At 68.1% G+C, this 56,712-nt stretch carries 50 protein-coding genes (2 of these 50 only partly in view); 30 read left to right on the top strand and 20 right to left on the bottom strand.

Going from position 1 to position 56,712, the window contains the following annotated elements; genetic code table 11:
* A protein-coding gene (gene prpE / locus ACGHX3_RS14150; protein WP_394695371.1) for a propionate--CoA ligase crosses the window boundary here: on the top strand, positions 1-1,032 show its 3' portion. The gene continues 870 nt to the left of window position 1, outside the view; only the last 1,032 of its 1,902 coding nucleotides appear in the window; its start codon lies off the left edge, out of view; its stop codon occupies positions 1,030-1,032.
* Between the two features lie 3 nt (positions 1,033-1,035).
* On the opposite strand, the gene ACGHX3_RS14145 is transcribed toward prpE, so the two are convergent.
* The gene (locus tag ACGHX3_RS14145) at positions 1,036-2,442 is read right to left on the bottom strand and encodes a M14 family zinc carboxypeptidase (protein ID WP_394695370.1); all 1,407 of its coding nucleotides are present in this window, start codon (positions 2,440-2,442) and stop codon (positions 1,036-1,038) included.
* Between the two features lie 86 nt (positions 2,443-2,528).
* The gene (locus ACGHX3_RS14140) at positions 2,529-3,755 is read right to left on the bottom strand and encodes a citrate synthase family protein (protein WP_162338009.1); all 1,227 of its coding nucleotides are present in this window, start codon (positions 3,753-3,755) and stop codon (positions 2,529-2,531) included.
* A gap of 135 nt (positions 3,756-3,890) precedes the next feature.
* Here ACGHX3_RS14140 and prpB point away from each other — a divergent pair, with 135 nt between their 5' ends.
* The 3 genes from prpB (at position 3,891) to ACGHX3_RS14125 (ending at position 6,769) form a co-directional block, all read left to right on the top strand.
* Positions 3,891-4,775 carry a methylisocitrate lyase gene (gene prpB, locus ACGHX3_RS14135; RefSeq protein WP_394695369.1) on the top strand — a complete coding sequence of 295 codons (885 nt, stop codon included), beginning with the start codon at positions 3,891-3,893 and terminating at the stop codon, positions 4,773-4,775.
* A 179-nt stretch (positions 4,776-4,954) separates the two neighbouring features.
* Entirely contained in the window at positions 4,955-6,100 is a 1,146-nt protein-coding gene (prpC, locus tag ACGHX3_RS14130; RefSeq protein ID WP_394695368.1) for a 2-methylcitrate synthase, read from the top strand.
* 171 nt (positions 6,101-6,271) lie between these two features.
* Positions 6,272-6,769: a hypothetical protein gene (locus ACGHX3_RS14125; RefSeq protein ID WP_213600547.1), complete on the top strand. Its 498-nt coding sequence runs from the start codon at positions 6,272-6,274 to the stop codon at positions 6,767-6,769.
* A gap of 18 nt (positions 6,770-6,787) precedes the next feature.
* On the opposite strand, the gene ACGHX3_RS14120 is transcribed toward ACGHX3_RS14125, so the two are convergent.
* The 9 genes from ACGHX3_RS14120 to ACGHX3_RS14080 form a co-directional block, all read right to left on the bottom strand.
* Entirely contained in the window at positions 6,788-7,399 is a 612-nt protein-coding gene (locus tag ACGHX3_RS14120) for a glutathione S-transferase family protein (RefSeq protein ID WP_394695367.1), read from the bottom strand.
* Between the two features lie 279 nt (positions 7,400-7,678).
* Positions 7,679-8,134 carry a cell wall hydrolase gene (locus ACGHX3_RS14115; protein ID WP_062352321.1) on the bottom strand — a complete coding sequence of 152 codons (456 nt, stop codon included), beginning with the start codon at positions 8,132-8,134 and terminating at the stop codon, positions 7,679-7,681.
* Between the two features lie 471 nt (positions 8,135-8,605).
* The gene (locus ACGHX3_RS14110) at positions 8,606-10,645 is read right to left on the bottom strand and encodes an FAD-dependent oxidoreductase (RefSeq protein WP_394695366.1); all 2,040 of its coding nucleotides are present in this window, start codon (positions 10,643-10,645) and stop codon (positions 8,606-8,608) included.
* An 88-nt stretch (positions 10,646-10,733) separates the two neighbouring features.
* Positions 10,734-11,954 carry a Wadjet anti-phage system protein JetD domain-containing protein gene (locus tag ACGHX3_RS14105; protein ID WP_394695365.1) on the bottom strand — a complete coding sequence of 407 codons (1,221 nt, stop codon included), beginning with the start codon at positions 11,952-11,954 and terminating at the stop codon, positions 10,734-10,736.
* Positions 11,951-15,379 (bottom strand): SbcC/MukB-like Walker B domain-containing protein, encoded by a 3,429-nt coding sequence (locus ACGHX3_RS14100; RefSeq protein WP_394695364.1) that lies wholly within the window; start codon positions 15,377-15,379, stop codon positions 11,951-11,953. Before ACGHX3_RS14100 ends, ACGHX3_RS14105 begins: the two co-directional genes overlap by 4 nt.
* Positions 15,366-16,007: a DUF4194 domain-containing protein gene (locus ACGHX3_RS14095; protein ID WP_394695363.1), complete on the bottom strand. Its 642-nt coding sequence runs from the start codon at positions 16,005-16,007 to the stop codon at positions 15,366-15,368. The genes ACGHX3_RS14100 and ACGHX3_RS14095 overlap by 14 nt, the downstream gene beginning before the upstream one ends.
* Positions 16,004-17,449 (bottom strand): Wadjet anti-phage system protein JetA family protein, encoded by a 1,446-nt coding sequence (locus ACGHX3_RS14090; protein ID WP_162338000.1) that lies wholly within the window; start codon positions 17,447-17,449, stop codon positions 16,004-16,006. Before ACGHX3_RS14090 ends, ACGHX3_RS14095 begins: the two co-directional genes overlap by 4 nt.
* A 203-nt stretch (positions 17,450-17,652) precedes the next feature.
* Positions 17,653-18,669, bottom strand: a complete 1,017-nt coding sequence (locus ACGHX3_RS14085) for a zinc-binding alcohol dehydrogenase family protein (RefSeq protein WP_394695362.1) — start codon at positions 18,667-18,669, stop codon at positions 17,653-17,655.
* Between the two features lie 82 nt (positions 18,670-18,751).
* A complete protein-coding gene (locus tag ACGHX3_RS14080) occupies positions 18,752-19,963 on the bottom strand; it encodes an MFS transporter (RefSeq protein ID WP_394695361.1) in 1,212 nt (403 codons plus the stop codon).
* 96 nt (positions 19,964-20,059) lie between these two features.
* Between ACGHX3_RS14080 and ACGHX3_RS14075 the strand changes: the two genes are divergently transcribed.
* Positions 20,060-20,980: a LysR family transcriptional regulator gene (locus ACGHX3_RS14075; RefSeq protein ID WP_394695360.1), complete on the top strand. Its 921-nt coding sequence runs from the start codon at positions 20,060-20,062 to the stop codon at positions 20,978-20,980.
* On the opposite strand, the gene ACGHX3_RS14070 is transcribed toward ACGHX3_RS14075, so the two are convergent.
* The gene (locus ACGHX3_RS14070; protein WP_394695359.1) at positions 20,981-21,724 is read right to left on the bottom strand and encodes a dioxygenase; all 744 of its coding nucleotides are present in this window, start codon (positions 21,722-21,724) and stop codon (positions 20,981-20,983) included. It lies immediately after the preceding gene.
* Positions 21,725-22,107: 383 nt separating this feature from the next.
* On the opposite strand from ACGHX3_RS14070, the gene ACGHX3_RS14065 reads away from it, so the two are divergent.
* From ACGHX3_RS14065 to ACGHX3_RS14050, 4 genes are all read left to right on the top strand, one after another.
* On the top strand, positions 22,108-23,181 hold the full coding sequence (locus ACGHX3_RS14065) for an OmpA family protein (RefSeq protein WP_394695358.1): 1,074 nt from the start codon (positions 22,108-22,110) through the stop codon (positions 23,179-23,181).
* Between the two features lie 212 nt (positions 23,182-23,393).
* Complete coding sequence (locus ACGHX3_RS14060; protein ID WP_394695357.1) at positions 23,394-23,897, top strand: hypothetical protein; 504 nt, start codon at positions 23,394-23,396, stop codon at positions 23,895-23,897.
* A gap of 44 nt (positions 23,898-23,941) precedes the next feature.
* Complete coding sequence (locus ACGHX3_RS14055; RefSeq protein WP_394695356.1) at positions 23,942-24,736, top strand: pseudouridine synthase; 795 nt, start codon at positions 23,942-23,944, stop codon at positions 24,734-24,736.
* A gap of 73 nt (positions 24,737-24,809) precedes the next feature.
* A complete protein-coding gene (locus ACGHX3_RS14050) occupies positions 24,810-25,100 on the top strand; it encodes a hypothetical protein (RefSeq protein WP_394695355.1) in 291 nt (96 codons plus the stop codon).
* A gap of 24 nt (positions 25,101-25,124) precedes the next feature.
* Here the strand turns inward: ACGHX3_RS14050 and kbl are convergent, their stop codons facing one another.
* Positions 25,125-26,324 carry a glycine C-acetyltransferase gene (gene kbl, locus ACGHX3_RS14045; RefSeq protein ID WP_394695354.1) on the bottom strand — a complete coding sequence of 400 codons (1,200 nt, stop codon included), beginning with the start codon at positions 26,322-26,324 and terminating at the stop codon, positions 25,125-25,127.
* Between the two features lie 170 nt (positions 26,325-26,494).
* Between kbl and ACGHX3_RS14040 the strand changes: the two genes are divergently transcribed.
* The 6 genes from ACGHX3_RS14040 (at position 26,495) to ACGHX3_RS14015 (ending at position 32,812) form a co-directional block, all read left to right on the top strand.
* A complete protein-coding gene (locus ACGHX3_RS14040; protein WP_394695353.1) occupies positions 26,495-27,949 on the top strand; it encodes an OprO/OprP family phosphate-selective porin in 1,455 nt (484 codons plus the stop codon).
* A 16-nt stretch (positions 27,950-27,965) separates the two neighbouring features.
* Positions 27,966-28,982 carry a sulfate ABC transporter substrate-binding protein gene (locus ACGHX3_RS14035; protein WP_394695352.1) on the top strand — a complete coding sequence of 339 codons (1,017 nt, stop codon included), beginning with the start codon at positions 27,966-27,968 and terminating at the stop codon, positions 28,980-28,982.
* Position 28,983: 1 nt separating this feature from the next.
* Positions 28,984-29,844, top strand: a complete 861-nt coding sequence (cysT, locus tag ACGHX3_RS14030; protein WP_394695351.1) for a sulfate ABC transporter permease subunit CysT — start codon at positions 28,984-28,986, stop codon at positions 29,842-29,844.
* Between the two features lie 31 nt (positions 29,845-29,875).
* Positions 29,876-30,805, top strand: coding sequence for a sulfate ABC transporter permease subunit CysW (cysW, locus tag ACGHX3_RS14025; protein ID WP_394697301.1), 930 nt, complete (start codon positions 29,876-29,878; stop codon positions 30,803-30,805).
* Between the two features lie 13 nt (positions 30,806-30,818).
* Positions 30,819-31,880: a sulfate/molybdate ABC transporter ATP-binding protein gene (locus tag ACGHX3_RS14020; protein WP_394695350.1), complete on the top strand. Its 1,062-nt coding sequence runs from the start codon at positions 30,819-30,821 to the stop codon at positions 31,878-31,880.
* 185 nt (positions 31,881-32,065) lie between these two features.
* Complete coding sequence (locus ACGHX3_RS14015; RefSeq protein WP_162337988.1) at positions 32,066-32,812, top strand: TorF family putative porin; 747 nt, start codon at positions 32,066-32,068, stop codon at positions 32,810-32,812.
* Between the two features lie 70 nt (positions 32,813-32,882).
* Here ACGHX3_RS14015 and tdh read toward each other — a convergent pair whose 3' ends face one another.
* Positions 32,883-33,917 (bottom strand): L-threonine 3-dehydrogenase, encoded by a 1,035-nt coding sequence (tdh, locus tag ACGHX3_RS14010; protein WP_394695349.1) that lies wholly within the window; start codon positions 33,915-33,917, stop codon positions 32,883-32,885.
* Between the two features lie 184 nt (positions 33,918-34,101).
* Here tdh and ACGHX3_RS14005 point away from each other — a divergent pair, with 184 nt between their 5' ends.
* The 8 genes from ACGHX3_RS14005 to ACGHX3_RS13970 all read left to right on the top strand — a co-directional run bounded on the left by ACGHX3_RS14005 (position 34,102) and on the right by ACGHX3_RS13970 (position 43,334).
* Positions 34,102-36,270: a S46 family peptidase gene (locus tag ACGHX3_RS14005; RefSeq protein ID WP_394695348.1), complete on the top strand. Its 2,169-nt coding sequence runs from the start codon at positions 34,102-34,104 to the stop codon at positions 36,268-36,270.
* Positions 36,271-36,379: 109 nt separating this feature from the next.
* Positions 36,380-37,024, top strand: a complete 645-nt coding sequence (locus ACGHX3_RS14000) for a histidine phosphatase family protein (protein ID WP_394695347.1) — start codon at positions 36,380-36,382, stop codon at positions 37,022-37,024.
* 115 nt (positions 37,025-37,139) lie between these two features.
* Positions 37,140-37,919 carry an energy transducer TonB gene (locus ACGHX3_RS13995; RefSeq protein WP_394695346.1) on the top strand — a complete coding sequence of 260 codons (780 nt, stop codon included), beginning with the start codon at positions 37,140-37,142 and terminating at the stop codon, positions 37,917-37,919.
* Positions 37,920-37,984: 65 nt separating this feature from the next.
* The gene (locus ACGHX3_RS13990) at positions 37,985-39,304 is read left to right on the top strand and encodes a bifunctional folylpolyglutamate synthase/dihydrofolate synthase (protein ID WP_394697300.1); all 1,320 of its coding nucleotides are present in this window, start codon (positions 37,985-37,987) and stop codon (positions 39,302-39,304) included.
* 67 nt (positions 39,305-39,371) lie between these two features.
* Positions 39,372-40,388, top strand: a complete 1,017-nt coding sequence (locus ACGHX3_RS13985; RefSeq protein WP_394695345.1) for an SPOR domain-containing protein — start codon at positions 39,372-39,374, stop codon at positions 40,386-40,388.
* A gap of 43 nt (positions 40,389-40,431) precedes the next feature.
* A complete protein-coding gene (locus ACGHX3_RS13980) occupies positions 40,432-41,043 on the top strand; it encodes a CvpA family protein (protein WP_394695344.1) in 612 nt (203 codons plus the stop codon).
* Between the two features lie 7 nt (positions 41,044-41,050).
* Positions 41,051-42,520, top strand: a complete 1,470-nt coding sequence (gene purF / locus ACGHX3_RS13975) for an amidophosphoribosyltransferase (RefSeq protein ID WP_394695343.1) — start codon at positions 41,051-41,053, stop codon at positions 42,518-42,520.
* Between the two features lie 16 nt (positions 42,521-42,536).
* On the top strand, positions 42,537-43,334 hold the full coding sequence (locus ACGHX3_RS13970; RefSeq protein WP_394695342.1) for a ferritin-like domain-containing protein: 798 nt from the start codon (positions 42,537-42,539) through the stop codon (positions 43,332-43,334).
* A 126-nt stretch (positions 43,335-43,460) separates the two neighbouring features.
* On the opposite strand, the gene lpxH is transcribed toward ACGHX3_RS13970, so the two are convergent.
* Complete coding sequence (lpxH, locus tag ACGHX3_RS13965) at positions 43,461-44,207, bottom strand: UDP-2,3-diacylglucosamine diphosphatase (protein ID WP_394695341.1); 747 nt, start codon at positions 44,205-44,207, stop codon at positions 43,461-43,463.
* Between the two features lie 248 nt (positions 44,208-44,455).
* Here lpxH and gltX point away from each other — a divergent pair, with 248 nt between their 5' ends.
* Positions 44,456-45,862: a glutamate--tRNA ligase gene (gene gltX / locus ACGHX3_RS13960; RefSeq protein WP_394695340.1), complete on the top strand. Its 1,407-nt coding sequence runs from the start codon at positions 44,456-44,458 to the stop codon at positions 45,860-45,862.
* A 13-nt stretch (positions 45,863-45,875) separates the two neighbouring features.
* Positions 45,876-46,364 carry a transcriptional repressor gene (locus tag ACGHX3_RS13955; RefSeq protein WP_394695339.1) on the top strand — a complete coding sequence of 163 codons (489 nt, stop codon included), beginning with the start codon at positions 45,876-45,878 and terminating at the stop codon, positions 46,362-46,364.
* Between the two features lie 88 nt (positions 46,365-46,452).
* On the opposite strand, the gene ACGHX3_RS13950 is transcribed toward ACGHX3_RS13955, so the two are convergent.
* The 3 genes from ACGHX3_RS13950 to ACGHX3_RS13940 form a co-directional block, all read right to left on the bottom strand.
* On the bottom strand, positions 46,453-47,655 hold the full coding sequence (locus ACGHX3_RS13950; RefSeq protein ID WP_394697299.1) for an MFS transporter: 1,203 nt from the start codon (positions 47,653-47,655) through the stop codon (positions 46,453-46,455).
* Positions 47,656-47,684: 29 nt separating this feature from the next.
* Positions 47,685-48,140, bottom strand: coding sequence for a MarR family winged helix-turn-helix transcriptional regulator (locus tag ACGHX3_RS13945; RefSeq protein ID WP_394695338.1), 456 nt, complete (start codon positions 48,138-48,140; stop codon positions 47,685-47,687).
* Between the two features lie 111 nt (positions 48,141-48,251).
* On the bottom strand, positions 48,252-50,417 hold the full coding sequence (locus tag ACGHX3_RS13940) for a TonB-dependent receptor (protein ID WP_394695337.1): 2,166 nt from the start codon (positions 50,415-50,417) through the stop codon (positions 48,252-48,254).
* Between the two features lie 89 nt (positions 50,418-50,506).
* Here ACGHX3_RS13940 and ACGHX3_RS13935 point away from each other — a divergent pair, with 89 nt between their 5' ends.
* Both ACGHX3_RS13935 and ACGHX3_RS13930 read left to right on the top strand, forming a co-directional pair.
* Entirely contained in the window at positions 50,507-50,914 is a 408-nt protein-coding gene (locus tag ACGHX3_RS13935; RefSeq protein WP_394695336.1) for a MerC domain-containing protein, read from the top strand.
* A 141-nt stretch (positions 50,915-51,055) separates the two neighbouring features.
* A complete protein-coding gene (locus ACGHX3_RS13930; protein WP_162339004.1) occupies positions 51,056-51,232 on the top strand; it encodes a 30S ribosomal protein THX in 177 nt (58 codons plus the stop codon).
* A gap of 63 nt (positions 51,233-51,295) precedes the next feature.
* On the opposite strand, the gene hutI is transcribed toward ACGHX3_RS13930, so the two are convergent.
* Entirely contained in the window at positions 51,296-52,504 is a 1,209-nt protein-coding gene (gene hutI / locus ACGHX3_RS13925) for an imidazolonepropionase (protein ID WP_394697298.1), read from the bottom strand.
* A gap of 25 nt (positions 52,505-52,529) precedes the next feature.
* A complete protein-coding gene (locus ACGHX3_RS13920; RefSeq protein WP_162339001.1) occupies positions 52,530-52,751 on the bottom strand; it encodes a hypothetical protein in 222 nt (73 codons plus the stop codon).
* A gap of 66 nt (positions 52,752-52,817) precedes the next feature.
* On the opposite strand from ACGHX3_RS13920, the gene ACGHX3_RS13915 reads away from it, so the two are divergent.
* The 3 genes from ACGHX3_RS13915 to ACGHX3_RS13905 form a co-directional block, all read left to right on the top strand.
* Entirely contained in the window at positions 52,818-54,071 is a 1,254-nt protein-coding gene (locus tag ACGHX3_RS13915) for a formimidoylglutamate deiminase (RefSeq protein ID WP_394695335.1), read from the top strand.
* 144 nt (positions 54,072-54,215) lie between these two features.
* Positions 54,216-55,847, top strand: coding sequence for a serine hydrolase (locus ACGHX3_RS13910; protein ID WP_394695334.1), 1,632 nt, complete (start codon positions 54,216-54,218; stop codon positions 55,845-55,847).
* Positions 55,844-56,712, top strand: partial view of a sensor histidine kinase gene (locus tag ACGHX3_RS13905; protein ID WP_394695333.1) — the 5' portion only. It continues 355 nt past the right edge of the window; 869 of the gene's 1,224 nt are visible here — the first part of the coding sequence; its start codon is at positions 55,844-55,846; its stop codon lies off the right edge, out of view. Before ACGHX3_RS13910 ends, ACGHX3_RS13905 begins: the two co-directional genes overlap by 4 nt.

The following is a 56,712-nucleotide window of genomic DNA, read 5'->3' as shown; positions in this document are numbered from 1 at the left end:
TCGTACAACGTCTACGGCCCGCTGATCGTCGGGGCGACGTCGGTGCTGTACGAAGGCCTGCCGATCAATCCGGATGCCGGCATCTGGTGGGCGCTGTGCGAGCAGTACGGCGTGCGCACGATGTTCTCCTCGCCGACCGCGGTGCGCGTGCTGAAGAAGCACGACATCGACTTCATCAAGCGGCACGACCTGTCGGAACTGAAATACCTGTTCCTCGCCGGCGAACCGCTGGACGAGCCGACGGCGCACTGGATCACCGATGCGATCGGCAAGCCGGTGATCGACAACTACTGGCAGACCGAAACCGGCTGGCCGGCGCTGACGCTGCTGCCCGGACTGGACATGAAGCCGGTGCGCTTCGGTTCGCCCGGCTTCCCGAACCTCGGCTACAGGATGAAGGTGATCGACGAGAACACCGGCGAGGAGGTCGGGCCGGGGCAGAAAGGCGTGCTGGTGATGCAGCCGCCGCTGCCGCCCGGCTGCATGACGACCATCTGGAACGACGATGCGCGTTTCCTGTCCAGCTACTTCAGCCACTTCAAGGAGCTGCTGTACAGCTCGCTGGACTGGGCGATCCGCGACGAGGACGGCTACACCTTCATCCTCGGGCGCACCGACGACGTCATCAACGTCGCCGGCCATCGCCTGGGCACGCGCGAGATCGAGGAGTCGGTGTCGGGCTTCGCCGCCGTCGCGGAAGCGGCCGTGATCGGCGTCGCCGATGAACTGAAGGGGCAGGTGCCGGTGGTGTTCGCCACGTTGCGCCAGGCGACGGAGGAGCCGCACGAGCGTGTGCAGGCGGCGGATGGCATGCGTCGCACGGTGGAGCAGAGCCTGGGTGCGGTCGCGCGTCCCGCGCGCGTCTACATCGTCAATGCGCTGCCGAAGACGCGCTCGGGCAAGCTGCTGCGACGTTCGTTGCAGGCGCTGGCGCAGGGCGCGGATCCCGGCGACCTTTCCACGCTGGACGATCCGAACGCGCTGGAAGAAGTGAAGCGCGCGCTGCAGCGCGGCCCCGACGTCGGCAGCTGAACCTCAGCGTTTCGTCGGCGAACGGGCCGCCGGATCCACGCTGCCGTCCAGCGTCCACACCACGTCGCGACCCTGCGGGTCACGACTCAGTACGAAGCGTGCGCTCGCACCTGGCGTGAGCGGCGAGGGCGCCCGTGCGCCTTCATCGGTGTCGTCATTGGCTTCGATAATCGTGCGTTCGCCTGCATGCCCCGCGATCGGCACGATGAACAGCCCCCGTGCGTCGATGCTGCGCCGCGCCTTCTTCGTGCCGAGGTCGCCGACGTCGGCGATGGCGCCATCGGTCTCCGTCAACGGATTGCGGAAGTTGACCAGCAGGTCGGCGCGCAGTGGCGGACGCCCGGGTGCCGACAGCGTGGCGCCACGCACCAGCAGGTCCGGCCACACGTCGCCGTTCTCCGGCAGGTCGCGGTACAGGGCGGGCGACACGCCGGCATGACTGCCGGTGGCGATGCTGTCCAGTGCCGCTACCAGGCCGAGGAAATAGAGTTTGCGCAGGCGCTGCTTCTGCACGTCGCCCTCGATGCCGCCGGCCTCGATCAGTACCGTGCTGGCGCCCCACTGCGTGGTCAGGTCGCCGAACGCGCGCGGATCGAACTCCTCGTCCCAGCGCGCGATATGGCCGGCGAGATACGGCTCCAGTGCAGTGCGGATCACGCCGGCCACTTCGATGGCACGCGTGCGCACCTCGTTGACGTCGGCGGCATGGTTGTACGGCGGCGACAGCAGCGCGATGGCGGTGCCGCGGTCGGAATCACCGGCGCGATAACCCACGCGCTGGTCGTGCAGGTTGAAGCCGTACTTTGGCTTCACTTGGTCGAACAGCGCTTTCAGCGTACGTGCTTCCGGCGTGGCCAGCATGCGCGCATCGCGATTGAGGTCGATGCCCTGCGCGTTGCGGCGCTGGAAGCGCGCAGCACCGTCGGGATTGACGATGGGGAAGACGTGCAGCGTGGTGTTCGCCCGCAGCTGCTTCACCAGCGGGTGGTCAGGATGTTCGCCGAGGAAGCGGAACAGGTCGGCCAGCGCCATCGACGCCGTGCTCTCGTCACCGTGCATCTGCGACCACAGCAGGACGGGCGTCTTGCCGGTGCCCCAGCGCACGTGGCGCAGCGGACGGTCTTCCACGCTGCGGCCGATCTCTTCGACGCGGAATCCGTGGCGCGTCTCCAGCAGCGGCGTTGCAATCGACCACCAATGCTCGGCGTTGAAGCTGCGGTCTTCCAGGCCCTCTACGCGCAACCGAGCGTCGTACAGCGCATCGAGGTCCGCCAACCAGGCCGGGGGCGGGGGCATGGGCGTGGTGGCGCGTTCCGCGGTCGCCGGCGGATGCGGGTTGTCGGCGTTACGGGCGACGGTGGCGGGGGTCATCATCGTCAGCAGCAGGCACAGAGTCAGGGAAGGGCGCATTGCAGCAGCGGCAGGAAGCGGGCCATGGCAGGGTCACCGCATGCGCCAGTGATGTCAAACGCACGCCGGCGCGTGCGGCAAGGGCATCACGGCGATGTGGCGGGCGGAGTGACGCCGGTATAGCTCGCGCGCGGTCGGATCAAACGGCCCTGTGCCTGCTGTTCCAGCGCATGCGCCAGCCAGCCGGCGAGGCGGCCGGCGGCGAACATCACCAGTGCCGGCGTCGCCGGCAGACGGTTGAGATGGCAGATCGCGGCGAGCATGAAATCGATGTTCGGACGCAGGCCGCTGATCTCCTCGGTGGCGGCGATCAATGTTTCGAGCGCAGCCATCTCGCGCGTGCCGGCATGGCGCAGGCGGGCGCGCGCCAGCAGTTCCGCGCCGCGCGGATCGCCGTTCGGATACAGCGCATGGCCGAAGCCGGGCAGGTCGTCGCCGCGCTGCCAGCGTTGTGCGATGAAGGCGCGTGGCGAACGGGCTTCGCTGGCATCGCCGATCAGCGCGTAGGCGCGCGCGGTGGCACCGCCATGGCGTGGCCCCGACAGTGCCGCCAGCCCACTGCACACGGTCGCATGCAGATGCGCGCCGGTGGAGGCGACCACGCGCGCGGCGAATGCGGACACGTTGAGCTCATGGTCGGCACAGACCACCAGCGCGGCGCGGACCAGTTCGGCGAAACCGTCGTCGCCGGGATGCCAGGCCTGCGCGAGCACGCGATGCACGGGGGCGTCGGAAGGCGGTCGCGCCACCAGCAGCGCCGCGTTGTGGCGCAGCAGGCCGGCGGCGATCTCATGACGCACACGCGGCGCGGAACTGAAGGAGTGGCGCACGTCCAGCGCCAGCAGCGGGATTGCCGCCATAGCGCGTTCCAGCGGCGGCAGCGAAGCGTCGGAGGCGAGCGGCGCGACGACCGCGGGCCATTGCACCAGTGAAGGAACGGCGAACGGATCGTCCGCACCGCCATCCCACAGCTGCCGGGCCACGTCTTCCAGCGTGGCACCTTCGTGGACCATCGCGATCGCGGATCGGCCACGGTAGTAGGGGCCATCGGGACGGATCAGCGAGATCCGTGTTTCCAGTACCGGCAGGCCGCGGTCCAGGCTCTGCGCGGCGCCACGCGCAGCGCCGCGACCCACCTGCTTGCGCTGCGCCAGCCGTTCCACGTCCTGCAGCAGATACAGGCGGCTGCGGTGGTCCTTGCCGGGGCGCGACTCCAGCAGTCCGCGGCTGACATAGGCGTACAGCGTGGCCTGGCTGATGCCGAGCAGGCGGCAGGTCTCGCGGGCGGTCAGCAGATCGGTGGCGGAGGCCATACGGAAATATTGATTGATTCGATCAAGATTGATCAACCCTGCGGATGGTGCCAGATTTGCGACCCGAAGAGGGGCGTACCCTTCACGCACCTCCGGCGGCCGGCACGTCCGGGCGCCAGATCGACAGGAGTTCCCATGAGTTCCCTTTCCGCAGGCGCGACATTCCGTGCCGCCCTCGCCGCCGAATCGCCGCTGCAGGTGATCGGCGCCATCAACGCCAACCACGCTTTGCTCGCCAAGCGCGCCGGCTACAAGGCCATCTATCTGTCCGGTGGCGGCGTCGCCGCGGGCTCGCTCGGCTTGCCGGACCTGGGCATCAACACGCTGGAAGACGTGCTGATCGACGTGCGCCGCATCACCGACGTCTGCGACCTGCCGCTGATGGTCGACATCGACACCGGCTTCGGGCCCAGCGCCTTCAATATCGAGCGCACGGTGAAGTCGCTGATCAAGGCCGGCGCCGCGGCCTGCCACATCGAGGACCAGGTCGGCGCCAAGCGCTGCGGCCATCGTCCCGGCAAGGAGATCGTGTCGGCCGGCGAGATGGTCGATCGCGTCAAGGCTGCCGCCGATGCCAAGACCGATCCGGATTTCTTCCTGATCGCGCGTACCGACGCCATCCAGGTCGAAGGCGTCGATGCCGCCATCGAGCGCGCCATCGCCTGCGTCGAGGCCGGCGCCGACGGCATCTTCGCCGAGGCCGCCTACGACCTGCCCACCTACCGGCGTTTCGTCGACGCGGTGAAGGTGCCGGTGCTGGCCAACATCACCGAGTTCGGCAAGACGCCGCTGTTCACCCGCGACGAACTGGCCTCGGTCGGCGTGGCGATCCAGCTGTATCCGCTGTCGGCGTTCCGCGCCATGAACAAGGCGGCGGAGAACGTCTATGAAGCCATCCGCCGCGACGGCCACCAGCAGAACGTGGTCGACACCATGCAGACGCGCGAAGAGCTGTACGACCGCATCGGTTACCACGCCTTCGAGCAGAAGCTCGACACCCTGTTTTCCGCAAAGAAATAGCTAATACCTCTTCTCCCTCCAGGAGAAGAGCCTGCCCCGTACTCGATACGGGGTGCCCGAAGGGCGGATGAGGCTACGGCGAAGCCAGCGATGTTCGAGCTGCACGGATTTCGCCGAACCCTCACCCCAACCCCTCTCCCGGTGGGAGAGGGGCTCCAAGTCACGATGAGGAGTTGAACATGTCAGAGAGCGTCCCCTTCAAGCCGAAGAAATCCGTCGCCCTGTCGGGCACCGCCGCCGGCAACACCGCGCTGTGCACCGTCGGCCGCACCGGCAACGACCTGCACTACCGTGGTTACGACATCCTCGACCTGGCCACCACCAGCGAATTCGAGGAAGTCGCCTACCTGCTGGTGCACGGCAAGCTGCCCAACCGCGCCGAACTGGCCGGCTACAAGGCCAAGCTGAAGTCGCTGCGCGGCATCCCGGCCGCGGTGAAGGCCGCGCTGGAGGAATTGCCGCCGTCGGCGCACCCGATGGACGTGATGCGCACCGGCGTGTCGATCCTCGGGTGCGTGTCGCCCGAGAAGGACGACCACAATCATCCCGGCGCGCGCGACATTGCCGACAAGCTGATGGCCTCGCTCGGCTCGATGCTGCTGTACTGGTACCACTGGAGCCACAACGGCCGCGCCATCGACGTGGAAACCGACGACGACTCCATCGGCGGCCATTTCCTGCACCTGCTGCATGGCGAGCCGCCGAAGGAGAGCTGGGTGCGCGCGATGCATACCTCGCTGATCCTGTACGCCGAGCACGAGTTCAACGCGTCCACCTTCACCTGCCGTGTCATCGCCGGCACCGGCAGCGACATGCATTCGGCCATCGCCGGCGGCATCGGCGCGCTGCGCGGCCCGAAGCATGGCGGTGCGAACGAAGTCGCGTTCGAAGTGCAGAAGCGCTACGAAACGCCGGACGAGGCGGAAGCCGACATCAAGGCGCGCGTCGAGCGCAAGGAAGTGGTGATCGGCTTCGGCCATCCGGTCTATACCACCGGCGATCCGCGCAACGATGTCATCAAGAACGTGGCGAAGGAGCTCTCCGCCGAGCAGTCGAGCATGAAGATGTACGACATCGCCGAGCGCCTGGAGTCGGTGATGTGGGACATCAAGAAGATGTTCCCGAACCTCGACTGGTTCAGTGCGGTCAGCTACCACATGATGGGCGTGCCGACGGCGATGTTCACACCGCTGTTCGTGATCGCCCGCACCAGCGGCTGGAGCGCGCACGTCATCGAGCAGCGCATCGACGGCAAGATCATCCGTCCCAGCGCCAACTACACGGGGCCTGAGGATCTGGAATTCGTTCCGCTGGACCAGCGCTGACCCGCGCCGACAGGTGTCCACGGGGCCGTTTCGACCAAGGTCGGGCGGTCCCGTGTCGTTTGTGTGACCCGCGTGGCAGCCCGCAACGGGCCTGTCGCGGTACTACTGGCGGTCGCTAGCGGTGCGTCGCAGCCGTCGGGAGGGGCCCGTCGCGCGGCGCCGGGGGACGCCATGCAGACCATGTGGTGCAAGACCGAGGCCGGACGCAACGAGATCCAGCAGCGCACGCGCAAGTTGCCGGCGGTGCTGCGTTCGATCCTGTTGCTGGTGGATGGCCAGCGCAACGATGACGAACTGCGCACGATGATGAGCGGGCTGCACGCGCCCGACGATGCCCTGCAGCAGCTTGAAGCCGAAGGCCTGATCGAGCGGCGCTCGGGCGCGGCCTGGGTGCTCGCTGCCGTCTCCGCCCCGAAAGCGGGCGAGGCGCTGCAGGCATCCACCAAGACCCCTGCCGACCGCTACAACCTGCTGTATGCGCGCATCACCGACGACATCCGCTCGCACATCGGTCTGAAGGGCTACTTCCTGCAGCTCAAGGTCGAGCGTTGCGCCGACGCAGACGAACTGGTGGCGCTGCTGCCCGACGTGGCGACCGCGTTGACGAAGGCGCGCGACCACACCTTCGCCACGCGCTGGCTGGAAGACGTGCGCGCGTCGGTGGTCTGACGCGCGCCATCGCAGCGATCAGGCCAGGCCTTCGGCCTTCAGTGCCGCTTGCACGCCGCTATCCGCTTCCATGCGCTGCTTGAAGGCGGCGATGTTCGGCAGGCCCGACAGGTCGACGCCCATGCGGTCGGCCCAGCGCAGCGTGATGTAGAAGTAGGGATCGGCGAAGCTGCGGAAGCCGGCCAGCCAGTCGCGGCCTTCGAGCTGCTTCTCCGCACTTTCGAACAGTCCGCGCAGGCGCTTGCGGGCGGCGTCCTTGATGGCGTCTGCCTTGGTTTCGTCGGCGAGGAAACGCGAAGGTCCGAACAACGGGTGGAAGGCGGGATGCACGTCGGAATTGACGAAGGCCAGCCACTTCGCCGCCTGCGCGCGCTGCTGCGGCGAACCGTCGCCGGCCAGATGCGCCTGCGGATAGGTGTCGGCGATGTAGCCCATGATCGCGGCGTTCTGCGTCAGCACGAAATCTCCGTCGACGATCGCCGGCACGGCGCCGGTGGGATTGATCGCCAGATAGGCGGGCTCCTTCATTTCCGCTGCCGTCATCACCTGCACGTCGAACGGTTGGCCGGTCCACTGCAGCGCGATGTGGTCGGCGGTCGAGCAGGCGCCGGGCTTGGTGTAGAGCTTCATGCGGTGTCCCCGAGAAATGGAAAAGGCCCGCGATTATCGCGGGCCTTGAATGCTTTCTGCGTGATGCGTGGCGCAACGGATCGTGCTGTGCACACGCGGTATGTATCGCGGTGGTTCGCTTCTCATCCGCGCGCTCTGCTTGGGTAGAGAGGGCGATCGCGGCGGCTTGCCCTCACCCCTTCCCCTCTCCCGGGGGGAGAAGGGAGTAGGTGCCATGCGGGTCCGGCTTCGGTGGGAGGAGCGCCGCGTGCGGCGTCATGCCTTCGGAAGCTTCTGTTTTCAGGAGCGGGGCTTGAGTTTCTGCACGCGCAGGAACGTGTGATCGCCGATCGTCGCCACGTGGTACGCGTTGCGCCAACTCGGGCTGGCGATCTGGTGCGCCATGAAGTGGCTGGCGCCCGGCACGATCTCCTTGCGCTGGCCGGGCGGCAGGGCCCAGTTGCGTTCGGCGTTCAAGGCGACGGTCACCGACTTGGCCCAGGCATCCGGGTTCTTCAGGCGGGTGTTCGGCCCGACGATGGTCGGTGCGAACTGCTTGCGGGCGGTGACCACGGAGCAGACGGAGTCGCCCCACAGGCCGCTGTCACGACGACGCAGGGCCACTTCGGCGACGGCCTGCTGGCCGCGGAGGGTCTGGTCGCGGGCTTCCAGGTACACGGTGGTGCTGAGGCAAAGCGAATCGGCGGCCGGCTGCGGCAACATCTGCGACAGCCATAGGATCCAGGCCAGTTTCATGGGAACTCCTTGCTCCGTCTTTCCCGCACCCCTGCCTCCCCCGTCACGATGGGAGCGGCAAACCTGGGACATGCGGCAGGGCGTCATGGGGAGGCAGCCTTCACACGGGCTGCCCGGGGACCGGCAAGGCCGGATCAGAGGGATCCGGGCACCGGGCTCAGCCCGCCTGAACTGGGCGGCGGGCCGGAAAGTCGGCGCAAGGTAGGGGGGGCAGTCCCAACTCGGCCTGAACGGGCCGGCTTGACGCCGGGGTGCCGGTCTGGCTGGAAACTGTGAGCAATGTCGCAGTGGTGACGCCCCGCCGGCGCGGTCGTACCTCCTTTACCAGCGGCACACGCGCGATGTTGCATATCTGTAGAGCGCCCCATGGGCGCGATGCTTTTCGCATCAGGCGCAAGAGCATCGCGCCCATGGGGCGCTCCTACAGAGCGGGGTTGCGCGGGTGTACGGGCTGCGCGGGAGGCCGAGGGCCTACAGGCCGGCTGCCAACCGGCTGCCCTGGTCGATGGCGCGCTTGGCGTCCAGCTCCGCGGCCACGTCGGCGCCGCCGATCAGGTGCGGCGTCCGGCCGGCGGCGATCAGGTCCGCCTGCAGGTCGCGACGCGGTTCCTGGCCGGCGCAGACCACCACATGATCGACCGGCAGCAGCTGTTCCGTGCCGTCCACCTTGATGCGCAGGCCGGCGTCGTCCACGCCCAGGTACTCCACGCCGCCCAGCATCTTGACCTGCTTGGCCTTCAGCGTGGCCCGGTGCACCCAGCCGCTGGTCTTGCCCAGGCGGGCGCCAGGCTTGCCGGGGCTGCGCTGCAGCAGCCAGACCTCGCGCGCCGGTGGTTCCGGCTGCGGCTTCACCAGGCTGCCGCGGGCCTCGAAGGTCGGGTCCACGCCCCATTCGGCCATCCAGCGGGCCGGGTCCAGCGAGGGCGAGTGGCCTTCGTGGGTCAGATATTCGGCCACGTCGAAGCCGATGCCGCCCGCGCCGATCAGCGCCGCGCGGGCGCCGACGGTGACGCGACCGGACAGCACGTCCACGTAGCTGACCACCTTGGCGTGGTCGGCGCCGGGAAAGGCGACCTTGCGCGGGCTGATGCCGGTCGCCAGCACGACCTCGTCGAAGCCGGCCAGGTCGGCGGCGGTCACCGGCGAGGACAGCTTCACGTCGACCCGCGTCTCCTCCAGCCGGTGGCGGAAGTAGCGCAGCGTTTCGTGGAACTCTTCCTTGCCCGGGATCCGCTTGGCGTAGTTGAACTGGCCGCCGATCTCGTCGGCGGCATCGAACAGCGTTACCCGATGGCCGCGCTCGGCGGCGACCGTCGCGCAGGCCAGCCCGGCCGGACCGGCGCCGACCACGGCGATGGTCTTCGGCGTGAACGTCTTCTTGTAGAGCAGGTCGGTCTCGTGGCAGGCGCGCGGATTGACCAGGCAACTCGCCAGCTTGTTCTCGAACACGTGGTCCAGGCAGGCCTGGTTGCAGGCGATGCAGGTGTTGATCGCCTGCGGCGTGCCGGCACGCGCCTTGGCCGCCCACTGCGGGTCGGCCAGCAGCGGGCGGGCCAGCGACACCATGTCGGCCTTGCCGGCGGCGAGGATGCCTTCGGCCACGTCCGGCATGTTGATGCGGTTGGTCGCCACCAGCGGCACGCGCACGTGTGGCTTGAGCTTCGCGGTGACGTCGACGAAGGCCGCCCGCGGCACCGAGGTGACGATGGTCGGCACGCGCGCCTCGTGCCAGCCGATGCCGGAATTGATGATCGTGGCGCCGGCGGCTTCCACGGCCTTGGCCTGCGCGACGATCTCCTCCCACTGGTTGCCGTCGTCGACCAGGTCGATCAGCGACAGCCGGTAGATGAGGATGAAATCCGGACCGACCGCCTCGCGCACGCGGCGGACGATCTCCACCGCGAAGCGCATGCGCTTCTCCGGCGTGCCGCCCCAGGCGTCATTGCGCTTGTTGGTGCGCGGGGCGGTGAATTCGTTGATGAAATAGCCTTCCGAACCCATGATCTCGACGCCGTCGTAGCCGGCGTCGCGCGCCAGCCTCGCCGCGTTGGCGTAGGCGTTGATCTGGCGTTCGATGCCACGGGCCGACAGCGCGCGCGGGGTGAAGGGGTTGATCGGCGCCTTGATCTTCGACGGCGCCACCGTCAGCGGGTGGTAGCCGTAGCGGCCGGCGTGCAGCAGCTGGGCGCAGATCTTCGCGCCGTGCTCGTGCACGGCCTGGGTCACGAACTTGTGCGGGCGCGCTTCCCACGGCCACGACAGCTTGCCGCCGAAGGGCTTCAGCCAGCCCACCAGATTCGGCGAGAAGCCACCGGTGACGATCAGGCCGACGCCACCCGCCGCGCGCTCGGCGAAGTACGCCGCCAGTCGCGGGAAATCCCTGGCCCGGTCTTCCAGACCCGTGTGCATGGAGCCCATCAGCACGCGGTTGCGCAGCGTGGTGAAGCCCAGGTCCAGCGGGGCGAACAGGTGCGGATAGGACGGGGGTTCGGTGGCGGCGGTCGACGTCATGCGGGCAGTGGATACGCGTGCGTATGGGTGGGCGCACGATGCCGCGAATCCCGGGGGCACGCAAGCGTCCGCATGCGCGCACGGCAGGTCATCGCGAGGCCTCGACGGCGTGCGGCAGTTCGGCGGGCAGGGCTTCCTGTTCCAGCGACAGCGGACGGGCGCGGAGGTCGTCGGCAACGTCGTGCCAGCCGGCGCGCTCGGCCCAGCGGCACATGGCCGCCAGGACGGTGGCAGGCGGTACGTGCTCCTCGCTACCGTCCCTCTGCACGGTGGCCGGCGACATGCGCCAAGGCTGCAGACGGCGTCCGCGCGCCGATGCGGTTTCCGCGAGCACGGCGGCGATGCGGAAACCGCCCTCGTCGATGTCGCCCCAATGCCACACCGGCAGCCCGGCGGGCAGCGCGTCCAGCACGCGGGCGTAGGCGCGCCGCCAGGCCGGCGACGGCATGCCGCCGGTGTAGAGCAGCAGCGCGCGGTCGGCGCCCGGAGCGCGCGCCGCATCATGGAAGCTGGCCAGGTTTTCCACGCTGAGCAGGCAGGCGGCGGTCGTGCGGACACCTTGCAGGGCATCGAGGGGCACGCCGAGGAAGGCCGTGGCGAGCGGCAGCTCGACCCCGTCGTCCAACAGCAGCGTGCCGCTGCCGGCGATCAGCAGCGGTTGCGGTTCGCGCCGCAGGCCCAACGACGCCCACACATGTTCCTTTTCGGTCACGCCGTCCGTCGCCAACGCGCCACGGGTCAGCAGGTCCAGCCAGGGCGTGAGCTGCTCTAGCCGCTTGCTGGCCACGCGACCGGCGAACAGCCTCGCGCTCTCGCGGCGCAGGATGCGCTCGTGGGCGTCGTCGGCCAGGCGGGCCTGTACCGCGTGTGCAGCGTCGGCCAGGTCGGGTGCCGCTTCCGGGCCGTGGCCGCGCACCTTGCGATCGTTCCGCCAGGCGTCCAGCACCTCGCCGAGGACGGGGAAGTGCCGCCGCCACGGCGCCAGAAGGTCGGCGGCTTCGCCGACACGGGCATCGAGCAGCGCGATGCCCAGATGGTCCGCGAGGGCGTCCAGGTCGATCACCGTCAAGCGCAGCAGGCGTTCGCCGTCGCCGCGGTGCGAGTCGCGCTGCACGGCAATCGCGCCCGCGCGTTCGGCCAGGGTCACCTGCGCATGGAAGGTGTCGCGTTCGGCCAGCGTGCGCAGTGACAGATACTCGCGCGCGCTGGCTTCGGTCATCGGCAGCGAGGCGGGCGCGGTGTCGCCGCGCCGCCGGGCGCGCTCGCCCTTGCGCAGCAGCCGCTCCAGCACGCGCCGCGCATCGCTCACCCCGGCGCCTGCTGCCGTTCGATGCGTGCGGTTTCCTCGGCCAGCAACTCCGGGTGCAGATCGAACTGGTCCGACAGCAGCAGGGCGCGCGCGGCGGCCTGCACTTCGATGCGTTCTGCCTGCAGCAGGTCGCCGTCGCGGAACAGTTCGATGTAGCTGTCGAGCACGCCGCTGAGCGTGCCCTGCGCGGTGTCGGGCGCGGCCAGTACCAGTTGCAGGCCGAGCGAGCGCAGGTAGTTGGTGGTGGCGCGCGCGTTCTGCGCGTCGATCTTGTCGCCGAACTCGTCCAGCAGGATCAGTCCCATGCCGCCCGGATGCGCTTCGCTCTTGCCGTAGGCGGCCGCCAGCGCCGCGCCAGCAATCACGTACAGCGGCGCGCGGTGTTCGCCACCGGAACCCGAGCGCATGCGTTCGCTGAGCGTGCCGATCACGGTGTCGTCCTGCCGGATCTGCACTTCGAAGCGGAAGAAGCGGCGGTAGTCGTCGAGCGGGGAGGTGGCGGTGCGGGCGGCCGCGCCGTCCTCGATCAGTTCGCGGAACGCCGCCGGGACTTCGCCGGCACTGCCGAACAGGGTGTCCTCGCCGCCGACATCCACCGCGCGCCGGATGAAGCGCTCCAGGTCGCGGAACTCCGGCACCACGTCGTAATGGAACTGGTAGCGCTCGTTGTTGGAGAACGGCGGACTGCTGCGCAGGGTGCGGTTGAGCGTGGCGATCTGCTGGCGCAGGCGGATGAAGTTGTCGTTGAGCGCGGCGGCCACGCTGGCGCGGAAGGTCTCCACCGCGGTGTCGTACGCCTGGCGGGCTTCGCCTTCGTAGCGCACCAGGTCGGTATCGCGCAGCTGGGTCAGTTCGCGGCGCAGCAGCGCCAGGGCCGGCCGCCAGGCGCTGGCGTCGAAGTCCACGCCCAGGCCGTGGTCGCGTGCGTACTGGGCCAACGCGCTCCACGCCTCGGGCAGCAGCTTGGCGAGCTGGCGGTCGCTCTCGTCGGCGCGACGCTCGCAGGTCCTGCCACGTTCCTCCAGCGAGTCGACCTTGTCGTCGAGTTCGTCGCGATGCCGCTCGATCAGGTTGGGGTCGACGTCGGGATCCTTGAAGGCTTCCACCGCGCGACGGGCGACCAGTTCCTCCTGCTGGCGCAGGCCATCGAGCAGGCGGCGGCTGCGCTCCAGGTCGGTGACCGCGACCGCTTCCTGTCCGACCAGCGCATCGGTACGCGCCTCGCACTCGAAGAGGTGTGCGCCCAGTTCACGCACGGCCTCCGACAGGCGGAGCAGGTCCGGGTCCAGCGCGGCGAGGCGGCTTTCCTGCGCGGTGCGGTAGCGCCCGGCCAGCTGGCGGTGCTCGAGTGCGCGTTCGTGCAGCGCCTGCGCTACCGCGTCGGCATCGGCCAGCCGCGCGAGTCCGCGCTGGCTGTCGTCGGCGCGGCGCAGGTGCGGCTCGATCTCGCGCACATCGCGCTCGGCTTTTTCGATTTCCTCGTGCAGCACGCGCAGGCGGGCGCGATTGTCCGATGCGCCGATGCGCAGGTCGCTCGCCGCGGGCAGGCGAAGGCGCTCGATGCTGCCGCCGCGGGCGAGCAGGCCGTCGCGCGTCAGGCCCTGACGGCTGCGCACCAGGTCGGCTTCGGTCTCCACACAACGCAATTCGCCGAGTTGCCGGCGCAGGAACGCCAGGGCGTCGGCGTTTACGCCGTCCAACAGTGCGGCGACGCTGCCGGCCGCCGCGTCCTTGCCGCGCGCATCGCGCGCTTGGCTGGACAGTGCCAGTTTCACGCCGTAGACCGAGCGCCCGCCGGACAGGCTGCGGTACAGCTTGACCGCGCGCTCCTCGTCCTCGGCGGGAATCAGCAGCGCTTCGACGTTGCTGCGCAGGTAGGCTTCGATGGCTGGCTGCCACGCGACGTCGGTCACGCGCACCAGGTCGCAGACCGGGCGCGCATCGATGCCGGCCTCGCGCAGGTAGCTCATCAGTCGCACGGTATCGGCGTGCAGTTCCGCCTGGCCGGCGGCCAGGCGTTTCTGGTTCTGGCGCGCGGTGGCCAGCGCGTCGCGGGCCTTGTCGTGGGCGGCGTGCACCTGCCGTGCGTGCTGGTCGACCTGCTCGCGCAACGGCGCGGCCGCGCGAAGGGCCTGGCGGGCGCGGGCGAACAGGTCTTCCGGCGTCCATGGCAGGGCATCCCCGTCTTCCAGCGCCGACAGCGCCGCATGCCATTCGTCCCAGTCGGCGCGCGCGGACTGCACGGCGCCGGCATCCACGCCCGCCAGCGCGAGCGCATCGAGCTGGTGGAACTGGTCGCGCACGAAGCCGATCTCGCGCAGCAGTTCCCTGTTCAACTGGCCCAGGCGTGCGCGGTCGCGGCTGGCCAGTTCGTCCAGTTGCGCCTGCTCGCCGTAGCCGGCGCTGCCTTGCAGGCGGGCCTGGGCGCGAGCCTGCTCGTCGCGCAGGGTGTCGCGCTCGGCGCGCGCATCGACGAGACGGCGGCGCGTGTCGGCCAGGGCATCCTCCGCCGTGGTCACCGCGCCTTCGGCCTGTTCCAACTGCTCGCCGTACAGGTCGCGCGCATACTCCGCCGCCAGTGCGCGGTAGGACGCCGCGCGCACGGCCTGCGCGGCGATGCGGTCGTACTGGCGTTCGACGCCTTCGGCGGCGTCGATGCGCTGGCGCACCTGTTCGATGCGGTCGCGGATCTGGCGGAAGCTTTCCAGCAGCGCGCGGAAGCGGGCGATGTCGGTGGGCCGGTCCTCGGCGACCAGCGTGCGCACGAACAGGTCCACGTCTTCCACGCGCTGCAGGTTGAGCGCGTTGAGGAAGGCCTTGCGGTAGGCGTTGATGTCGGGATTGGCGGTCGGCGAGGCGCGCAGCCGCAGCAGCAGGTCCTTGACGAAGCGTTCTGCCACCGTGTGCAGCTCGGGTGCGCCACCGGCCGCCTTGCAGCGGCGCAAGGCCATCTCGCGGAACGTCGGCCAGGCCAGCGGCAGTTCCTTGCCCTTGAGCTGCTCCACGTGGTCGGCCAGTTCCAGCGCCACGCCCGGCAGCAGGTACAGCCCGTGCAGGCGGTGGTCGGGTTCGTCCACCGAGGCGCCCAGCGCGATGCCGGCCGTCAGCGCTTCACCGGTGTCGGTGTCGCGGAACACCAGCGAAATGTAGGTGGTGGCGGTGCGCCGCTTGCGCCCGTCGTCGCCGCTGCGGAACACGCCCAGGCAGTAGTCGCGGATGGTGCGCGCGCGATGGCTGCCGCCGGCCTGCGCATTGAAGCGGATGCGGCTGCGGTCGCCGCCCAGCAGCACGATCTGCAGCGCATCCAGCAGCGCGCTCTTGCCCGCGCCGTTGGGCGCGATGATGGCGGTGGTGGCATCCAGTTCCAGCGTCTGCGCCTCGAACAGGAAGAACTGCACCAGGTGTACGCGCTCAAGCTGCTGCATCGCCGTCCTCCATGACGTCATCGCCGTCCGCGGCATCGCCTTCGTCGTCGCGGTTGTGCTGGTCCAACCGTTGCAGCCATTGCTCGCCGACGATGTCGACGATGGCCGGCCGCACCTGCAGGTGGAACGGTTGTGCGTCGTCCGGCTCGGATTCCACCAGCCGGCACGTGCCCCAGCGCTTCAGCGTGCGCGCCAGGTCGCGCAGCGTGCCGACGTCGGGCATGGGCCGCCCGGCGAGCGCCTGGTACGCCTCCTGCAGGTCCGGCAGCTCGACGGTGACGACGCCTTCGTCTTCCACCAGGCCCTGCCGCATCGCCTCGTCGTAGCGCTGCCGCAGCACGAGCAGCAACAGGGTTTCGGCCAGCGTCACCGGCACGCCCTCGGCATGGGCGGGCAGCGCCACCACGTAACGGTAGTGCGCGTTGCGCTCCAGGCGGATGCCCAGCGGCGCCAGCGCGGCGACGAAGTCGTCGTAGTGGTCCTCCACCAGGTGGTAGGCCAGCCGCGTGCTGCGGTCGCTGGCGTACAGCACCTGTTCCACCACCAGGCGATAGGCGGTGCGTTCGAAATCCTGTACGGCGTAGACGCCGTTGGAGAGTTGGCTGAGCGTGGTCCAGCTGCGTTTCATGCGGTTTTCCGTGAGGGCGGGCCGACGCGGCGCACGACGAAGCGTGGCGCGCGCAGGTAGCCGTTGTCGTCGCGTCCGCCCGCGTCCAGCAACTCGACGCGGTAGCCGCGCAGCAGCCGGCCCAGCGGATCTTCGCGCCGCAGGCCGCCGATGCGGTGGCTGCGCAGGGCGAGCGTGAGCAGGGTCTGGTAGGCGCGCAGGTCTTCGATGCTGGCGATGGAGAACGCTTCGGAAGCGACCTGGTCGTGGGTGTCCAGGTGCGTGCCGACGTAGCGCGCCATGTCGTCGGCATTGACCAGCCGGGCGCGCTTCATCCGCCGCAGCAGGCTGAGCCGCGCCAGTTGCTCGGGCGTCGGCGGCTGGGTGGCGTTGGCGCTGCGCGGAATCGGTTGCGGTTTCTGCCGCGGAGCACGCAGGCGGCTCGCTTCCATCAGCATGCCGGGCGCCACCGGCAGCCGCAGCGCGTCTTCCGGCGCATGCTGGACGCCCCGGCAGGCGCGGCGCAACAGGATGTCCAGTTTGTCGGGCGCGCGCAGGCGGTAGTCGAGGAAGGCGAGCGCACGCCGGTTGGCCTGGCGGATGTCGTCGTCCAGCCGGCCCAGGTATTCGTCGATGCGCTCCAGTTCGCGCAGACGGCGCAGGCTGCGTGCGAACCGCTGGTCGCCGCGCGTTTCATCGCCACCGCCGACATGTTCGCGATACCACGCCCGCAGCGCGCTGCGCCGCTCGCCGCTCTCGATCTGCTGCGCCACCGACAGGATCGCGCTGCGCCGCGCCAGCGGGTGGTCGCCCGTGTGCAGCTCGGCGTAGTCGCCGATGAAGAACTCGCTGACGTAGCGTTCGAACCACTGCCGCGCGAACTGCGCGGTGGACTCGGCCTTGCTCAGCTCCGGCATCAGGTCGCGGACCTGCAGGCTCATCGATGACAGCGACACCAGCAGTCGCCGCGCCTGGTCGGCGGCCTCGTCCAGCGCATCGCCCGAGGCCTTGCCGTCGGCCACCTGCTGCAACTGGTGTTCGATCGACCGCATCTTCGCCGACACGAAGGTCGGGCCATGCTCGGCGAACTCCACCAGCAGCGAGAGGAACTGGTGCACGACCGGCGGCATGGTGACCATCTCGCGCGCGCCGATGCGCTCCTGCCGCAGCCATCCGGTGCTGCGGAAGCGCTCGTAGAGCGTGTTCACCCGCACGGGCAGCGGCGTGTCCGGGGTCTCGCCGTCCTCGTCTTCCCACGGGTCATCGGCCAGCAGGTAGCGCTCCAGCGCCGCGGTGATCTCGCGGCGCTGGAAGCCCATGCTCGGCGGTACCGGCGCGTCGGGCCCGAAGAACTCGTCGAACAGCCGGCACAGCAGCAGCCAGTAGTGTTCGCGGTTGGGCGACGCCAGTGGACCGAACAGGCCACTGGGCAGCAACGGGAACAGGGCCGGCACCTGCGTCATGGCCGCAAAGACCGCGGCGGTCGGCCGGCATTGTGATGTGGCGGGCGCGGCAGCGCCGGGAAAAAGGGCATGGCGTGATCGGACGGACGGGCGGATCGCGCCGGAGCGCGCTGCGGCCAGCCACGATATCGCAAGTCGCGCGGGCGCCGGTAGCTGTTCCCGCAAGCCAGCCGGCGCCCTGATCCGTCAGGCGTGGACGGGTCCTACCAGCCGGCGAGCACCAGCTTGCCGATGGTCGTGCCCGATTCCAGGCGGCGATGGGCTTCGCGCAGGTTGGCCGCATTGATCGGCGACAGCGTGCCGGTCAGCGTGCCGCGCAGCTGGCCGGCGTCGATCAGGTCGGCGACGCGATCCAGCAATGCGCCCTGTTCGCCCATGTCGGCGGTGCGGAAGCGCGGGCGGGCGAACATCATTTCCCAGTGAATGCCGATGCTCTTCGCCTTGTACGGGTCGCCGATGCGCAGCTCGCCGCGCGGCTCGACGATCAGGCCGACGTGGCCGAGCGGCGACAGCAGTTCGCCCAGGTCGGTCCAGTAGCGGTCCGTGTCGGCCAGGTTGAGCGCCGCGTCGACGGTGTCGAAGCCAAGCGCCTTCAGTTGCGGACCGAGCGGCTCGCGATGGTTGACCACATGGTCGGCGCCCATCGCCTTGCACCAGTCGATGGTGTCCTGCCGCGATGCGGTGGCGATGACGATGAAGCCGGCGCGCTTGGCCAGCTGGATAGCGATGGAACCCACGCCGCCGGCGCCGGCAATCACCAGCAGTGACTTGCCGTTGCCACCGCCGTCGATGGCGTACGGCATACGGTCGAACAGCAGTTCCCATGCGGTGATCGTGGTCAGCGGCAGCGCGGCCGCCTGCGCGAAATCCAGCGACGCGGGCTTGCGGCCGACGATGCGTTCGTCGACCAGCTGGAACTGCGCGTTGCTGCCGGAGCGCGTGATGTCGCCTGCGTAGTAGACGGCATCCCCGGGCTTGAAGCGGGTTACCGCCTCGCCGACGGCTTCGACCACGCCGGCGGCGTCGTAGCCCAGCACCTTCGGCTGCGTCTCGATCTGCGGCTTCGGCGAACGCACCTTGGTGTCGACGGGATTCACCGACACGGCTTCCACACGCACGAGGATGTCGTGGCCGGTGGCGGTGGGCGTGTCGAGTTCGACATCGACCAACGAGTGCGGATCGTCGATGGGGAGATAACGGGTCAGGGCGACGGCTTTCATGGTGGATCCTCGTGGGGGAATCAGGACGCGTACCGCGATGATGCGGCGCGCGAGGGAAAGAGGCGATGCGACGAAGGACGGATCAGATGCAATCCGCTTCCGCGACCAGTGGGAAACGCTGGCGGCGCTCCAGCGCCAGCGCCCACAGTGCGACGGCGAAGGCGGACGCAGGCACCAGCGCGGCGACCCAGGGCAGGGCGGACAGCCCCAGTCCCTGCGAGATCACCACGCCGCCCAGCCACGCGCCCAGCGCGTTGCCGAGGTTGAAGGCGCCGATGTTGAGGCTGGACGCCAGGCTCTGCGCGCCGCTGGCCTTCTGCAGCACCCACAGCTGCAGCGGCGACACGGTGGCGAACGCCGCGGCACCGAGCAGACCGGTGAACGCGATCATCGCCCACGGGCTTTCCAGCACGAAGGTCATCGCGCCCATCACCAGCGCCAGCAGCGCGAGCGTGCCCAGCAGCGCGGGCGCCAGGCGGCGGTCGGCGAAGCGGCCGCCGAGCAGGTTGCCGACGATCATGCCGACGCCGAACACCAGCAGGATCGGCGATACCGCGGCATCGGTGAAGCCGGTCACCTGCGTCAGCAGTGGCTGGATGTAGGTGTACACGGTGAACATGCCGCCGAAGCCGAGCACGGTCATCAGCAGGCCCAACAGCACCTGCGGACGCGCGACCACGCGCAGTTCGTCGCGGAACGGCAGCGGCGACGGCGCGCTGCGGTCGGCGGGCACCAGGGTCGCGATGATGAGCGTCGCCAGCACGCCGATCACGGTCACCGCCCAGAACGTGGCGCGCCAGCCGAGCTGCAGGCCCAGCCACGCGCCGGCCGGCACGCCAAGCAGCGTGGCCACGGTCAGGCCGGTGAACATGATGGAGATGGCGGAGGCCTTGCGGTCTTCGCTGACCATGCCGGTGGCGACCACGGCGCCCACCCCGAAGAACGTGCCGTGCGCCAGCGAAGTGATCACGCGCGCGGCCATCAGCAGTTCGTAGTTCGGCGCCAACGCACAGGCCAGGTTGCCCAGCGTGAACACGATCATCAGCGCCACCAGCACCGCCTTGCGTGGCATCCGGCTGGTGGCGGCCGCCAGCAGCGGGGCGCCGACGAAGACCCCGAGCGCATAGCCGGAGATCAGCAGGCCGGCGGCGGCAATCGAGACGTGCAGGTCAGCGGCGACCTGCATCAGCAGGCCCATGATGACGAATTCGGTGGTGCCGATGCCGAACGCGCCGGCCGTCAGGGCATAGAGGCCCAGCGGCATGCGGGAGGTGGGGGCGGGAATGGGGGACATGGGAGGTAGTTGGTGCGGGAAGGCGTGCAGGGTGCCGCTTCCCTCGTCGGTGAAAAACCGAGAAGATGGCGAATCACTTTCAATGGAAGATTGAAAATGGACCGCGTCGGCGACCTCACCCTGTTCCTGCGCGTGCTCGACCTGGGATCGATCACCGCCGCCGCCCACAGCCTGGACCTGTCGGTGGCGGTGGCCAGCCAGCGCCTGAAGCGGCTGGAAAAGGAGCTGGGCGTGCGCCTGCTGCACCGGACCACCCGCCGCCTGCACCCCACGCCGGAGGGTCTGGCCCTGGCGCAGCAGGGACGGGTGCTGGTCGAGGAACTGGAATCGCTGGGCAGTGGCCTGCGCGAGGCCGCCAGCGAGGTCGCTGGTACGCTGCGAGTGACGATGTCGGCCTCGTTCGGGCGCCAGTACGTCTCGCCGCTGCTGCCTGCCTTCCTCGCGCGCCATCCCAAGGTCCGACTGAGCGTCCATCTCAGCGACAACGTGGTGGATCTGGTCAGCGAGGGCTTCGACCTCGCCATCCGCATCGGGGCGCTGGACGATTCACGCCTGGTGGCCCGGCGCATCGCGCCCAACCGCCGCGTGCTGTGCGCCTCGCCGGACTACCTGCGCCGGCGCGGCGTTCCGCAGACACCGGTGGAGCTGGCCGACCATGACTGCCTGCTGCTGTTCGGCAGCGGCGGTCGCCAGGACGTCTGGCGACTCGGGACGCCGGACGGAAGTGAAGTGGCGATACGCGTGCATGGACGCTTCGAGAGCAACTTCGGCGAAGTGCTGCGCGATGCGTCGATGGCGGGCGAGGGCATCGTCGTGCACTCGCTGTGGCACGTCGCCGACGACCTGCGGGCGGGACGACTGGTCGTGGTGCTGCCCGATTTCCCGCTGGCGACGACCGCGATCAGTGCGGTCATGCCGCAGCGACGGTTGGTGCCGCCCCGTGTGCGTGCCTTCGTGGACTTCCTGTCGGAGCAGTTCGGCGACAATCCGCCATGGGAGCACGGACTGGTGGTGTAGTCAGGCCGTGTCGAACGCGAAGGCGTCCAGCGCAAGCCCACCCATTTCCACGTCGCGATGGAGCAGGCGTCCCCTGGCGCCTTCGCCGCCGGCGCCGAGCGCCACGTAGAGCGGATAGAGGTGCTCGGTGGTGGGATGGTTCTGCGCCGCATGCGGCAGCGAGGTCCAGTCGAGCGCGGTGGCCACGTCGCCTTCCAGCAGCGCAGCACGCAACGGATCGGTGAACGCGGTGACCCACGGGTACGCCGCTGCCTGCGCATGCTGCCAGTCCAGTGCGCGCAGGTTGTGCGAGAAGCCACCGGAACCGACCACCAGCACGCCTTCGTCCCGCAGCGGCGCCAGCGCCCGGCCCAGCCGGTAGTGCCACTCGGCGCTTTGCGCGGGATTGACCGACAGCGCCACCACCGGGATGTCGGATGCCGGATACATCCGCCTCAACGGTACCCAGACGCCGTGATCCAGCCCATGGTGGCCGTCTTCGTGCGCGTCGAACCCGGCGGTCGTCAGGCGCTCCGCGATATCGTGCGCGAGTGCGGGTGCACCGGCCGTCGGATACCGGATCCGGTAAAGCGGTTCCGGGAAGCCACCGAAATCGTGGATCGTCTCCGGCATGGGCGTGGCAGTGAGCGTCGGGCGCGCATGGACGAAATGCGCGGAGGCCACCAGGATGGCGCGGGGCCGGGGCAGAAGGCCGCCCAACCGGTCGAGGAAGCGGCCGGTGGGCGAGTCCTCGATCGCCAGCATGGGAGAGCCATGCGACAGGAAAAGACTGGGAAGACGATGTACGGCAGGCGCGGACAGGTTCATGATGCGAGCATCGGCTCCCGCGGAAGACTTACCAAGGGCCGTACGTGGACCGGTGTGTTGCCGGGGCCGGACTTGCCGCGCCGCGCCGGATTCCCCGGCGGCATGGCGCTCGGTGCAGGCTGGATCTGCGCGAGTTCTCTTACAGAGTGTTAACCTTGGCCAACTTGTTATGGTACCGTTAACACAGTCTTCACATACCCCCGCATAATCTGTTCAGCAAGGCGACGGCAGCCTGTCGCCTCGAATAACAACTAGAAACGCCGCAAGCAAAGCCCTTCGGTTTCTCTACTACTGAACTTTTACAAGGAAAGGAGCTGCAAATGAACAAGAAGATTCTCTGCGCCGCGCTGCTGGGCGGCCTGAGCCTCGCTAACCACGCGACGGCCCAGGAGTTTGATGACCGCTGGTACCTGACCGGTTCCGCCGGTTTCAACCTGCAGGACGACGACCGTACCACCCGCAATGCCCCTTTCCTGGGCCTGGGCCTGGGCAAGTTCATCAGCCCGAACTGGTCGCTGGACGGCGAGCTGAACTATCAGAACCCGAAGTTTGAAGACAACCAGGACACGCTGTGGAGCCAATACGGCATCTCGCTCGACCTGCGTCGACACTTCGTGCAGGAAGGCCGTGGCTGGAACCCGTACATCGTGGCGGGCCTGGGTCTGCAGCGTCACGAGGAAGAGTCGTTGATCAACGCGTCCAACCAGCGTCGTGACAACAACCTCGCCGCCAAGCTGGGCGTCGGCCTGCAGACGACGCTCGACAAGCGCGTCGGCGTGCGCGCCGAACTGGCCTACCGTGCCGACTTCGACGACCAGAGCATGGCCGCCCCGCAGGAAGACTGGTTCGGCGACGTGCTGGCCTCGGTCGGCGTCGTGATCCCGCTGGGCCCGAAGGCCGAAGCCGCTGCTCCGCCGGCCCCCCCGGCTGCGCCGAGCTGCGCGGACCTGGATGACGACGGCGACGGCGTCAACAACTGCGACGACAAGTGCCCCGGTTCGCAGGCTGGCCAGACCATCGGTCCGGACGGCTGCCCGGTGCAGGTCTCGATCGACCTGAAGGGCGTGAACTTCGACTTCGACAAGTCGACCCTGCGTCCCGACGCGATCGCGATCCTTGGCGAAGCCGCCGAGATCCTGAAGCGCTACCCCGACCTGCGCGTCGAAGTGGCCGGTCACACCGACCTGTGCGGTGCGGACCCCTACAACCAGTCGCTGTCGCAGCGTCGTGCGCAGACCGTGTACGACTACCTGACCAACAACGGCGTCAGCGCCTCGCGTCTGGTGGGCCCGATCGGTTACGGCGAGAGCCGTCCGCTGGAGCCGACCGCGCAGACCCTGCCGGGCTGCAAGAGCGAGCGCAACCGTCGTACGGAACTGAACGTCCAGAACTGATCGTCCAGAACTGATCGGACGCTCTTCCTGCAACACCCGAAGCCCGGCCTCGCGCCGGGCTTCGTTTTTCGGCCGCCGTGCGTGGGATTTGCGTGACCGCGCTTCCGTCTTCGCGCATCGATGCAGCGCAGGGCGCTCGATTTCTTGCCATGCCTTGAGACGCTGCCTACACTCCCGGCACGTCCAGAAAGAACCCTCCAGGAGTTGTGCCGATGCGCCGTCATGTTCTTGCCAGCCTGCTGGGCATCGCCGCGATTCCTGCCGCCCACGCCGCACCGGACTGCAGCGGGAGCCTGGTGCCGCCGCCGCTGAAGACGCCCGCCACGGTCATCGCGCCGGTCGCGCCGGAATTCACCGCCGCCGCCACGCAACTGGGCGCACCGTCCGGTGTGCTGGCATCGCATGCCTTCGACGAGTCGCAATCGGTGGAGCGTGTGCTGATGCGCCTGCGCATCGAGGGATGCCGCAACGTCGCCAAGGCGTTGCCGGCCGCGCCGGCCGCTGCGACGGCCTCCGCCAGTCCGGCGGCCTACCAGCCGAAGACCGCGCACGACAATACGCCGTGGCGCTTCGACATGAGCCAGAACGGCAAGCGCATGACCGCCGACGAATTCGACGCGTGGATGAAGTCGCGCGGCGTGCGGGTCGTGAAGGCGCCCGGTGCACCGGCGGCAGCGCCCGCACCGGCACCCGCCGAGCCCGCCAAGAAGAACTGATCCACGAACGGCCGGTTTCCCGGCCGTTTTCCTTTCGGCTCTCCATGACGACGCGCAAACCTCCTTCCCGCGACTCCTCGCGTGTCGCGAGCCCGCGCTCGCCTGCAATGCAGGGCGTGCGCCATGGCCTGGCCCGGGTGCTGTCCAAGCAAGGCGTGTGTTCGCGCAGCGAGGCCGCGCGCTGGATCGCCGCAGGCCGGGTGTCCGTCGATGGCCGCATCGTGCGCGATCCCGAGTTTCCGGTGGTTGCCGGCCGTGCCGTGATCAGGGTGGATGGCCTGGCGAGTGCCGCGCCTGAGCGCACCTACCTCATGCTCAACAAGTCGCGTGGCCTGGTGACCACGGCACGCGACGAACAGGGACGCGATACGGTCTACCGCTGCCTGGACGGCGCGGGCCTGCCGTGGGTCGCACCGGTGGGCAGGCTCGACAAGGCCAGCGAGGGCCTGTTGCTCTTCACCAACGATCCGGAATGGGCGGCCCGCATCACTGATCCCGCGCAGGGGCCGGACAAGACCTACCACGTGCAGATCGACGCGCTGCCTGATGACGTCCTGTTGCAGCGCTTGAAGGCCGGCGTGAGCGTCGACGGCGAGCATCTGTCCGCTCGCGACGTTCGCGTGCTTCGCAGCGGCGAGCGCAATGCGTGGCTGGAGATCGTGCTGGAGGAAGGACGCAACCGGCAGATCCGCCGCCTGCTGGCGGCGTTCGATGTCGGCGTTCTGCGGCTCGTGCGTGTCGCCGTAGGCCCGCTTGCGCTGGGAGACCTGGGCAAGGGCGCATGGCGGATGCTCGAACCGCACGAGCGCGAGGCGCTCGCGCCGACGACCGGCCGCTGATTGCGCGACGGCGGTCCGGGTTCGCTGCGGAACAGCTGCCTACACTCGTCCGCGCTGACCTTGGGGAAATCACATGTACCGTTCGATCCCGCGCCTACCGCTGTGCTGCGCCGTACTGCTCGTCTTCGGCCTGTCGACAGGCTGTGCTTCGACATCGCCATCGGCTGCAACGAAGAAGACCGCTCCCGAAGAGATCGTTACCGTGAAAGTCGGGCCGCACGGACACCGTTTCTACATGCAGCAGAACGGCCGCAGCATGACGGCCGAGGAATTCGATGCCTGGATGAAGGCCCGCGGTATCCGCGTGGCCAAGGGCGCGCCGGTCGCGCCCAAGACGGCGAGTACTGCCAAGCGCGCCCGCTGACGGGCGCGCCCGCCACGGCCTCGCTCAGGCCTTCAGCACGCCCAGTTCGCGACCGATGCGGATGAAGGCGTCGATGGCGCGGTCCAGGTGCTCGCGCGTATGCGCCGCGCTGATCTGCGTGCGGATGCGCGCCTGCCCCTTGGGCACCACCGGAAAGAAGAAGCCGATCGCGTAGATGCCTTCCTCGAGCAGGCGCTCGGCGAAGCGCTGCGCCAGCGGCGCGTCGTACAGCATCACCGGGCTGATGGGGTGCACGCCCGGCTTGATGTCGAAACCGGCGGCGGTCATCTTCTCGCGGAAGTAACGCGTGTTCTCCTGCAACTGCTCGCGCAGGTCGCCGGCCGCGTCGAGCATCTCGAACGCCTTGATGCCGGCGGCCACCACGTGCGGCGGCAGCGAGTTGGAGAACAGGTACGGACGCGAACGCTGGCGCAGCAGTTCGATCACTTCCCTGCGTGCGGTGGTGAAGCCGCCCAGCGCACCGCCCATCGCCTTGCCGAGCGTGCCAGTGATGATGTCGATCCGGTCCAGCACGCCCTTCACTTCGGCCGAGCCGCGGCCGGTGGCGCCGAGGAAGCCGGTGGCGTGGCATTCGTCGATGTGCACCAGCGCGTTGTACTTTTTCGCGAGCGCGGTGATTTCGTCCAGTGGCGCGATGAAGCCGTCCATCGAGAACACGCCGTCGGTGGTGATCAGCTTGGTCTTGCAGCCGGCGGCATCCGCGGCCTGCAACTGCTTTTCCAGGTCGGCCATGTCGCAGTTGGCGTAGCGGAAGCGCTTGGCCTTGCACAGGCGCACGCCGTCGATGATCGAGGCGTGGTTCAGTGCGTCGGAGATGATGGCGTCGTCCTCGCCCAGCAGCGGCTCGAACAGGCCGCCGTTGGCGTCGAAGCAGGCGGCGTAGAGGATGGTGTCCTCGGTGCCGAAGAAGTCGGCGATCGTCTGTTCCAGCTGCTTGTGCAGGTCCTGGGTGCCGCAGATGAAGCGCACCGAGGCCATGCCGAAGCCGTGGGTATCCAGCGCGTCCTTCGCCGCCTGGATGACGTCCGGATGGTCCGCCAGGCCCAGGTAGTTGTTGGCGCAGAAGTTCAGCACAGTACGGCCGTCGGCCAGGGTGATTTCCGCCGACTGCGGGCTGGTGATGATCCGTTCGGACTTGAACAGGCCCTGGGCACGGATCTCGTCGAGGGTGGCGGCGTAATGGGCAGTCAGCGGGTTGGCCATGGCAGGGGCTTAAGCGGGAAAGACGCCATTCTACCCGCCGGCGGAGCGGCGCCTCCGCGTCATGCGCGTACGGCATAAGCGCCCCCCGTTTCGTCATTTCCCTGCCCGCATGTGCGCCCGCAGCATCGCGTCTCCGGCCCACCACGGGTCTTCACTCGGGGAAAAGCGTTATGCGGACACACTCGGGATCACGCAAGCGCAAGGGCAGCGGTGTCGCCATCCTCGGCGCGCTGGCCTGTTCGCTTGCCCTCCCCGTGTCCGCACAGCGCCAACCAACCGCGCAGGAGCTGCTGCAGCGACTGGAAGCCCTGGAACGCCGCGTCGGCGAGGCGCCAGCGACGGTGGTGGCCGAAGGCGAATCCGCGCCGGCGACGCTGGGCGACCTGGACCAGCGCCTGCGCATCCTGGAGCGCCGTCTCGAACTGCAGCAGGAAGAAGCCGCGACCAGGGCAAAGGAAGCGCCCGTCATCGCGGTGAACGACAAGGGCGCATCGCTGAAGTCCGCCAACGGCGACTACGAGATCAAGATCCGTGGCCTGATCCAGGGCGACGGACGCTTCTTCAGCAGCGGCGTGCCGTCGGGCACTTACGACACCTTCCTCCTGCGCACGGCACGCCCGACCATCGAAGGCACGCTGGGCAAGTGGATCGGCTTTCGCTTCACGCCGGAGTTCGCCGGCGACAGCGCCAGCATCGTCGACGCCTATGCCGACCTGAAGTTCTCGCCCGCGGCCACGGTGCGCCTGGGCAAGTTCACCTCGCCGGTCGGCCTGGAGCGCCTGCAGTCGTCGTCCGCGTTGTCCGACATCGAGCGCGCGTTGCCCAGTGAACTTGCGCCCAACCGCGACATCGGCGTGCAGTTGCAGGGTGAGTTGGCCGGCAGCAAGGTCAGCTACGCGATCGGCGTGTTCAACGGCACGGTCGACGGCCGCGATGCGGTGACGACGAATCCGGACGACGAGTTCGAAGTCGCCGGCCGCCTGTTCGTCGAACCTTTCAAGGACGATGCGGGTTTCTGGTCCGGTCTCGGCTTTGGCATCGGCGGCAGCGTCGGCGACACCGCCGGTACGGGCAACAATATCCTGCCGCGCTACCGCACGCCGGGCCAGGTGCAGTTCTTCAACTACCGCAGCGCGGTGGCCGCCGACGGCAAGCGCACGCGCTGGTCGCCGCAGGGCTACTTCTATCGCAACCAGTTCGGCCTGCTCGCGGAGTACATCGCATCGAAGCAGGAACTGCAGGTCGGCGCCACCTCCGCCGAGCTCGAGAACACGGCCTGGCAGGCGACCGCGAGCTATGTGTTGACCGGCGAAGATGCGAGCTACCGCGGCGTGGTCAAGCCGTCGAAACCCTTCAGTCCCGGCAAGGGTGGCTGGGGTGCATGGGAACTGGTCGGCCGTTACGGCGAACTGGAGATCGACGATGGTGCCTTCCCGCTGTTCGCCGATCCCGTGGTCTCCGCCCGGCGCGCCAAGGCCTGGACGCTCGGCGTCAACTGGTACCTCACCAGCAACCTGAAGCTGGTCGTCAATTACCTGGATACGCAGTTCGAGGGCGGTGCCGCCGCAGGCGCGGACCGCGACGACGAAAAGGCCGTGTTCTCGCGACTGCAGGTCGCCTTCTGATTCCCGGAGACATCGCATGAAGACTTCCATCCGCCGCCATGCGCGCAACGCGCTGCTCGCCTTCAGCCTGACGCTGGCCGCCGCCGCGGGCGCCAAGGACATCAACCTGCTCAACGTGTCGTACGACCCGACGCGCGAGTTCTACCGTGAGTTCAATGCCGCCTTCGCCGCCGACTGGCAGAAGACCAAGGGGCAGAAGGTCAGCATCGAGACCTCGCACGGCGGCTCCGGCAAGCAGGCGCGCTCGGTCATCGATGGCCTGGAGGCCGACGTCGTGACGCTGGCGCTGGCGTACGACGTCGACTCCATCGCCCAGCGCGCCAAGCTGTTCCCGGCGAACTGGCAATCGCGGCTGCCCGAAAACAGCGCGCCTTACACGTCGACAATCGTGTTCCTCGTGCGCAAGGGCAACCCGAAGAAGATCCGCGACTGGCACGACCTGGTGAAGCCCGGCATCTCGGTGATCACGCCGAATCCGAAAACCTCCGGCGGCGCGCGCTGGAACTACCTGGCCGCGTGGGCCTACGGATTGAAGATCTTCAAGGGTGACGAGGCGAAGACGCGCAACTTCGTGCGTGGGCTGTTCCGCAACGTGCCCGTGCTGGACACCGGTGCGCGCGGCGCGACCACCACCTTCGTCCAGCGCGGGATCGGCGACGTGCTGCTGGCGTGGGAGAACGAAGCCTTCCTGTCGATCGAGGAGCTGGGCCCGGACAAGTTCGACATCGTCGTGCCGTCGTTGTCGATCCTCGCCGAACCGCCGGTGGCGCTGGTGGACCGCAACGTCGACAAGCACGGCACGCGCGAGGCGGCGCAGGCCTACCTGAAGTACCTGTATTCGCCGACCGGCCAGCGCCTGGCTGCCAAGCACTACTACCGTCCGCGTTATCCGCAGTACACGGCGCCGGAAGACATCGCGCGCTTCCCCAAGCTGGAACTGGTGACGATCAACGGCGTCTTTGGCTCGTGGGCGAAGGCGCAGGCCACGCACTTCGCCGACGGCGGCGTGTTCGACCAGATCCAGGCGAAGTAGCGTGGCGGCAGTACATCCCTGGCCGGGAAAGGCGCGCGCCAGTCGCGTCATTCCCGGTTTCGGCCTCAGCCTGGGCTATACGCTGGCCTGGCTGGGGCTGATCGTGTTGATTCCGCTGGTGGGCGTGTTCGCCAAGGCCAGCGGGCTGGGACCGGCCGGCATCTGGGCGATCTGGACCGAGCCGCGCGTGCTGGCCGCGCTGCGCATCAGCTTCGGCACCGCACTCGCGGCGGCCGCGTTCAACGCGGTGATGGGCACGCTGGTCGCGTGGGTGTTCGTGCGCTACCGCTTTCCCGGCAAGCGCCTGTTCGATGCGATGATCGACCTGCCGTTCGCACTGCCCACCGCCGTCGCCGGCATCGCGTTGACCGCGTTGTACGGGCCGACCGGCTGGATCGGACAATGGCTGGAGGCCGCCGGCATCAAGGTCGCCTACACGCCGCTCGGCATCACGGTGGCGCTGGTGTTCATCGGGCTGCCGTTCGTGGTGCGCGTCGTGCAACCGGTGCTGGCGGAGATCGAAACCGAACTGGAGGAAGCGGCGGCTACCCTCGGCGCGACCCGCTGGCAGTCCGTACGCCTCGTGGTGCTGCCGACGCTGTGGCCGGCCGTGCTGGCGGGTTTCGCGCTGGCGTTCGCGCGCGGCGTGGGCGAGTACGGCTCCGTCATCTTCATCGCCGGCAACCTGCCGGGCGTCTCGGAAATCGCACCGCTGCTGATCACGATCAAGCTGGAGGAGTTCGACTACGAAGGTGCTACCGCCATCGCCGCGGCGATGCTGTTGCTCTCGTTCGCGCTGCTGCTGCTGATCAACACGCTGCAGGCGCGCCTGCTACGCACCGGCAAGCGGGCGGGGGGCTGACATGGGCGACGCCATCTCCGCCGTCATCGCCATGCCTCCGGAGTCGTCCGCCGTGGAAGCGTCCGCACCTCTTGTCCGCCGCCATGCCGCCACCACCGAACCCGTCTGGGTGCAGGTGCTGCTGGTGCTCGGCGCGCTCGGGTTCCTGCTGTCGTTCCTGCTGCTGCCGCTCGCGCTGGTGTTCGTCGAAGCGCTGCGCGGCGGCTGGACCGCCTTCGTCGCCGCGATCATCGAAGCGGATGCGCTGGCGGCGGTGAAACTGACGTTGCTGGTGACCGGCATCGTCGTTCCCTTGAACCTCCTGTTCGGCGTGGCGGCGGCGTGGGCGGTCAGCAAGCACGAGTTCCACGGCAAGCGCTGGCTGGTCACGCTGATCGACCTGCCGTTCGCGGTGTCGCCGGTCGTGGCGGGCCTGATCTACGTGTTGATCTTCGGTGCGCAAGGCTGGGCGTATGCGCTGATCGACGAAGGCTGGCGGTTCACGCTGCCGCTGCTGGGCGAGTTGCACGTGCAGTTGCCGAAGATCATCTTCGCGCTGCCGGGCATCGTGCTTGCGACGATCTTCGTGACGTTCCCGTTCATCGCACGCGAGCTGATGCCGCTGATGGAGCAGCAGGGCACGGATGAAGAGCTGGCTGCGCTCAGCCTGGGCGCCACCGGCTGGCAGACGTTCTGGCGGGTGACGCTGCCGAACATCCGCTGGGCGCTGCTGTATGGCGTGCTGCTGTGCAGTGCGCGTGCGCTGGGCGAGTTCGGTGCGGTGTCGGTCGTGTCCGGCCACATCCGCGGACGCACCAATACGCTGCCGCTGCACGTCGAGATCCTCTACAACGAGTACGCGTACAGCGCCGCGTTCGCGGCGGCTTCGCTGCTGGCGCTGACGGCGCTGGTGACCCTCGGATTGAAGACCTGGCTGGAATGGCGCCACGGCGAAGCGCTGGCCGCCAACCACCGGCACTGAGAAGACGATCATCATGGGCATCAAGATCGAACACCTGGGCAAGCGATTCGGCGAATTCAAGGCGCTGGACGACGTATCGCTGGACATCCGCCAGGGCGAGTTGTTGGCGCTGCTGGGACCGTCGGGCTCCGGCAAGACCACGCTGCTGCGCGTGATCGCCGGCCTCGAACAGGCGGACAGCGGACGCGTGCTGTTCGATGGCGAGGATGCGACCCGCCTCAGCGTGCAGGCGCGCCGCGCGGGGTTCGTATTCCAGCACTACGCGTTGTTCCGCCACCTGACGGTGGAGGAGAACATCGCCTTCGGGCTGCGCGTGCGCAAGGGGCGTGACCGCGTGCCCGATGCGACCATCCGTGCGCGCGTCGCCGAGTTGCTCGCCCTCGTGCAGCTGGATGGATTCGGCGCCCGTTATCCCGCGCAGCTGTCAGGCGGCCAGCGGCAACGCGTGGCGCTGGCGCGTGCGCTGGCGATCGAGCCGCGCGTGCTGCTTCTGGACGAACCCTTCGGCGCGCTCGACGCGCAGGTGCGCCGCGACCTGCGTCGATGGCTGCGCGAGCTGCACGACCGTACAGGACTCACGACAGTCTTCGTGACGCATGACCAGGAAGAGGCGCTGGAACTCGCGGACCGCGTGGCCATCCTCAACCGTGGGCGTATCGAACAGCTCGGCAGTCCGGCAGATGCCTACGACGTGCCGGCGTCGCCGTTCGTCTATTCGTTCGTGGGCGCGGTGAACCGGCTTCCCGCGCAGTGGGGCGAGGGCGCGTTGCAGGTGGCGGGCCTGCCGCTGCAGCCGCGAGGTGAGGCGGGGCAGGGCGAGGCGGACCTGTTCGTGCGGCCGGAGGATCTGCATCTGGTCGAGGAGGGATCGGCCTGGCCGGCCACCATTGTCGACGCTCAGCGCACCGGCCCTCGCCTGAGGTTGCGTGCCCGGTTGGACGACGGCCAGGCCGAGGTCGACATCGAGCTGCCTGCGGACCGCGAAGGGCCGGGAACGGCGCCAGGGCAACAGGTGCGCTTGGCACCAAAACGGTTCGGATGGTTTCCCCGCGACGGTGCAACGGCACCAGCGTGATGCGATATAACTTACTGAATTGATTGAAAAAGAAACCAATTACGGAGTTCTCATCCAGCACTTGACGCGGGCGATTGGTGCGGCGCACTATCGGGGCGCAGTTAAAAAACCGTGAAGTCGTGATGGCGGTTCGAAGACGCCCCGACGCACTCGGTCACCCATGCCACCGCCCCAGGAGACCCCGGATGAAGCCCATCAAGCTCTGCACCGCCCTCGCCACCGCCCTGCTGCTGTCCGCGCCCCTGGCAGCGTTCGCACAGGAGGCGGAAGAAGAAGCATCTTCCCCCTTCAGCGCCACCTTCGCGGTGACCACGGATTACGTGTTCCGCGGCGTGTCCCAGACCGATAACGGTCCTGCCTTCCAGGCCGGGGCCAGCTACTCGGCGCCCTTCGGGCTGTATGCCGGTGTGTGGGGATCGAATGTCGACTTCGGCGACGGTGGCCCGAACTTCGAAGTGGACTACTTCGTGGGTTGGAACAAGGACCTCAGCGACAGCTGGAATCTGGACCTGGGCGTTAACCGTTACACCTATGAAGGCGCCTCTGACGGTTACGGCAACATCGACTACAACGAATACATCGCCAAGCTGGAATGGAGTGGTCCGGTGACGGTCGGCGGCATCCTGGCCTACGCCGACGACTACAGCAACACGGGTGCCGAGGAAATCTACGCCGGCCTGTCCGCCAGCTACGACTTCGGCGACTCGGGCTTCTCGTTGGGCGCGACCACCGGCTATACCGCCATCGACGCGGGCAGCGATGGACGCGCCGATTTCTACGATGGCTCGATCACTCTGTCCAAGGGGTTCGGTCCCGCCACTGCGACGCTGGGGTACTACGACACGTTCGGCTCGGATGCTCCGGAGTTGCGCCGCGGTTCCGACATCTACAAGCCCGGCCTGGTGTTCACCATCGCGGTCGAAGTGCCGTAACGCACCGTGTGACGGACAAGGAAAAGGGCGCCGCAAGGCGCCCTTTTCGTTTCGCCGACCTGCCGCCGGATCAGTTCCAGCTCAACACCACCTTGCCGGCCTTGCCCTGTTCCATCAGGTCGAAGCCCTTCTGGAAGTCGTCGATCGGCAACTGGTGAGTCAGCACCTTGCCCAGCGGGAAGCCGCTCAGCACCAGCTGCGTCATCTTGTACCAGGTCTCGTACATCTTGCGGCCGTAGATGCCCTGCACGGTGAGGCCCTTGAAGATGATCTTGTCCCAGTCGCAGCCGGCACCCTTGGGCATGATGCCGAGCATCGCGATCTTGCCGCCGTGGTACATGCAGTCGAGCATGTCGTTGAACGCGCGCGGGTTGCCGCTCATCTCCAGGCCCACGTCGAAACCTTCCATGTGCAGGTCTGCCATCACGTCCTTCAGCGACGTATTGGAGACGTTGACCACGCGCGTGGCGCCCATGTCGGCGGCCAGCTTCAGGCGGAAGTCGTTGACGTCGGTGACCACCACGTTGCGCGCGCCGATGTGCTTGCAGATGCCGGCGGCGATGATGCCGATCGGACCCGCGCCGGTGATCAGCACGTCTTCGCCGACCACGTCGAACTCCAGCGCGCAGTGCGCCGCGTTGCCGTACGGGTCGAAGAATGCGGCCAGTTCGGACGGGATCTGGTCGGGGATCGGCCACAGGTTGCTCGCCGGCATCACCATGTACTCGGCGAACGCACCGTTGCGGTTCACGCCGATACCGACCGTGTTCGGGCACAGATGCTGGCGGCCGCCGCGGCAGTTGCGGCAATGGCCGCAGACGATGTGGCCCTCGGCCGACACGCGCTGGCCGACCTCGTAACCGGTCACCGCCGAGCCCAGTTGGGCGATGCGACCGACGAACTCGTGGCCGATGGTCAGGCCCGGCGTGATCGTGCGCTGGCTCCACTCGTCCCACAGGTAGATGTGCAGGTCGGTGCCGCAGATAGCGGTCTTCTCCAGCTTGACCAGCACCTCGTTGGGGCCCGGCTGCGGGACGGGCAGTTGCTCCATCCAGATGCCTTTGCCGGCCTCGCGCTTCACCAGCGCCTTCATCGTCTGTGCCATCGGACGTCGATCCAGGGGTAATGAGGGCGCGGATTATACGCCCCGGTCCTGTGCGCCCCTGTTGCGGCGGTCCTTGACAGCCGGAACGTCCGCGGCGCCCGGCCGGCCTAGGACATAAGTCATGGTCGGCCGGGATGACCGGTTCATTACAATCGGAACTTTCCTGCCAGTCCCCGGGGTTTCCATGCGTCCGAACCTGCTCGCCGCCGCCATCGCGGTTCCCTTGTCCCTGCTCGCCGCCCAGCTCGCCCATGCCGGTGAGGGCATGTGGGTGCCGCAGCAGCTGCCGGAAATCGCTGGTCCGTTGAAGAAGGCGGGGCTGAAGCTGTCGCCGCAGCAACTGGCCAATCTGACCGGCGATCCGATGGGCGCCGTGGTCGCGCTGGGCGGCTGTACGGCCAGCTTCGTGTCGCCGAACGGCCTGGTCGTGACCAACCACCACTGCGCCTATGGTGCGATCCAGCTGAACTCCACCCCGGAGAACAACCTGATCAAGAACGGCTTCAACGCGCCGACCACGGGCGATGAAGTCAGCGCAGGGCCGAATGCCCGCGTGTTCGTGCTGGACGAGATCACCGACGTGACCAAGGACGCGCAGGCCGCCATCGCGACCGCGGGCGACTATGCGCTGGCGCGCACCAAGGCACTCGAGGCGTTCGAGAAGAAGCTGATCGCCGACTGCGAAGCCGATGCCGGTTTCCGCTGCCGCTTGTACAGCTTCTCCGGCGGCAACACCTATCGCCTGTTCAAGAACCTGGAGATCAAGGACGTGCGCCTGGCGTACGCGCCCCCCGGCAGCGTGGGCAAGTACGGCGGCGATATCGACAACTGGATGTGGCCGCGCCACACCGGCGACTTCGCCTTCTACCGCGCTTATGTCGGCAAGGACGGCAAGCCGGCGGCGTTCTCGAAGGACAACGTGCCGTATCGTCCGAAGCATTGGCTGAAGTTCGCCGACCAGCCGCTGGGAGAGGGCGACTTCGTGATGGTGGCCGGTTATCCGGGTTCGACCAACCGCTACGCGCTGGCGGCCGAGTTCGACAACACCGCCGCATGGACCTATCCCACCATCGGCCGTCACTACAAGAACCTCATTGCCCTGGTCGGCGACGCGGGCAAGAAGAATCCCGATATCCAGGTGAAGTACGCCAGCACGATGGCGGGTTGGAACAACACCAGCAAGAACTACGACGGTCAGCTGGAAGGCTTCAAGCGCATCGACGCCGCCGGCCAGAAGCAGGCGGAAGAGGCTGCCGTGCTGGCGTGGCTGAAGGGGCAGGGAGGCAAGGGCGAGGCCGCCCTGGCGGCGCACGCCCGCTTGATCGACCTGCTCGAGCAGGGCAAGGCGACGCGCGAGCGCGACCTGATCCTGGGACAGTTCCACAACACCGCCACCGTGGGTACGGCTGCGCAGCTGTACCGCCTGTCCATCGAGCGCGAGAAGTCCAACGCCGAGCGTGAATCGGGCTACCAGGAGCGCGACCTGCCCGCGATCGAAGGCGCGCAGAAGCAGCTCGAGCGCCGTTACGTGGCGGCGATGGATCGCCAGCTGCAGGAGTACTGGTTGAACGAGTACCTCAAGCTGCCGGCGAACCAGCGCGTCGCTGCGGTCGATACGTGGCTCGGCGGCAACGACGCGGCCGCGGTGAAGCGTGCGCTCGATCGCCTGGCCGGTACCCAACTCGGCAGCACCGACGAGCGGCTGAAGTGGTTCGCCGCCGACCGCAAGGCGTTCGAAGCCAGCAACGATCCGGCTATCCAGTACGCCGTCGCCGTCATGCCCACGCTGCTGAAGCTGGAGCAGGAGCGCAAGACGCGCGCGGGCGAGAACCTGGCCGCGCGTCCGGTCTACCTGCAGGCACTGGCCGATTACAAGAAGAGCCAGGGCGAGTTCGTCTATCCCGACGCCAACTTGTCGCTGCGCATCACCTTCGGCAACGTCATGGGCTACGCACCGAAGGACGGCGTGGAGTACACCCCGTTCACCACGCTGGAAGGCGTGGTCGCCAAGGAGACCGGGCAGGATCCGTTCGACTCGCCGAAGGCGCTGCTCGATGCGGTCGCTGCCAAGCGCTACGGCGGGCTGGAGGACAAGCGCCTCGGCTCCGTGCCGGTGAACTACCTGTCCAACCTCGACATCACCGGTGGCAATTCCGGCTCGCCGGTGCTGGACGCGCATGGCAAGTTGATCGGCCTGGCCTTCGACGGCAACTGGGAATCGGTCAGCTCCAACTGGGTGTTCGACCCGAAGATGACCCGCATGATTGCCGTAGACGGTCGTTACCTGCGCTGGATCATGCAGGAGGTCTACCCGGCGCCGCAGCTGCTGAAGGAAATGGGCGTCGGCAAGTAACACCTGCAACGGTCGGCCGACACGGGACGGGAGCGGTTATCATCCGCTCCCGTCTTCGTTTCCGGCCTTTGGAAGCGCGACCGTTTTTCTCGAATGGACACACCGACGCATGCGCATCCTGCTTGCCCGCCACGGCGAAACGCCGTGGAACGCCGAAGGCCGCTACCAGGGCCAGATCGACATCCCGCTCTCGCCGGTTGGTGAAGGCCAGGCGACCGCGCTGGGCCAGCGGTTGAAGGACGTACGCATCGATCGCGCGGTGGCGTCGCCGCTGTCGCGCGCGCAGCGCACGGCGCAGCTGGCATTGGGCGAATCGCGCGCGGACATGCTGCTCACCGATCCCGAACTGCAGGAAATCGCCCATGGCGAGTGGGAGGGCCTGCTGGCCAGCGAGATCCAGGAAAAAGACCCGGCGCGCCTGCTCGCCTGGCGCGAGGAGCCCGACACCGTGCTGATGCCCGGCGGTGAGTCACTGCGCCAGGTGCTCGACCGTTCCTGGCGCGGCCTGGCCCGCGCCGCCGAGGGCTTGGGCGACGACGACACCCTGCTGATCGTGGCGCACGACGCCGTCAACCGCGTCCTGCTGTGCCGCATCCTTGGCCTGCCGATCGCGAAGTTGTGGACGTTCCGCCAGGCGCCGACCACGCTCAACCTGCTGGAAGGTCCGACGGTGGATCAACTGGAAGTCGTCCGCCTCAACGACTGCGCGCACCACACGCCGTTCTTCGGCGAAGCGAAGCATCGGGCGCTTTAGCCGGTTTCGCGCCGCCCTCCTGTCGGAGTTTTCTGCCATCTGCGAGCGGGACCATCGGGTACGATGCGTTCCGCGATCCGATCAGAGGGGGAATCCGATGAAACGAGTCTGGCTGATGGCCTTGCTGGCCACCGTGCTGCCATTGCATGCGCTTGCCGACAGCGCGACGCGACGCGTCGATCCCCAGGTCCTGGAAGCGCCGCCGCCGCGCTATCCACCGGAAGCCGCGCGTGGAGGTTTTGCGGGCACAACAGTACTGATCATCGATATCTCGGCGACCGGGCAGGTTGCAGGCGTGCAGGTCGAACAATCCGCGGGCCATCCCGCGCTGGATGCGGCGGCGATCGAGGCCGCGCGTGACTGGAAATTCGCGCCCGCCATCGAGAACGGGCGCACTGCTGCGTCGCGCGTCAGGATGCCGGTGGACTTCGGACTGAGCGACGAGAAGATCTACCACGCTTTCCTGACGCAGATGACCTCCGATGATTGGGTCTCCATCGGACCGGCCGACGAGCACGGTCACCTGCCGGGCTACCTTCCCGATCCGCAACCCATTCCCGGCGCCAATGCGGAGGCAGCGATTTCCTTGTTGCTGCAGCATGGCAACGCGCAACGGGTACAGGGGACGCCGCCCGGCGTTGCTGTTTATGCGGTCGCCGATGGCAAGGAGTACAGCCAGTGGTGGATCCATGAGCAGGGCGCGTCCCGTTCCGTCGTCAGGCGACGGCTTGCCACGGACGGGCAGCGCGGCTTCCTGGTGACGCGCGTGCTTTGCGGCATTCCTGGCAGCCACGACTGTCTGGTGCTGCAGGCCACCGAGCAGGGAGCTCGCCCGCAGACGAGCATCAAGCTGCCGCCCGTGCAGGACGCTACGCCGGCGAGTCGCTCGCCGTGATCCGATCCCGCGACCTGCCGGCATGGCTCGCCTACATAGAGCAACAGCATCCCAAGTCCATCGAGATGGGCCTGGACCGCGTGCGCGAGGTCGCGACGCGGCTGCTACTGGAAAAGCCCGCGACGCGCGTCATCACCGTCGGCGGCACCAACGGCAAGGGCTCGACGGTCGCTTTCATCGAAGCCATTGCGCGCGCCACCGGATGGAAGGTGGGCGCGTACACGTCGCCGCACCTGCTGCGCTACAACGAGCGCGTGCGCATCGATGGCGTGGAGGTGGATGATGCCTCGCTGGTCGATGCGTTCGAGGCGGTGGAAGCGGCGCGTTTGAGCCCCTCTCCCGTCGTGAGCGGGGTTGGGGTGAGGGTCGGGAGAAGCGAGCGTGTTTCCGATAGCGACGCAACACCATCCCCACCCAACCCTCCCCTTGAAGGAGAGGGCTCGGGCCTCCCGCTGACCTATTTCGAGTTCGGCACGCTGGCCGCGCTGTGGCTGTTCGAGCGCGCGGGGCTGGATCTGGCCGTGCTGGAGATCGGCCTGGGCGGGCGCCTGGATGCGGTGAACATCGTCGATCCCGATGTCGCCGTCATCACCACCGTCGACATCGACCACACCGATTGGCTCGGCAACGATCGCGAAACCATCGGCGCGGAAAAGGCCGGCATTGCCCGTGCGTGGAAGCCGCTTGTACTGGGCGAAGTGGATTCGCCGTCCAGCGTGCTGCGCCATGCGTACGCCATCGGCGCGAACGCACTGCGCCTGGGCAGCGACTTCTTCCACGAGCCGATCGACAACCAGCGCTGGCGCTGGCGCGAAGTCGGCGCCGAACTGGAGCTTCCGGCACCGGCGCTGTCCGCACCGTCGCAACGCGCGAACGCGGCGACGGCGATCGCCGCGCTGCGTGCGTTGCCGGGCGAACCGGTGCGCGACGAAGCGTTCGCAGAAGGTGTGGCGTCGGCAGCGCTGCCGGGCCGGCTGCAGCGGCTGGAGCGCGATGGTGTGGAGGTAGTGCTGGATGTCGGGCACAACCCGCAGGCGGCGCGCGAACTGGCGACATGGCTGCGGGCGCATCCGATCACTGGCGCGACCCGCATGGTGTTCGCCGCACTCGCCGACAAGGACGTGCGCAGTGTCGTCGACGCGTTCGCCAGCGCATCGCTGTCATGGTTCCTCGCGGGCGTGTCGTCGGGTCCGCGCTCGCAGACGGCCGAACAGCTGGCGGCCCGCCTGGATGACGCGATGGCGGCGGCCGCAAGCCTGCACGCCAGCGTGGACGACGCCTTGCGCGCCGCGCTCGCCGAGTCATCCGCCGGCGATCGCGTGCTGGTGTTCGGCTCGTTCCATACCGTGGCCGACGCGATGCGCATCCTGCATTCAGGTCGATGACGGAAAGCGTGCGAGGGCGCGCCGTATAATCGCCGCGGCATTCCCGCCGCAGCAGCCGTGGACCTGGATGGATACTGCCCTGAAACAGCGCCTGATCGGCGCCGTCGTGCTGGTGGCGCTGGCCGTCATCTTCCTGCCCATGCTGGTGAAGGGTCCCGCGCCCGACAGCGGCGTGTCCGATGTGCCGCTGGACGTCCCGTCTGCACCCGGCGGCGAATTCGAGACGCGTGAGCTGCCGCTGGTGACACCGGGCAACGCGCCCGCCACCGGTGCGGTGGGCCTGCAGGGCCAGGTCGCCGCGCCCGCCGCGGAGCCTGCACCTGCGTCCGGCACGCTGCAGCCGGCCGCGACGGCAGGCGGCAAGTTCGCCGTCAGTTTCGGTGCCTACGCCACGCAGGCCGACGCCGACGCCGTGCTGGCCCGCGTTAAACAGGCCAAGCTGCCGGGCTTCGTCGAACCCGCGACCATCAATGGCAAGCCGGCCTTCCGGGTCCGTGTGGGTCCTTACGCCGACCGGCCGCAGGCCGAGGCGGCGCGACTGGACGCCATCAAGATCCGTGGCGACGTCAATGCGCAGGTGGTGACGCTGGATGCTGAGGCGACCGCGCCCGCCGCGAATCCGCCCGCACCCTCCGCGTCGACCGCGGCCGCGGTACCCGCCACGCCGGCCGTTACCACGCAGGCGCTGCCGCCCGAACCGGCCAAGCCCGCGCCGAAGCCGGCACCCACCGAATCGAAGCCGGTCGCCACGACGCCCGCCGTGACGAAGCCGGTGACACCACCGCCGGTCACCAAACCGGTCGCCACGGCACCCAAGCCCACTGAAGCGTCCAAGCCGGCCGCCTCCGACACCGGCTTCGCGGTGCAGCTGGGCGCGTTCTCGAACGCGGCCGATGCCAACGCCCTGCGCGACCGCGCGCGTGGCGCGGGCTTCAGCGCCTTCGTCGAACAGGTCCGCACCGACAAGGGCACGCTGAGCCGCGTGCGCGTCGGGCCTGTCGCCAACCGTGCCGACGCCGACCGCTTGAAGGCGCAGGTCGCGTCGAAGATCGGCGTGGACGGCATGGTGCGCCCGCATCCTTGATGGCCTCAACGTGCTCGATGGGTGATCGCCTCGGGCGCGCCACATGAGCGCCCTTGACCTGACGTTGCTGGCGATCGTCGGCGTGTCGGCGCTGTTCGGCGTGATGCGCGGTTTCATCAGCGCGCTGGCGTCGATGGTCGCCTGGCTGCTGTCCGGCTGGGTCGCCTTCCATTACGGCGGTGAGGCGGCGCAATGGCTGTCCAGCGACGGCCCACCCTCGGCAAGCGAACTCCTGGGTGGCTATGCGCTGAGTTTCATCGGCGTGATGGTCGTCGTCGGACTGGCGGGGTGGGCCATCCGCCATCTCGTGAAGTCGGTCGGCCTGTCCGGCCTGGACCGCGCGCTGGGGCTCGCGCTCGGGCTGGCGCGCGGGGCCTTCGTCGCCTGCATCGTGCTGCTGCTGACCGCCTTCAGCGATCTGCCCAGCGAACCTGAATGGCATCGTTCGTCCGTGGTGCCGGTGTTGCTGCCCGGCGCGCAGTGGCTGGCGCAGTGGCTGCCGGAATGGACTGTGCAGGAACTGGACTTTGGCAACGGGCGCCCGGCGGGCGATAATGCGCGCCTGCGAAATCTGCTGCCCCTGCCGCTGGACGAACCCGGCGCACCGCAGGAGCGCGTCCCACCGACCGCCTCGCCCGCGTCGAAACCGGAGTAGATCCACCATGTGCGGCATCGTCGGAATCGTCGGCAACCAGAACGTCGCCGGCCAGCTTTATGACGGGCTGACCGTCCTCCAGCACCGCGGACAGGACGCTGCCGGCATCGCCACCGCCGACGGCACGCGCCTGCGCGTGCACAAGGACAACGGGCTGGTGCGGGACGTGTTCAACGCCAAGGCGATGAGCGTCCTGGAAGGCCGGGTGGGCATTGCCCACTGCCGCTATCCGACTGCCGGCTCCGAGGGCATGGACGAGGCCCAGCCGTTCTACGTCAACTCGCCGTACGGCATCGCGCTGGCGCACAACGGCAACCTGATCAATACCGAGTCGCTGCGCCAGGATGTGTTCGCGCAGGACCGCCGCAACATCAACACCGATTCGGACAGCGAAGTGCTGCTGAACGTGTTCGCGCACGAACTGGACCTGCAGCGCACGCTGACGCCGGAAGCGGCCATCCGCGCCGTCGCCGGTGTCCATCGCCGCGTGAAGGGCGGTTACGCCGTCGTCAGCGTGGTGCTGGGCCTGGGCCTGGTGGCGTTCCGCGATCCGCACGGCATCCGCCCGCTGGTGCTCGGCAAGCGCGAGCATGGCGAGGGCACGGAATACATCATCGCGTCGGAATCCGCCGCGCTCGACATCCTCGGTTTCGTCCGCATGCGCGACGTGCAGCCGGGCGAGGCGATCGTGATCACCGCACGCGGCGAGCTGTTCAGCGAGATCGTTGCCGATGCGCCCGAGCATGCGCCGTGCATCTTCGAGTACGTGTACTTCGCGCGCCCCGATTCGATGATCGACAACGTGTCGGTGCACAAGGCGCGCATGCGCATGGGCGTGAAGCTGGGCGAGAAGATCCTGCGCCTGCGTCCCGACCACGACATCGACACCATCATCCCGATCCCGGACACCTCGCGCGACGCCGCGCTGGAAATTTCCAACGTGCTGGGCGTGAAGTACCGCGAGGGGTTCATCAAGAACCGCTACGTCGGCCGCACCTTCATCATGCCGGGGCAGGGCGAGCGGGTGAAATCGGTGCGCCGCAAGCTCAATCCGATCAACCTGGAGTTCCGCAACCGCGTGGTGCTGCTGGTCGATGATTCCATCGTGCGCGGCACCACCTCCAAGCAGATCGTGCAGATGGCGCGCGATGCCGGCGCCCGCAAGGTGTACCTGGCCAGCGCCGCACCGCCGGTGCGCCATCCGAACATCTACGGCATCGACATGCCGGCCGCGGACGAACTGGTGGCGCACGACCGCACCGTCGAGGACATCGAGCAGGAACTGGGCTGCGACTGGCTGATCTACCAGGACCTCGAGGATCTGGAAGCGGCCGTGCGCGAGGGCAATCCGAACCTGGCCGCCTTCGATTCGTCCTGCTTCGACGGCAAGTACGTCACCGGCATCGAGCCGGGCTACTTCGAGCGCATCGAGCAGGCCCGCTCGGACGAAGCCAAGCGCAAGCGCCGCGTCGGCTGACGCGGCACCGCGCGGCATGACCACGCTGTTCGAAGCCGCCCGCATCTGCCTGGATGCGGCGGACGTCGATGCCAAGGTCACGCTGACACAGCAGTACGCCGAGGCATTCGCGCGCGGCGAACTCGGCATTCCCGGCGACGCACCGCCTCCCGCGCCCATCCGTGCGCCGGGACGACCGTCGAAGCCGGTGCTGGTGCATCCACGCGAGTTGCCACGACGAGGGTTGGGCAGCCTGCAGGGGAGGGCGGCCTTCATCCACGCCATCGCGCATATCGAACTCAACGCCATCGATCTCGCCTGGGATGCGGTGTACCGCTTCCGTGGGTTGCCGCATGACTTCTATGCGGACTGGGTGGGCGTGGCGCGCGACGAGTCGCGCCACTTCGTGCTGCTGCGTGATCGCCTGCGCGAACTGGGCCACGACTACGGCGACTTCGACGCCCACAACGGCCTGTGGGAAATGACCGAGAAGACGGCGCACGACGGCCTGGCGCGGATGGCGCTGGTGCCACGGGTGCTGGAGGCGCGCGGCCTCGACGTCACGCCGGGGATGATCGTCAAGCTGCGCGACCTGGGCGACGAGGCCACCGTGGCGATCCTCGACCTGATCCTGCGCGAGGAAGTCGCGCACGTCGCCGCGGGTTCTCGCTGGTACCGGTGGTATTGCGCGCAACGTGGCATCGAACCGCGTGCACGTTTCCGTGAGCTGTTGAGGGAATACGCCGGCGGCTACCTGCATGGACCGTTCAACATCGAGGCGCGGCTATTGGCCGGATTCGACGAGGATGAGCTGGCGGCGCTGGAAGCGCCGTAAGGCGGACCTCGGTCGGCCCATCGTCAAGATGATGGCGAGTGCACGGTGGGAGCGACGTAAGTCGCGATGACGTCGCCGCGGCAGTTCATCGCGACTTACGTCGCTCCCACAACTGCAATCAAACGCTCACGTCACTTGGAGCGAGTCCAGCGTCATCCCGTCGGGCTCTACCCGCAACACCGAACCCTGGTCGTACCAGTCGCCCAGCACGATGCGCCGGCAGGCGCGGGTTTCGACCGTGAGGTCGTGGATGGCCGGCCGATGCGTATGACCATGGATGATCGTGTCGATGCCGAACTGCGCGAACGTCGCGTCCACGGTCGCGGGCGCCACATCGGTCAGCGTCTCGAACGTTGCCTTGTCGTCCTGCTTCATGCCGCCCTGATGCGCCGCACTGGCGGCGCGCGCCTGCGCGGCGAAGGCGAGGCGCGCGGCCAGCGGTTGCGCGAGGAACTGCGCCTGCCATGCCGGATTCCGCGTCTGCGCGCGGAACGCCTGGTAGGCCGTGTCGCCGGTACACAACAAGTCACCATGCATCAGCAGCACCGGCTTGCCGTACAGCATGACGACGGCCGGGTCGGGCAGGATGCGCATGCCGGCGCGGCGGGCGAACGCATCACCCAGCAGGAAGTCGCGGTTGCCGCGGATGAAGAACACCGGCACCTCCGCGTCGGCGACCTCGCGGATGCGGGCGGCCACGTAGGCCCCGGTCTCCGAGGGGTCGTCGTCGCCCACCCACGCCTCGAACAGGTCGCCGAGGATGTAGAGCGCATCGGCCCGGGTGGCTTCCTTCTGCATGAATGCGCCGAACAGCTCGGTGACGGCGGGACGCTCGGCGTCCAGGTGCAGGTCGGAGATGAAGAGCGTCGTCATGGGGGAATTCTAAGCCCTCCTCTTCAAGGGGAGGGTTGGGTAGGGATGGTGTCGGTGTGGTCGTTCACGTGAGGGAACACCATTCCCGTCCGCATGCCGGTCTTCCCTTGAAGGGGACCGAAATGCGGCGATGGATATCACTCTCGTCGTTCACCGAACCGGCGCGCGGCGGCGCGTTCGGGCTTCCGGGCGCTGCACAGCCCCCGCAGCGCGGTAAAATCGCGGCAAACCGCACCAAGAGTTTCCCCATGGCCTGCCGCACCCGCTTCGCCCCCAGTCCCACCGGCTACCTGCACATCGGCGGCGCCCGCACGGCGCTGTACTGCTGGCTGGAGGCGCGCCATCGCGGCGGCGATTTCATCCTGCGCATCGAGGACACCGACCGCGAACGCAGCACGCAGGCCGCCATCGACGCGATCCTCGATGCCATGGATTGGCTGGGCTTGAACTACGACGAAGGCCCGATCTACCAGACCCGGCGCATCGACCGGTATCGCGAGGTCGCCGAACAACTCGTCGCCGCCGGCAAGGCCTATTACGCCTACGAGACGCGCGAAGCGCTCGATGCCATGCGCGAGGCCGCGATGGCGAAGCAAGAGAAGCCGCGTTACAACGGCGCCGCGCGCGAGCAGCAGCTGCCGTACCGCGACGATCCGAATCGCGTCATCCGCTTCAAGAATCCGCTTGGCGGCGTGGTCGCCTTCGACGACCTGATCAAGGGCCGCATCGAAATCGCCAACAGCGAACTCGACGACATGGTGATCTTCCGTCCGGACGGCTACCCGACCTACAACTTCGCCGTCGTGGTCGACGACTGGGACATGGGCATCACCGAAGTGATCCGCGGCGACGACCACATCAACAACACGCCGCGCCAGATCAACATCTACGAAGCGCTCGGCGCACCGGTGCCGAAGTTCGCGCACATGCCGATGATCCTCGACGAGGAGGGCGCCAAGCTGTCCAAGCGCACCGGCGCGGCCGACGTGATGCAGTACAAGGACGCCGGCTATCTGCCGCATGCGCTGATCAATTATCTGGCGCGCCTGGGCTGGTCGCATGGCGACCAGGAGCTGTTCTCGCGTCAGGAGCTGATCGACCTGTTCGACGTGAAGGAAGTCAACTCGAAGGCCGCGCGCCTGGACATGGCCAAGCTGGGCTGGGTGAACCAGCATTACCTGAAGACCGACGCGCCGGCGGACATCGCACCGCATCTCGTCTATCAGCTGGAGAAGCTGGGCATCGATCTGGCCGCGGGTCCGGCGCCGGCCGATGTGGTGGTCGCGCTGCGCGACCGCGTGCAGACGCTGAAGGACATGGCCGAGAAGGCGGTGGTCTGGTACCAGCCGCTGACGGTCTACGACGACGCGGCCGTGGCAAAGCATCTCGGCGCGGCAGCCCAGGTCCCGCTGGCCAAGGCCCGCGAGTGCCTGGCGGCGCTGGCGGACTGGAGTGCCGAGGGCGTATCGGCGGCGCTGCACGAGGCCGCCGCGGCGCTCGAACTCGGGATGGGCAAGGTCGCCCAGCCGCTGCGCGTGGCGATCACCGGCACCCAGGTCAGTCCCGACATCTCGCAGACCGTCTACCTGGCCGGTCGCGACGAAGCCTTGAAACGCATCGACGCCGCACTCATCAAGAGTGGTACGGCCGCCTGACTCCGGATCGCCCATGCCGAATACACACGCCTGCACCGACCCGCACCATCACGTCCACGATGCCGAGGCATTCGTGGCCGCGGTCGAACATGCGTGCCAGGAGCGCGGCCTGCGGTTGACGCCGATCCGTGCGCGCGTGCTGCAGCTGATCGCCGAGGCCGGCAAGCCGGTGAAGGCCTACGAACTACTGGAATGGGTACGCGCCACCAAGGGTGTTGGTGCGGACGCACCGCCGACGGTGTATCGCGCGCTGGATTTCCTGATGGCCAACGGCTTCGTGCACAAGCTGGAGTCGGTGAACGCCTTCGTCGCCTGCCATCACCCCAACAGCGCCCAGCACTCGGTACCGTTCCTCATCTGCGACCGCTGCCACAGCGCGGTGGAACTGGAGGACCGCGAGGTGGTCGCGGCCCTCGATGCGCGCGCCAAGGCGCTGGGCTTCCAGCCGCAGGCGCAGACGCTGGAAGTGCACGGGCTGTGCGCGCGCTGCGCGGCGGTGTGAAGTGAGGAATTTGTGGGAGCGACGTAAGTCGCGATGAACTATTTGTAGCGCTTCATCGCGACTTACGTCGCTCCCACGAAGCACGGCACTAAGCTGCCGCCGGCAAGGCCTTCGGCGAGGATTCCCCGATCGGCAGGTTGGCTACCGCTGCAATCAGCGCCAGCGCCATGTCCGCATACCACATCCACATGTAGTTGCCGTTGCGCTCCAACGCTAGCCCACCCATCCAGGCGCCGAAAAAGCCGCCGATCTGGTGCGACAGCAACGTCAGGCCGAACAGCGTGCCCAGATAACGCGGGCCGAACAGCTTGCCGACCAGACCCGCGGTGGGCGGTACCGTCGCCAGCCAGGTGAAACCCAAGGCCGCGGCGAAGACGTAGAAGGTCAACGGCGTCGGCGGCGCCATCAGATACAGCGCTATCATCACCGCGCGGCTGGCGTACATCGCCGCGAGGATCCACTTCATCCGCACCCGCTGGCCCAGTGCGCCGGCGACCAGGCTGCCAGCCACATTGAACAGCCCGATCAACGCGATCGATACCGCCGACACGCTGGGCGACAGTCCGCACAGGGCGATTTCGCCGGGCAGATGCGTGACGAGGAAAGCGATATGCACGCCACAGGTAAAGAAGCCGAGGTGCAGCATCCAGTAGCTGCGGTCGCGCAGGGCGATGGCGACCTGCTGCTTGAGGCCGATGTCGCCGATGGCGTTCCCGGTGGATGCTGCGGATGAGGAGACCGTCTTCCGCCGCAGTGGAAAGGCCAGCGGAATCGCCAGCAGCGAGGCGACCGCCAGCGTATACATCGCGCTGGCCCATCCCGCGAAGGCGATGACGGCCTGCACCAGCGGCGCGAACACGAACTGCCCCAGCGATCCGCCTGCGTTGATGAAGCCCGCGGCGAACGAACGCTTTTCGGGTGCCAGCTGCTGCGCGGTGGCGCCGATCAGGATGGAGAAGCTGCCCGCACCCGCGCCCGCGGCGGTCAACACGCCCAGCGTGAACATGAGGCCCCATGGCGAGGTCAGGTGCGGTGTCAGGGCAAGGCCCAGTGCCAGCAGGACGGCGCCGAGCACGAGGATGCCGGTGGAACCGCGTTTGTCGGCGATGGCGCCGAACACCGGCTGCACGGCGCCCCAGGTGAACTGGCCGATGGCGAGCGCGAAGCTGATCGCCGCGATGCCGATGCCGGTGTCCTGGTGGATCGGCGACACGAACAGGCCGGTGGTCTGGCGCGCGCCCATCGTGATCATCAGCGTCGCCGAGGCGGCCAGCAGCAGGCCCCAGTGCATCCGGGGTGCAGAGGTCGCAGCACCGCTGTTCACGCCGCTTCTCCCAGGTGCTGCCGTAGAAGACCGTCGAGGCGGTCCAACTCGCCATGGAGTTGCTGGATGCCGGTTTCACCCAGCATCGTGTCGATGATGGCCTGCGCGCGCTGCCAACACGGCTTCGCGGCGATCAGGCGGGCACGGCCTTCGTCCGTCAGCGCGATCACCCGCTGACGGGCATCTTTGCCACGGACCGTTTCCAGCAAGCCGGCGTCCATCAACGGCGACAGGTTCCGGGTGAGCGTGGTGCGGTCCATGCCCAACTCATCAGCCAGGCCTCCGAGCAGGCGCGGCTCGCGTTCGGTCCGGCGCAGGATCGAATACTGGTTGAGGCTCAGGCCGACGGCAGCGAGTTCACGGTCGTAGACCTGCGTCACCCGGCGACTGGCGCGCCGCAGGCGGAAACAGGTGCACAGGCTGGACGTGACGGGGGCGGAGGAGGGCGTCATCGGAGCGTCGGGCGGGGATCGGATCAATTATGTGTATATGCACGTAATGACTGTCAAGAAGGGCGGCTGCCATGCCGGCCAGCCGCCCAGGGGGAGAAGCTCAGTGGTGGATCAGAAGTACGCGCGGATGCCGAAGGCGACGCCGCGACCCGGCAACGGCGCGTAGTCGCGCAGCAGCGAGGTGTGCGGGCGGGCTTCCTCGTCGGTCAGGTTGCTGCCATCCAGGAACACTTCCCAGCTCGATGCCGGGCGGTCCCAGCGATAGGCCACATGCGCGTCGACCAGCGTGTAGCCGGCGCTCGGTTCCTCGTTCTGCGCCAGATCATCCTGCTTGCTGTAACGCACCGCACCCAGCGATGCACGCCAGCCGCCGAGCGACCAGCCCAGGTCGGCGCCCACGCGCATCGGCGCGATGCGGGGCAGGTAACCGCCCTGCGCGATATCGACCTCGTAGCCATGCGTGTGGTCGCCGTGCGGCACTTCGAACGCGACCGTGCGCAGGCCGCTGCCGTCGAGTTTCGCCCGCACGTAGTCGCCATAGACGCGCAGGTCCCACGCGCCGGCGGCGGTGTCGGCGAGCTGGATCTTGGCTTCGGCCTCCGCGCCGGTAAAGGTGGCGTCGTCCTGCGTCCACAGGCGCACCGGGTAGCCTTCCTCTTCAACACCGGTATCGGTCAGGTAGATGAAGTCCTTGAACTTCGTCTGGTACACGGCGAGCTTCAGGTCGACGCGATCGGTGTGCCAGTGCGCGCCGATCTCCGCCCGCACGCCCTTCTCGGTATCGAGTGCGGCGTCGCCGATCTCGATGGACTGCGTGGCCACATGCGTGCCGCCCGCGAACAGCTCTTCGTTGGTCGGCGCACGCTCCGAGCGGTCCAGGCCGAAGCGCAGATCGAAGCCGTCGCTCAGGCGCCAGATGGCGGCAGCCGAGAGGTTGGTGGCGCTGAAATCGGTCGACACGCGATCGTCGGGCTTCAGCTTGACCTGATCGTAGCGGCCGCCCAGTTCCAGCTTCCAGGGGCCGAAATCCTTCTGCTGCAGCACGAACAGGCCCAGCGTGTCGGTGACGGTGGAGGGCACGAACGCCTCCGCGCCCACCGCGCTGAAATCGGTGCTGCCGAACTGCAGGCCGAACGCGCCGCGCCAGCCATTCCATGTCTTCAGCACCGCTTCCAGGCGCGCGTCGTAGCCTTCGTTGGTGAAGCGCGTGCCGATCTCGTCGCCTTCCAGCTCGACGTGTTCGTAGTCATTCCACGCGGCGCGCAGGTTGATGCTTTCCAGGAAGGACGCCGGGTTGTACACGCCGGCCTTCAGGTCGAGACGGTTCTGCACCATGTCGATGCGCACGGGACCTTCCTCGTGCTCCTCGTGGTCGTCTTCGCCGTCATGGTCGTGATCGTGGTCTTCCTCGCCGTGCACATGCGCACCGGCGGGAATGCCGTAGTTGCTGCGGTAGGTGCTGGCGGCCAGGCCGAAATAGCCGCGGTCGCCCAGATAGGTCGCTCCGATCGCGCCGGCCTTCGTCCTCACTGAACTGTTGGGCAGCGTGCCGTTGGGCTGCGGCGCTTCTTCGTGCTCTTCGCCTTCCTCATGGTCGTGCAGGATGGCGACGCCGGGGATGTCGTAGTCGTCGGTGTCGCGCACCAGGCCGTCGACATGCAGCACCCAGTTCCCGTTCACGCCGTCGAGGCGGAACATGCCGGTGCGCTCGTCATTGACCGTGTTGCCGCGCACCTCGGCGCGACCGCTGAGCGGCTGGTCGGGAATCGACTCGGCCAGACGGCCATCCACCACGTTGACCGCGCCACCGATCGCGCCGCTGCCGAACAGCAGTGTCGCCGGGCCTTTCAGGACTTCGATCTGGTCTGCGAGAAAGGGCTCGATGCTGACGGCGTGATCGGCGCTGACCGTGGAGGCGTCCATCGAGCCGATGCCGCCGGACAACACCTGTACCCGCGGACCCTCCTGGCCGCGGATGATCGGGCGGCCGACGCCGGTGCCGAAATAGGTGGTCTGCACGCCGGGCAACTTGGCGACGGTCTCGCCGAGGGTGCCGGCCTTGGCCTTGTCCAGGTCCTCGCCGTAAAGCACGTCGACCGGGGTCGCCACGGATTCGGCATTGCCCTTCAGCGGCGAGGCGGTCACCACCACAGTGTCCAGATCCTTGGGTGTCGTCCCGGAGGCGTCGTCGGCCGACGCCAGCGGTGAGACCAGCGCAAGGGCGAGGGCGACGGCAAGGGTCGAGGGGACGGGAGACAGGCGGTGTGTGTTGGGCATGGGGGTGGCGCGCTCGTGAGGGTGAAGAATGATGTTATATTATACCAATAGTGACAATATAACCCTCCCGGAAGTCATACTTGTCCCCCATGAAGTCCTCCCTCCGCTCCCTGCTTGACCGTTTCGCCGCTGCCGGCTCACTGGTCTGCGCGCTGCATTGCGCCATCACTCCGTTGCTGCTGGCCGTCATCCCGTCGCTGGGATTGTCGGTCTGGCTGGGCGATGGGTTCGAACGTGCCTTCGTGGTGTTCGTGACCGTGCTGGGCCTTTTCAGCCTGGTCTGGGGCTATCGCCGGCACCGGGTCTTCCGCGCACTCGGCATGCTGCTGTTCGGCCTGGCCGCCTTGTGGGCAGGCGTGCTGTACGCGCCGCTGCACGAGTCCGTCGTGCCCCACGCGATCGTGATGACGATTGGCGGCATGCTGGTGGGCCTGGCTCATCTGCTGAACCTTCGCCTGAACCACTGGCACGTCCACGACGCCAGCTGCGCGCACTGAGCCCGTTCAGACGCTCCGGCAGCGGCCGGGAAGGCCCTGCTGTGGTAGGCTTTGCGGCCTCGCGCGCGGCCCTCGAACCGGTGGACGCCCGCGCAGCCGCCCGGATCCGGGCGGACTTTTCATCGAATCAGGAGAACAGAGATGGGCAAGGGTGATCGCAAGACGGCCAAGGGCAAGCGCTATTCGTCCAGCTACGGCAATGCACGCAAGCGCACCGTGGCCAAGGCTGGCATCGCCGCCACCGCCACCGCCAAGAAGTCGGTCGTGAAGGCGCCGGCGAAGAAGGCCGTGGCCAAGAAGGCCGTCGCCAAGGCGTAAGCCATCCGCGCCGGCACGTCCGGCAGCGAACACGGAACCCCGGCCCTGGCCGGGGTTTTCGTTTTATCGGTCCGTCGTGATTGCGCGACCGCCGGCGTAGACGCCGGACACCAGGTGTCCGCCCAGCCAGTACGCCAGCTGCGCAGGCTGGCCGATGCGCCAGCGCACGAAGTCCGCGCGCTGTCCCGCGACCAGGCGTCCCCGGTCGGGCATTCCCAACGCCTGGGCCGCATGGACGGTCGCGCCGCGCAGCGCTTCCTCGGGCGTCAGGCGGAAGTGGGTGCAGGCCAGCGACATCGCCAGCCGCAGCGACTGCAGCGGTGACGTGCCCGGATTGCAGTCGGTGGCCACCGCCATCGGCACGCCATGCGTGCGGAACGCTTCCAGCGGCGGCAGCGTCGTCTCGCGCAGCACATGGAAGGCGCCCGGCAGCAGCACGGCCACGCTGCCGGCCTGTTTCATCGCGGCGACGCCGGCTTCCGACGTGTACTCGACATGGTCGGCGGACAGGCCGCCGAAGCCGGCCACCAGCGCCGCACCGCCGCCGTCGCTGAGCTGGTCCGCGTGCAGCTTCACCGGCAGCCCGAGCGAGCGGGCGGTTTCGAACACGTGCTGCGTCTGCGCGGCGGTGAAGCCGATGCGCTCGCAGAATGCGTCCACCGCATCGACCAGTCCCTCCGCATGCAGAACCGGCAGCCATTCGCAGACGGCGGCGATGTAATCGTCCGCGCGTCCCGCGTATTCCGGCGGCAAGGCATGGGCGCCGAGGAACGTCGCGCGCACGGTAATGCCGAGTGCCTCGCCGATCCTGCGCGCGACGCGCAACATCTTGCGCTCGTTCTCCAGGTCCAGCCCGTAGCCGGACTTGATCTCCAGCGTGGTCACGCCATCGTCGCGCAAGGCGCGCGCGCGCGGCAGCGATTGCGCGAGCAGCTCGTCCTCGCTGGCGGTGCGGGTGGCGCGTACGGTCGACACGATGCCGCCGCCGGCGCGTGCGATCTCCTCGTAGCTCGCACCCTGCAGGCGCTGCTCGAACTCACCGGCACGGTCGCCGCCGAATACGACGTGCGTATGGCAGTCGATCAGGCCGGGTGTGATCCAGTCACCCTGCGCGTCCACGACATCGCTTGCCAATGCGTGGGGCAACGAAGGCAAGTTGGTGCGTGGACCGGCAAAGACCAGCACGCCGTCGCGCCAGCCCAATGCGCCGTCCTCGATCACGCCGTAGCCCGCATCGCCGACCAGCGTGGCGAGACGTGCGTTCACCAGCATACCGTCCCAGCGCACGTCCACGGGGTCAGTCGCCACTGCCGCCCCCGTCGCAGCCACCGCTGCTGTCCGCGCCGCACCCCGCATCGTGGTGATGGCCGCTGTTCCCTTCGCCTCCGCCTGTAGCACCGTCTGTCGATCGGGCGCTTTGCTTCTGCGCGCGCATGGCGATGGCGACCACCGTCAACGTAGCGGCCACGGCGAACAATGCCAGGGCGACCGCGATGAAGGGTTTGAACGACGCGTCCATGGAGGTGTGTTGGCAAGGGCGACGCGGTAGCCTAACGCACCCCTGTCGCTGGCCGTAAGCATCGCCATGTCCAACCCCGATTCCACCGCAGGCCTGGTCCATGCCACCGAAGCCGGCTGGCGCGTGCCCGGCATCGCCAACCTGCATTCGCATGCGTTCCAGCGCGCCATGGCGGGGCTGGCGGAGCGGCAGACGCATCCGGAAGACAGCTTCTGGACCTGGCGCGAGATCATGTACCGCTTCGCCGCACGGATGGATCCGGACAGCACCTACGCCGTCGCCACCCAGTTGTACGCGGAAATGCTGGAGGCCGGTTACACCACGGTCTGCGAATTCCATTACGTCCACCATCAGCCGGACGGAAGGCCCTACGCCGATCCGGCGGCCATGTCGAAGGCGTTGATCGCCGCCGCGCGAGACACCGGTATCCGCATGACGTTGTTGCCGGTGCTGTACATGACCGGCGGATTCGACGGGCGCGAACTGTCGGCGCGTCAGCGGCGCTTCGGCCACGGCGTCGAAGATTTCCTGCGCCTGCACGAGGACTTGCGCGCCTGGCAGGACGCGTCGCTGCGCATCGGCTGCGCGTTCCACAGCCTGCGCGCGGTGCCCGAGGCGGCGATGCGCGAGGTGCTGGCGGCGCTGCCGACCGACGTGCCCGTGCACATCCACATCGCCGAACAGGTGGGTGAAGTTCAGGACAGCCTGGCGGTGCGCAACGCGCGTCCCGTCGAATGGCTACTGCGGGAATTTCCCGTCGACCGTCGCTGGACGCTGGTGCACGCCACCCACCTGACGCAGGAAGAGACGCGCGGCATCGCCTCCAGCGGCGCCACCGTCGCGATCTGCCCGACCACCGAGGCCAACCTCGGCGACGGCCTGTTCCCGTTGCGCGATTACCTGCAGGCCGGCGGGCGCTGGGGCATCGGCTCGGATTCGCACGTGTCGGTGTCGCCGGTGGAGGAGTTGCGCTGGCTCGAGTACGGCCAGCGCCTGGTCACGCGTCACCGCAACATCGCCGTGACCGCGCACTCGCCGAGCGTTGGCGAAACTCTGTTGCGCGGCGTGCTGGACAGCGCGGCCGATGCGACCGGTTTCGGTCAGGCCACGGACGAGGTGCTGCTGGATGCGGCGGCGCCCGCACTGGCTGGCGCCATGGCCGACGACGTCGTCGACCGCTGGCTGTTCGCCGGCAACCGGCCGCTGGTGAAGCAGGTCCGCGTGGCGGGACGCACCGTCGTCTCCGAGGGAAGGCATGTCGAAGGCGAGACCATCGCGCGCCGTTACGGCGAAACGCTCCGGCGACTGCTGCGTGACTGAAACCGGCCGACGATGATCCGTCCGCGCCATCGGTCATCGGCCGGATCGGGGGTTCCATCGCCGGCAGGCGAGGCCCCATCCGATAGGCGCATACCGGTCGAGTGCGCGCGGCAGCATGGTCCTCGTCCTTTCAGGAGACCCACCATGCCCTACGTCCACACCCTTGCCCTGACGCTGGCGATCGCCAGCGGTTCCGCCCACGCGATGAGCGACGCTGCCCTGGCCGACATCGTCGGACAGCGCCTGACCGGCGACCGCACCAGCGCCTGCATGGCGGTGGCCGTCGTCGAGCACGGGTCCGTGTCCCGTACGTTCCAGTGCGCGGATCCGAAGGATGTCGCCCGCATCGGGTCCGATACCGCGTTCGAGATCGGTTCGGTCAGCAAGACCATGACGGCCGCGCTGCTGGCCGACCTGATCGGTCAGGGCAAGGGTTCGCTCGACGATCCGCTCTCGGCCTGGTTGCCGCCGGGCACGAAGTTGCCCGACTACCAGGGCAAGCCCATCCTGCTGCGGCACATCGTCACCCATACCTCCGGTCTGCCGTCGTTGCCTTCGCGCATGGGCGCGCCGGACATGACGGACCCGTACGCGAAGCTGGACGAAGCGGCGTTGCTCGCATCGCTCGGCGATGTCGTGCTGACCGCGGCGCCAGGCACGAAATTCGAATACTCCAACTTCGCCTCGATGGTGCTGTCGTATGCCGTCGCGCGCCGCGCCGGCACCGACATGGAAACCCTGCTGAAGCAGCGCCTGTTCGCGCCGCTGGGCATGCAGCACGCCTACCTCAACGCTGCGCCCGCCGAGGTGCGTGCCGCCGTGGGGCATACGCCGAATGGGCGGCCCACGTCGGCCTGGCATTTCCAGACCAATCTCGCCGGCGTCGGCGGCGTGCGCGCCACCCTCGACGACATGGCGCGTTACGTGCAGGGCCAGCTGGATACGGAAACGACCTCGATCTCGCCTGCCTTGCAGCGGTCGCAGCAAAAAGTCTCCGACACGCCACCGATGGCGATGAACTGGATGCTGATGCCGGTGGCAGGCCGCACCGTGCACGTGCATGAAGGCGGCACGGGTGGCTTCTCGTCGTTCGTGTCGTTCGATCGGGAGAAGCGGCGCGGCGTGGTGATCCTGTCCGACACCACCTGGAACTCCATCGGCAGCCTGGGTTCGCTCGGCCTGCACCTGGTCGACGCCAGTTTCCCGCTCGGCGAGCCGCGTCGCGACATCCCCGCGGACGGCACGCTGCTCGATGCGCTGGTCGGCGAGTACCAGCTCGCCGGCGGGATGAAGATGAGCGTGCGTCGCAAGGGTGACGCGCTCGAAATCCAGCCGGCGGGGCAGGGCACGTATCTGATGGGCTACGACAGCGCTGGTGACTTCTATCCGCGCGACTTCGATGCCGTGCTGCGACCGCAGCGCGGTGCCAACGGCCATGCCTTCATCTGGATGCAGATGGGCGCCGCCGTTCCGGCAACGCGCATCGACAACGCGACCACGAAGCCGGCCTTCGCCGTCGAGCCCGCCACGCTGCGCGAGTACGAAGGCGAGTATCCGCTGGTGCCGGGCTTCGGGCTGAGCGTGAAGGTCCAGGGCGATGCACTGACCGTCCAGGGCACCGGCCAGCCGGCGTTGCCGGTGCAGGCGGTGGAGCGCGATGTCTTCGTGATGGAGGCCGTGGGTGCGGAAATCCGCTTCGAGCGCGATGCCGGCGGCAAGGTCATCGCACTGGCACTGAAGCAGGCGGGTCAGACGCTGCGCGGCGAGAAGCAATGACCCGGCACGACGACTATTCGCTGCGCCAGACGCTGCCGCCCGACGTGCTGGTCGGCGGCGATGCGGTGTGGAGCCGCTACCGGCGGTACCCGGTGTTCGGGCTGCGCTGGTTGGTGGGCCGCAGTCTCCTGTTCTGCAGCATCATCGCGGTGGTCGCTGCGTTCATCGGTGCGGGGACCGGCATCGCGGTGCAGGATCCTGCAGTCGCGCTGAAAGTGGCGGCCACCCAGTTCGTCGCGTTCAGCCTGATGGCGATGCTGGGGCCGGCACTGGCCACGGCGGTGCGGCACCGCCACTGGCCCGTGACTCGCGAACGCAAGGCGGTGGTGATCGCCGTTTTGCTCGGCATGGTGCTCAGCTTCTTCATCGACCGGGTGGCATCGGCCTACATCCAGCAGTTGATGGCGCCCGGTCTGGCCGCGATCGGGCTGAAGCCTACGATGCCGACGCCGGCGCCGCTGGTGCAGGCGATCGGTCTGGCGCTCAACCTGGCCGGGCTGGTGGTCATCTACGGCCTGTTCGGTGGCGGTCTGGCCTTGCGTGCCTACTTCAGCGAGCGTCAGCGCTGGGATCTGCATCGGCATGCGCAGGCGCTGGGCGACCTCGAAAGCCGCGTGCACGAAGCCGACCTGCGCCTGGGCGTGCTGCAGGCGCAGGTGGAGCCGCACTTCCTGTTCAACACACTGGCGTCGGTGCGCGCGCTGGTCCGTCAGGACCCGGCACAGGCGGAGGCGACGCTGGATGCGCTGGTCGATTTCCTTCGCGCCACCATTCCCAAGCTGCGCGACGACCGCGGCCTGCACGCGACACTGGGCCAGCAGTTGGATATCTGCGCGAGCTACCTGGCGCTGATGCAGGTGCGCAT

It is taken from the genome of Pseudoxanthomonas japonensis, from assembly GCF_043632995.1.
In the GTDB taxonomy this organism is placed as follows: Bacteria; Pseudomonadota; Gammaproteobacteria; order Xanthomonadales; family Xanthomonadaceae; genus Pseudoxanthomonas_A; species Pseudoxanthomonas_A japonensis.
Note: the sequence above shows the minus strand (reverse complement) of the source record. Positions and strands in the feature narration are given on the sequence as shown.

Coding starts and splice junctions, on each gene's coding strand:
- ACGHX3_RS14145 (WP_394695370.1), bottom strand. CDS start 2,442: ATGCGCCCTTCCCTGACTCTGTGCCTGCTGCTGACGATGATGACCCCC.
- ACGHX3_RS14140 (WP_162338009.1), bottom strand. CDS start 3,755: ATGGCCTCCGCCACCGATCTGCTGACCGCCCGCGAGACCTGCCGCCTG.
- prpB (WP_394695369.1), top strand. CDS start 3,891: ATGAGTTCCCTTTCCGCAGGCGCGACATTCCGTGCCGCCCTCGCCGCC.
- prpC (WP_394695368.1), top strand. CDS start 4,955: ATGTCAGAGAGCGTCCCCTTCAAGCCGAAGAAATCCGTCGCCCTGTCG.
- ACGHX3_RS14125 (WP_213600547.1), top strand. CDS start 6,272: ATGCAGACCATGTGGTGCAAGACCGAGGCCGGACGCAACGAGATCCAG.
- ACGHX3_RS14120 (WP_394695367.1), bottom strand. CDS start 7,399: ATGAAGCTCTACACCAAGCCCGGCGCCTGCTCGACCGCCGACCACATC.
- ACGHX3_RS14115 (WP_062352321.1), bottom strand. CDS start 8,134: ATGAAACTGGCCTGGATCCTATGGCTGTCGCAGATGTTGCCGCAGCCG.
- ACGHX3_RS14110 (WP_394695366.1), bottom strand. CDS start 10,645: ATGACGTCGACCGCCGCCACCGAACCCCCGTCCTATCCGCACCTGTTC.
- ACGHX3_RS14100 (WP_394695364.1), bottom strand. CDS start 15,379: ATGCAGCAGCTTGAGCGCGTACACCTGGTGCAGTTCTTCCTGTTCGAG.
- ACGHX3_RS14095 (WP_394695363.1), bottom strand. CDS start 16,007: ATGAAACGCAGCTGGACCACGCTCAGCCAACTCTCCAACGGCGTCTAC.
- ACGHX3_RS14090 (WP_162338000.1), bottom strand. CDS start 17,449: ATGACGCAGGTGCCGGCCCTGTTCCCGTTGCTGCCCAGTGGCCTGTTC.
- ACGHX3_RS14085 (WP_394695362.1), bottom strand. CDS start 18,669: ATGAAAGCCGTCGCCCTGACCCGTTATCTCCCCATCGACGATCCGCAC.
- ACGHX3_RS14080 (WP_394695361.1), bottom strand. CDS start 19,963: ATGTCCCCCATTCCCGCCCCCACCTCCCGCATGCCGCTGGGCCTCTAT.
- ACGHX3_RS14075 (WP_394695360.1), top strand. CDS start 20,060: ATGGACCGCGTCGGCGACCTCACCCTGTTCCTGCGCGTGCTCGACCTG.
- ACGHX3_RS14070 (WP_394695359.1), bottom strand. CDS start 21,724: ATGCTGGCGATCGAGGACTCGCCCACCGGCCGCTTCCTCGACCGGTTG.
- ACGHX3_RS14065 (WP_394695358.1), top strand. CDS start 22,108: ATGAACAAGAAGATTCTCTGCGCCGCGCTGCTGGGCGGCCTGAGCCTC.
- ACGHX3_RS14060 (WP_394695357.1), top strand. CDS start 23,394: ATGCGCCGTCATGTTCTTGCCAGCCTGCTGGGCATCGCCGCGATTCCT.
- ACGHX3_RS14055 (WP_394695356.1), top strand. CDS start 23,942: ATGACGACGCGCAAACCTCCTTCCCGCGACTCCTCGCGTGTCGCGAGC.
- ACGHX3_RS14050 (WP_394695355.1), top strand. CDS start 24,810: ATGTACCGTTCGATCCCGCGCCTACCGCTGTGCTGCGCCGTACTGCTC.
- kbl (WP_394695354.1), bottom strand. CDS start 26,324: ATGGCCAACCCGCTGACTGCCCATTACGCCGCCACCCTCGACGAGATC.
- ACGHX3_RS14040 (WP_394695353.1), top strand. CDS start 26,495: ATGCGGACACACTCGGGATCACGCAAGCGCAAGGGCAGCGGTGTCGCC.
- ACGHX3_RS14035 (WP_394695352.1), top strand. CDS start 27,966: ATGAAGACTTCCATCCGCCGCCATGCGCGCAACGCGCTGCTCGCCTTC.
- cysW (WP_394697301.1), top strand. CDS start 29,876: ATGCCTCCGGAGTCGTCCGCCGTGGAAGCGTCCGCACCTCTTGTCCGC.
- ACGHX3_RS14020 (WP_394695350.1), top strand. CDS start 30,819: ATGGGCATCAAGATCGAACACCTGGGCAAGCGATTCGGCGAATTCAAG.
- ACGHX3_RS14015 (WP_162337988.1), top strand. CDS start 32,066: ATGAAGCCCATCAAGCTCTGCACCGCCCTCGCCACCGCCCTGCTGCTG.
- tdh (WP_394695349.1), bottom strand. CDS start 33,917: ATGGCACAGACGATGAAGGCGCTGGTGAAGCGCGAGGCCGGCAAAGGC.
- ACGHX3_RS14005 (WP_394695348.1), top strand. CDS start 34,102: ATGCGTCCGAACCTGCTCGCCGCCGCCATCGCGGTTCCCTTGTCCCTG.
- ACGHX3_RS14000 (WP_394695347.1), top strand. CDS start 36,380: ATGCGCATCCTGCTTGCCCGCCACGGCGAAACGCCGTGGAACGCCGAA.
- ACGHX3_RS13995 (WP_394695346.1), top strand. CDS start 37,140: ATGGCCTTGCTGGCCACCGTGCTGCCATTGCATGCGCTTGCCGACAGC.
- ACGHX3_RS13990 (WP_394697300.1), top strand. CDS start 37,985: ATGGGCCTGGACCGCGTGCGCGAGGTCGCGACGCGGCTGCTACTGGAA.
- ACGHX3_RS13985 (WP_394695345.1), top strand. CDS start 39,372: ATGGATACTGCCCTGAAACAGCGCCTGATCGGCGCCGTCGTGCTGGTG.
- ACGHX3_RS13980 (WP_394695344.1), top strand. CDS start 40,432: ATGAGCGCCCTTGACCTGACGTTGCTGGCGATCGTCGGCGTGTCGGCG.
- purF (WP_394695343.1), top strand. CDS start 41,051: ATGTGCGGCATCGTCGGAATCGTCGGCAACCAGAACGTCGCCGGCCAG.
- ACGHX3_RS13970 (WP_394695342.1), top strand. CDS start 42,537: ATGACCACGCTGTTCGAAGCCGCCCGCATCTGCCTGGATGCGGCGGAC.
- lpxH (WP_394695341.1), bottom strand. CDS start 44,207: ATGACGACGCTCTTCATCTCCGACCTGCACCTGGACGCCGAGCGTCCC.
- gltX (WP_394695340.1), top strand. CDS start 44,456: ATGGCCTGCCGCACCCGCTTCGCCCCCAGTCCCACCGGCTACCTGCAC.
- ACGHX3_RS13955 (WP_394695339.1), top strand. CDS start 45,876: ATGCCGAATACACACGCCTGCACCGACCCGCACCATCACGTCCACGAT.
- ACGHX3_RS13950 (WP_394697299.1), bottom strand. CDS start 47,655: ATGCACTGGGGCCTGCTGCTGGCCGCCTCGGCGACGCTGATGATCACG.
- ACGHX3_RS13945 (WP_394695338.1), bottom strand. CDS start 48,140: ATGACGCCCTCCTCCGCCCCCGTCACGTCCAGCCTGTGCACCTGTTTC.
- ACGHX3_RS13940 (WP_394695337.1), bottom strand. CDS start 50,417: ATGCCCAACACACACCGCCTGTCTCCCGTCCCCTCGACCCTTGCCGTC.
- ACGHX3_RS13935 (WP_394695336.1), top strand. CDS start 50,507: ATGAAGTCCTCCCTCCGCTCCCTGCTTGACCGTTTCGCCGCTGCCGGC.
- ACGHX3_RS13930 (WP_162339004.1), top strand. CDS start 51,056: ATGGGCAAGGGTGATCGCAAGACGGCCAAGGGCAAGCGCTATTCGTCC.
- hutI (WP_394697298.1), bottom strand. CDS start 52,504: ATGCTGGTGAACGCACGTCTCGCCACGCTGGTCGGCGATGCGGGCTAC.
- ACGHX3_RS13920 (WP_162339001.1), bottom strand. CDS start 52,751: ATGGACGCGTCGTTCAAACCCTTCATCGCGGTCGCCCTGGCATTGTTC.
- ACGHX3_RS13915 (WP_394695335.1), top strand. CDS start 52,818: ATGTCCAACCCCGATTCCACCGCAGGCCTGGTCCATGCCACCGAAGCC.
- ACGHX3_RS13910 (WP_394695334.1), top strand. CDS start 54,216: ATGCCCTACGTCCACACCCTTGCCCTGACGCTGGCGATCGCCAGCGGT.